Origin of the sequence: Aureibacillus halotolerans (assembly GCF_004363045.1) — a bacterium.
In the GTDB taxonomy this organism is placed as follows: domain Bacteria; phylum Bacillota; class Bacilli; order Bacillales; family DSM-28697; genus Aureibacillus; species Aureibacillus halotolerans.
In genome coordinates this window covers 57,672-115,342 of sequence record NZ_SNYJ01000012.1, presented here as the reverse complement: position 1 = coordinate 115,342, position 57,671 = coordinate 57,672, and the positions used below count along the sequence as shown (strand labels likewise).

The following is a 57,671-nucleotide window of genomic DNA, read 5'->3' as shown; positions in this document are numbered from 1 at the left end:
ACTGTGTCTCTATAGGAAAGACAAATGAGACAAGAATTCTATACGATAAAGAGCAATCGCTTACATTATTCGATGGGAATAGGCTTTCTAAAGGGCGTCAGGAAAGGAAAACATGTGAACAATTTTTCTTGAAACATTGACTGCATCTTGACGAGAAACTTTTTGCCTCCCTATAATGAACCTATCTTACAAAAGGGGGCAAAAATTATGAAAGTCGAATCCGTATTACCAGATCTTAAAAAAACAATCCTCTTAGATGCCCCAATTCATGATGTTTGGAACACCGTTGCCACATCAGAGGGCATAGCGGCATGGTTCATGCCAAACACGTTCATGGCTGTTGTAGGGAATGAATTTACGCTGAAATCCCCCTTCGGTCTGTCCCCTTGCAAAGTGCTGACGGTCGATCCTCCCTATCAGCTTACGTTCTCATGGGACACGTCGGGATGGTGGGTTGCCTTTGAGTTAAACGAGGTTGATGGGAAAACAGAATTCACATTAACACATGGTGGTTGGGGTTTAGCAGACGAGGTTGTGCCGAAAGCTAAAGATACAAATGAAACGATTCATAAGCGCATGGACCAAGGATGGGAAGGCATTGTCTATGGAAAACTACGTCAAGTACTGGGACACAAATGAATGATGTCACGCTCTTAAGTCGTTTTTCAAGACAGTGATACGTTCCTGAGCTATGTGCTGAAAGAATCGCAGGCACAAGTCGAAGCAATAAGGGATCGATCATCTAAAACAAATGATGGAGGAATGTAATTGAGCCAAGCATTAATCGTTATCGATGCCCAACAAGACCTTATTGAAGGGAACGATCAGGAAGCACAAGTTTGGGAAAAAGAGCGCCTGATTGCAAACATTAATACCGTGATTGAGAAAGCATTGTCAAAGGAGATATTGATCGTTTTTATTCGGGACGAGGATGTCGGTGGTGGAAAGGGCCCAGGGTTTGATGTACACGAAAACATTCACGTTCCGCCATCAGCGGAAACCTTCAATAAACTGTCGACCAATGCCTTTCATAAAACGCCATTGCTCGCCCATTTACAAAAACACCAAGTGAACCACGTCGTGATTATGGGATGTGCAACGCAGCACTGTATCGACACGGCAGTTCGTGCAGCGACCACGCACAGCTTGGATGTGACACTCATCGGCGACGGCCATTCGACAGCTGATTCGCCTGTTCTTTCTGCCGAGACCATTATTGCGCATCACAATGCAACACTTCATGGCCATTACAATGTAGATCATTTTTGTATGGTTCGACATGCAGATGAAAACGTGTTTGAACCACAGCATCATGAGCATCGTTAGACGATTGATATAAAACGCGCCCTCAAAATGGATGCATAGGCAAGCCGATGACAGCATTTCACTATACGAGGCTGAATGAAAACCTTTGTCTTATCTAAACGCAAAGGCTTGGCAGACGCGGAGTTGCCACAAGGGCAATGAGCACCGGACAAGGCAAAGCAACGACGAAAGCGAGCGTTTTTCATCGAGCTGTATTCAGGCTGAATGAAAACGTTTGTCTTTCGAGGCGCAAAGGCTTGGGAGGCGCGGAGTTGCCATAAGGGCAATGAGCACCGGACAAGGCAAAGCAACGACAAAAGCGAGCGTTTTTCATCGAGCTGTATTCAGGCTGAATGAAAACGTTTGCCTTTTGAGGCGCAAAGGCTTGGCAGGCGCGGAGTTGCCATAAGGGCAATGAGCACCGGACAAGGCAAAGCAACGACAAAAGCGAGCGTTTCTCATCAGCCTGAATTGTGTTGACCAGCCTTCGTCACAAGCAACTTCCGATACACAGAAGGCGTCATCTGCGAAAAGCGCTTAAACACCTCTGAGAAATATTTGTATTCTTGAAAGCCGACCGTTTCAGCTACTTCATGCACCTTCATATGCGTTCCTTGAAGCAATTCGCGGGCTTTTGCTATTCTCAGTTCATTGACAAATTCATTGAAGTTTTTTCCTGTCTTTTCTTTAAATAGCGAGCTAAAGTAGTTCGGTGAAATATGCACTTCTTTGGCAACTTCAAGTGCCTTTATGTCTGTCATATAATGCTGATGAATATAGTTCATCGCCTGTTCAACCAACCAGGATTTGTTATCGCTTCGTGAAGCATCAAGCCAATCAGCAATGTCATAGAGATCCTGTAGCAGAACCCCTTTAACTAGGCTATACGAATTGTACAACGTGACATCCACATCTTTTAAATGTTGGACTGGCAAGGATTGATAAACGACACCATTTTGTGTAAACCTTCCCATAACCATATCCAATAACTGCATTCCTTCTTTGAGCACATCCTCTAAAAAGACGCCTTCCCTCTCCATCTCGATGATCCACAATTGCACAAGGTGGGTCATCGTCTCACGGTCGTTTTCTGAAATCGCTTCCTTCAGCTTTTGCTCACTCACGAAGGGTGGGGGGGTTTTAATCACTTCTGGAGATGCGGTACTATACACGATGCTCTCCTTGCTGAGAGGCAAGCCCTTCGCTGTCTGAACAAGCTCATCCCACACAGTCGATAATTGATGTAAAGGAACGGACTTCGCAGAAACTACGAATTGAAGGCGATAGGAAGAATCTCTTTGAAGCGCTCTCAATAAAGGTATATCGTTTGTATCTACTACCGCTGCGCATGTGAGGAGTTGATTTTCGCCCATAAACATCGATGTCGTCCAATATCCCTGTTCCTTAAAGCAGCCCTCTGCTTTCGTCTTCCATTCCTCTCTCGTCCATTTTGTAAAGTCTTCCTCTTTATAATTTTTGACCATGCTTACCATTGGAAAAACGTACATCGAGGCAGCATCATGCTCGCCGTCTTCTCCGGTGGTCACTTCAAATAACTGGTGGTACATCCGGTTTTCTAACGTGAGATGTTGACGCTTTAATTGTTCGGAGTGCCCTTGTCCAATTTTTTCAGACAACCTCGACATCGTTTGCTCGAGCTCATTTAAATTAATCGGTTTTAGTAGGTATTCCTCCACCCCTAAAGAAATGGCTTTTTTAGCATATGAAAATTCATCATACCCGCTTAAAATAACGACATGAATTTTTGGGAAATGGCGGGCAATATATTCCGCTAACTCAAGGCCGTCCATTTGTGGCATACGAACATCTGTTAATACGATGTCAATAGAAGGATCGTTCAAAAGCATGTCAATGGCAACTTTTCCATTCTTTGCCGATGCCGTTAGATTCACGCCATAATTTTCCCATGGAATTGTTTCCTTGAGGCCACGAAGAATGACTGGCTCATCCTCTACAATCATAAGTGATGCTTTCATCATTTCACCTCGAGTTTAGACAGTTAACGGAGTTACAAAAGCTCGCTTTGTTTAGACAAACGCTTTCCTTCAGCCTAATTTTTTCAATGCTGTTATGAACGTTGTCTACACTCTGAGTCATTCGGTAAGCAATGGCTTTTGACCAAGCGTCAATCGAATCCACGCTCCCGTTGCTGGCTGCAGAATCGTAAGTCCATAGCCTTCACCATAGGCGAGACTCAAACGCTCTTGTAAATTGCCAAGGGCAAAGCCACCTGTAGTAACATCGTGATCATCAGTAAAACCCCAGCCATTATCGATTATATCAATAATCAAATCTTCTTCCTGTAAGAAGCAACGGATTTGGATTTTCCCTTGATAAGGGAGGTCTTCGAAGCCATGTCGAATGGCATTTTCGACAAGTGGCTGAAGGATTTGCTTCATCACAGGTGTTTCCATAATCTGTGCATCTACAAACAATCTGTAAGAGAGTTGGTCCCCAAGTCGCTTGCTCTGTAGCTCAAGATAGCTCTCAATATAAGAAATTTCCTCATGGAGCTTCACATAGGGCTTGCCGCTGTTTAATGACATACGGAACATTGTGGCTAGACGTTCAATAAGCTGCTCTGTTTCTTCAGCTGCTTCTAGACGCGCCGTCCAGCGAATCATATCGAGCGTGTTGTATAAAAAATGTGGATCAAGTTTGTTCTGCAGCATCTTTAATTCGGTTTCTCGCTGCTCTATTTTAAATTTGTATTCGTTGTTTATATGCTGTTGTATACGGTCGCCCAATGAATTAAAGCGTGCCCCTAGCTCACCAATTTCATCCTTCGATGGCACATGCACCTTTGCTGAAAAGTCACCGATTTCCAGTTGCTTCGTTTGCTCAGTCAGTGCTGTAATGCGTTTAATATTCAAATGATAAAAACCAACAAGGGCAATGCCGCCTAACGCAATTAAAAGCAAAATCATATTGACTATGGACCGGCGAACTTTGTAAAGGCTTTCAACAACATCATTTTCATTTACAACAACGACCGATACCCAGTTTGTGGCTTCAATCGGTTTTTTAACAACGAGGAAATTGTCTTTGCCGACTCGATAACGCATCGTCGTAGAATCATTAGTCACAACAAACTGTCGAATGTCTTCTTCTCCAATGGCCTTGCTTTCCTGTGTCGCTTTGGGATAAAGGACAAATTGACCATCATTTGAAAGAACGAAATACTTTCCTTGTTGCCTGCGCGCATTTACTTCTATGCGGTGGTATAGCTCTTCTGTGTTCAAACGAATGCGGACCATACCGAGCGAACGCTCAATGTCTGTCAAGTCATTAATAGACCTAGTCAGGCTAATCACGCTCTCCTCGCCAGACCATTGAGTGTCCACTTCGTATGCATTGCTCCAAATGGGATAACCATTTGCGTAAATGGCCTGCTTATCCAGATAAGACTCGTCCCCAGACACCACGGGGTTTCCCATATGAAGCACAGCTCCTTGATCACCACGCAGCTCAATGGAATCAATATAGCCATGCGACATAAACTGAAACGTAATGTACCCTCGAATGTTTGCCACTTCTTGATCATGCTGCAACGCAAGTTCTGTTTCTGTCGAGGTTAAAAACGTTCGGAAATCCTCATTAAATGTCATGTAGGACGATAGCTTTTCAATTTGCGATATAATTTCCGTTACATTTTTCTCATTGGTTTCCATTCGTCGTGTCGTGTTTTCTACTGCCTGTTGCTTAAAGGTTGTTGTCGCCTGATAATAAATCAAGCTGCCAAACAAAAGTGTCGGAAGGGTCACTAAAAAAAGGAATACAGTGACAAACTTTCGCCGGAGGCCCCATCCACGTATCATGCTTCTCAACAACCTTCTTTATTGTTAATGTTTTTTAGCCTTTCACGGCACCTGCCGTCATTCCACGAACAATTTCACGTTCCATGAACAAATAGAACGCAATGATCGGGAGAACTGAAAGGGTTAAACCTGCCATCTGTGCACCGTAATCAGTCGTGTACTGACCCGCAAAGCTGGCCAGTCCAAGCGGTAGCGTCTTTAGCATTGGATCTGTAATCAAAACAAGCGCGAATGAAAATTCATTCCAGTTGTAAATCAAGTTTAAAATGACCACTGTGGCGATGGCTGGGCGAGACATTGGTAGAATAATGGACCAAAAGATACGAAAAAGCCCACAGCCATCCATAACCGCTGATTCCTCAATATCCTTTGGAAAGGCCTTCATAAAGCTTGTCAAAATAAAGATCGTAATTGGCAAGTGGAAAGCAATATAAGGGAAAAGCAAAGTGACCGGAGTGTCTAGTAATCCCAGATCTCTCATTAATATAAACATTGGAACAAGTGTTGCATGGATTGGAACGAGCATGCCAAAAACAAAATACGTATGCATGATATTGTTCAGTTTAAATGAAAACCGCGCCAAACAATACGATGCCAAAGCGCCCATAAACACTGTGAGCAGTGTTGCTACGATTGTTACATAAATACTATTGCCAAACAATACACCAAAATTTGCTGTATTCCATGCATTAATGTAATTATCCAACACAAACTGATCTGGCCAACCAAGTTGATCAACCGTAAATTCTTTAGACGATTTAAACGAATTCATCATCATCCAAAGGATTGGATACGCATTAGCAATGGCGAACAATGACAAAACCAAATAAATCAGGCCTCGTTTGATCGACCATTTTTTTTTCGTCTGAAGAGGTATTGCACGCGACATATGACTTCCTCCATTCTATAACATTTTCTTACCTAACAGACGTGTCACAACAAAAATAAGCAATAAACTAAATGCAAAAATAAGCACTGAAATGGCACTGCCGTAGCCATATTGAAATTGACCAAACGTTTGATTAAACATATAGAGCGCCATGACTTCTGTCGAATGGGCTGGCCCACCGTTGGTCATTACATAGAGTAAATCAAATGTTTTTAAACTTCCTGAGATACATAGAATAACGGCTACAATCACCGTGTCCCAAATCATTGGTAACGTAATCTTCCATGTTGTTGTCCACTCGTTTGCCCCATCCATACGTGCGGCTTCAAGCACTTCTTCAGGAATATTTTGCAGCGCGGCCATAAAAATGACAAGATAAAGACCAATAAATTGCCAAATGACTGTCACTAAAACAGATGGCATAGACCATGTTGTATCGCCTAGCCAGTTCTGTGCTAGTGCGTCTAAGCCCACCGTACGAAGAAAGACGTTAAAGAGCCCATCCTCGAAGTTGTACATCAATCCCCAAGTGATGGAGATAACAACCGTTGAAAGGACGACAGGCAAAAATCCTATCGTTCGGAAAAACTTTAGCCCTTTCAGCTTTCGATTAAGCAAGAGTGCAATAAACAGCGCGATTGGCACTTGGCCTAAGACAGACGCTAAAACAACCAAGACGTTGTTTTTCATTGAGTTCCAAAAAAGCTCGTCTTGAAAAAGCTCCTTAAAGTTATCCAGTCCTACAAACACCATGTCTGAAAAGCCATCCCATTCCATCAATGAATAATAAAAGGATTGCAGAATCGGTAAAATGGCAAACACTGTGTAAACGAGCAAGGCTGGCAATAAACCGAGAACAATAAACCAAGAACGTTTCATAGAATTATGCATAACGAACCTCCCCACATAAGCAGGTTGCCACAAATCGGCAACCTGCTAAATTTAATGTTGTATATTCGACGAGTTGCTTATTAGTGATTATTCTTGCGCCGACTCGTTGGCTTCCTGCATTTTTTTAGCTAGTTCCTCTGGCGTCATATCGCCAAGCGTAATGGACTGCAAGCCATTGTTAATAAGATCGGTAAGCTCAGGAGACAACGTTGCATCATAGACTGGCGTTATTCCGCCCTGCATTAATGCATTTGCTTCTTGATATACTGCTGGCACGTCATCGCCAACCTCTACTTCTACCGGAACTACAATATTGGCTTTCACAAGCTCTTGATACAATGGATCGCTATAGAAATACTTCATGAATGTAAATGCTGCTTCTTGTTTCTCACCTTCAAGCTGACTGCTTAGCGCAATCGCTCCACCAGCGCTCCCGGCAATCGCAGATGGATCACCTTCTCCTCCTGCAAAGGATGGGAATGGGGCAACACCGATATTATCAAGATCTTCAATACTATCTAAAATTGGTCCAATTGCCCATGAGCCAGCAAAATGCATCGCTGTATCTCCTGCAATGAACTTTCCTCTCGCCTGTGACTCGTCAATTGTATTCAAATCTGAATTAAAGGCGTTAAGCTTTGTCATTTCATCAATAACAGCAAGGGAATCAACAAACAATGGATTTTCGAATGTACCTTCTCCACTCAGTACGTTTGGAAGAAAATCGCTTCCTGTAAAACGATCAGCAATGGTTGAAATGTACACTGATTGTAGTGGCCAAATGGATTTATTTCCAAGAGCGATTGGTGTTGTGCCTGCGTCATTTAACGCTGTAATAAGCGCTTTCAACTCGTCATATGTTTTTGGAAATGTCTCAAAACCTGCATCGGCAACCATATCTTTTCTATAATAGATTAAGCTAGTTAAGCTAATGTTGGCAGGAATCGCATACTGTGTACCATCATATTGATAAGCTTTTAATGCACTTTCTGGAATGACGTCCTTCCATGTGTCCATAATCGGATCTAGAGGCAATGTCGCTCCACCTTTTGCTAGTGGCTCAAGACGTGCTCCTGGCCATACGCGGAACATATCAGGCAACTGTTTCCCTGCCGCTTGCGTACGTAGCTTTGTTTCGTATTGATCATGTGGAATCGCTTCGATCGTGACTTTGATATCCTCATGCTCTTGGTTAAATTTCTCAATGGTTTGCTTGTAAGCTGTATTCTCCGGACGATCCTCTGTCCAATCCGTCCACAACGTCAGCTCTACCGCTCCATCAGAAGCTTCACTCTGTTGTTCTGAACCCCCACTACCACATGCTGTTAAAGCAATGAGCAGTACAGCAAAAAGTAGACTATTCATTACATGTTTCATTGTTATCCCCCTTTTATTAAGCGCTTACAGTAAATTGTAATCTATTCTAATGGGAAGACAATCCAGAGAAACTACGAAACTATCCTTGAATCTTACTGGATGTTTTAATTTTGAGGTGTTATGCACGGATACGGATGAGATCGGGAGGAAAAAAGGAGTGTCTAATAAGACGTTTTAGAGTGAGTGCTTCAGAATAAAAACGCAAGGCTTAGGGCTAGGATTGCGCGGATTTGACTATAGTGCGCGGGTAAAACCTTTTTATGTGCGGATTATTACAATACATGCTCGGAAAACGCCGGCTACTGCGCGGTTTCACTGGCCTACTGCGCGAATACAATCGCTTCGCTTACATAGAAAGACTCCCAATCCGTTTTACATGATTGAGAGTAAATGAATTCTTGTAAATTAAGTCATGGAGCGGTAACTGTTCTACGCTTAGCTAAGCCTCGCTAGTGTCTGTTTAAAATTAATGTATTTCTTGGTAGTCAAACCAGTCAAAGTCTGCAGCGTTCTGACTCTCCTGTCCATTTGAAGAACAATACATCCCTATATAGGCTCCGATGAAACCTCCTGCTTTATCCGAGCTTAACGTCGTCCCATCCATGTCTTTTGCCAACGTGATCCAATTAGAAGGTCTTTCTGCAAAATAGAAATCATACGCCTGACCAATCGCCTCTACTTTGATATAGATGTTGTTCGACTGAATGTCTTGTGTTGCTTGTACTTCTTCTACACCATCTTCTCTTTTGATCAATCGAATACTTGGCTGTCCATTTGCTAGGAAGACCTCCATACGAAACTGATACTTATGATTTTGCAACAAGACCATCCCTGCTGTTTCATATGCCGTTTCAGGTTTGAATTCCATGACACATTGAGCCGAGAAATTGATGTGCTGCTGTCTCCTGCCAACAAATGCAGGATTTTCTTCTTCCATAATGGTCTCTTTTTTCGCCTTTAGTCTTAAAAAACCAGGTCTTTCATTTAAGGACCAGAAATCTCCTCGAGGCGTTCGCAAAAAGTTCCATCGGTCATCCAATTTTTCTGCTTCAAATGAATCCGAGGCAGGTGATGTGGGCCAGCGTTGTTCTTTTAGCGCTGGAAACGTCATTACTTCCTCAACGACGCCTTTACCTGGGTTCACAATTGGCCAATCATTTTCCCAAATAAACGGAACGAGAAACGTTTCTCTGCCTAGATTACGATGATATCCACCATACGGCCGAGATCCGAGGCAGACCATCCACCAGTCACCCTCCTGTGTCTCAACAATATCGGCATGGCCAATATTCACAATCGGGTGATGTCTCCCAAGATGCCGGTGAGTCAGGATTGGATTGGTTTCCGTCATTTCATAAGGCCCGGTGATCTGCTTACTTCGTGAAATGGTCACTGCATGCGTGTACCCTGTCCCACCTTCAGCGATAATTAGATAATACCAGCCATTTATTTTATACAAATGAGGAGACTCTTGAGCATGCGCATTTTTTAATGCCCCATCCCAGAGACTGTATTTTGGTCCCACGAGCTGTTTTTTCTGAAGATCCAGCTCTTGTAACCAAATTTCATTATGTTTATTGTATTTTTGTCCAGTTGGAGGCTGACGATTACCGGTATAGTACACCTTTCCATCATCATCAAAAAATAGCGATGGATCGATGCCTGGCGCATCCTCTAACCAATGCGGGTCAGACCATGCCCCCTCTGGATCTGTCGCTGTCACGTAAAAGTTCTTCCTGGCACCTTTATCAGCAACCACAAACGTCGTAATCATGTAAAACACACCCTCATGATATCGAATGGTAGGAGCGTAGATGCCTCGAGAGGTTGGTGTTTGATCGAGATTCAATTGCTCAGGCCTGTCCAACACATGACCGATCTGGCGCCAATTCACGAGGTCCTTACTATGAAAAATTGGAACACCAGGGAAATATTCAAAGCTCGAAGTGACTAAGTAATAATCTTCTCCAACTCTGCAGATCGATGGGTCGGGATACATTCCGGGAATAATAGGGTTTTTAAAGGTTTTCACAAGACATTCCTCCAATCGTGGCTCTTTTATTTTCAACCCTTTTTCGTCACTCATGTGAACGTAAAGAAAATTGAAAAAAATCGTGAAACACGCAGACGATTTCATACAACGTCTTTTATTCAAATCAATTTTATCTCATAAATCCAATTGATCATTGTTTTTTATTAATTCTAACAATTTTACTTCCTCCATTCGTTCCCTTCCATTAGGCTTTTCATGTTTGAGCATTAAAAAACCAGCGATCGTTGGTTCATCGCCGGTGCTGTTCCTATGGCAACGTCATGATTGTAAACGTGACCCCAAACCGATCTGTTACGGTGCCGAAAGCAGGACTAAATGCTGTCTTTTCTAATGCATGTCGAACGGTTCCGCCGTCCTCAAGCTGTGCAAACACTTGGTTGGTTTTCTCCACATCAGGGCTTGTAATGGAGAGGTTTAATAAACTGCCTGGCTCTGTTGGAATCGTCGGGGAATCGGAAAATTGAAGTACGGAATCGTCGACTTTTAGTAGCGCATGAGCAATATGTTCCTTTATCGCATCTTGACATGGAATGCCTGCATCTGCATACGTCTGTTTTTCTACTAGCTCTGCACCTAGCACATTACGATAGAATTCAATAGCTTCATTCGCGTTTCCTGGCATCAAAAAATAAGGGGTAATCTGAAGCGTCATCTTCAACCTCTCCTTTAAGCAAACATAGATCAAGTATACCCTCAAAAAGGCGACGATCTTTCTTTTCATTTGCTAAAGATCATCACCACCTATGACAAATACATCCAATAAAGGTATAATTAACACAAACAAATCCGACGTGGAGGGGATAGAATGAGACAGGGATTGATGCGGTGTGTTGTCCTTTGCGTGGTATTATCATTAAGTATTCCTTACGACGCCAAAGCGGCTGAAACCCATTGGGGGACACCGGCAATTCAAAAACTCATGTCTGAAGGTATTATTGAAGAATCGGTTGAACCGGAACAGATTCTGACGCACGAGGCTTTTCGAACGATGCTGATCAATTCTCTCGAAAAAAATCACTCTACCGAATGGCCGATCAAACTTGATCTCATGTTGTCTGAACAGGAAGACCAGATTGAATGGGAGGAACCCATTCAGCGCTCGACGATGGCTGCTTGGATTGGCGGCGCGTTGGATCTTACTCCTTTAAACGGCTCTTTTCTTTACGAAGACACGAAAGAGCTGTCGTCTTTTTCGAATGGTTGGATTAGTGCTGTAACGGAGACGCACGTTTTGCAAGGCGTAGGTGATAACACTTTTGCGCCGAATCGTCCTGTAACGGTAGCTGAAACGTCAACGGCCCTTATCAAAGTGATTGAGCTACAAGACCTCACAAAGCAAATCGCACAAACGATTGTATCTCATGAAGAGGCGATTTTAGATGTCTTCGTCGAGACGCCGCTTGCAGATGACCGCCCCGCTTTTGCAGAACTTGAACACGAAGTACTGGAACACTATACGAAAAACCAGTTAGATCATTGGAGAACCATTTACAACAATTCTCCTGGAGTACTTTTGGAAGCCGCAAGATTACTTCCGTATACTGCACAAGGCATCCCTTGGACAGCAACCATTACAGAATATACGCCTACCTCCCTAACCTTTCAGGCCAAGGTGGCTGAAACTGCAGCTTCTGGAGCCCCGTTTGGGATGTATAACTACGTCATGCGATTTGATGATGGGATCTGGAAAATTGATGAAATCACTAACCGAACAGCATTCATTAGCCTTACAGCATATGAAGCTGAACGGTTAGTGCATGAAAGCATATACATGGAGGATCTTCAAGGAGAGTTAACCTCTGAGGGCAGTGAATTAAATGAAGATGGCGAAACACTTTATGTTTATGGTGATTACGTGAATGGTGAGAAAGTAGCTGAACTATGGGTCAATGCAGATACAGGATTTCTCGGTTATTCTGACTACGAATTTTAATACAAGCAAAAGCAGCGGCCTTTTCAGCGGACCGCTGCTTTTTCATTGGCATTCGCGCCATTTGCATTATGCTTTCTTACCCGACCTCAGCAAACTGGCTATGATACAGATCGGCATAAAAACCGCCGAGGGCAAGGAGTTCGTCATGTGACCCTTGCTCAATGATATTGCCTTTGTCCATTACGAGAATACGGTCGGCGTCACGGATGGTGGACAGGCGATGGGCAATGACAAAACTCGTTCGACCAACCATCATATCTTTCATTGCTTTTTGGATGTTCATTTCAGTGCGCGTGTCGACGTTGCTTGTCGCTTCATCCAAAATCAAAATCATTGGATTCGAGAGGATGGCACGAGCGATAGTTAGTAGCTGTCGTTGGCCTTGAGAAATATTGGAGGCATCCTCCCCAAGGACAGTGTCATAACCATCTGGTAAGGTACGGATAAAGTCATCCGCATACGCATGCTTTGCTGCCTGGACAATGTCGTCCTCCGTGGCGCCTTCGCGACCGTACGCAATGTTTTCACGAATGGTTCCTTTAAACAACCATGTGTCTTGCAGCACCATGGCAAAACAACTTCGCAGCTGCTCTCGACTTAGCTCTCTCACGTCCTTGCCATCTAGTAAAAGGTGGCCATCATCAACGTCATAAAAGCGCATGAGCAAATTAATCAGCGTCGTTTTTCCTGCCCCGGTTGGCCCGACCACTGCAATGGTATGGCCTGGCTGGACATCAAGGTCGACACCACGGATGACAGGGTGCTCTGCGTCATACCCAAAAGTGACATCGTCAAAGGTGATTCTTCCTTTTAGTCCTTCCATCGCATCAGCTTTTGGCGTTTCACGTACTTCTTCTTCTTCGTCAAGCAAGGTGAAGATCCGTTCGGCAGAGGCCAAAGCGGTTTGAATCATATTTGCAATCCCTGCCGCTTGAGCCATTGGGTGTGTGATCTGCTGAGTATACTGGATAAACGCCTGCACGCCACCGATCTGAAGGCCTCCGGTAATGACAAGAATACCGCCTGCAATACTGACGAGCACGTAGCCGATGTTCCCGATAAACGTCATCATTGGCATCATAATTCCTGAAATAAACTGCGCCTTCCAGCCAGCTGTGTAGAGCTTTTCATTCATTTCATCAAAACGTTGGATGGCTTCATTTTCGTGCCCATACGCTTTGACGACTTGATGTCCGCCAAACATTTCTTCTATATGACCATTCACGGTTCCGAGCTCTGTTTGTTGTCCTTTAAAATAGCGTTGTGAGCGACCGGCAATCAGTTTAATCACTAGCGCACTCAATGGAATCGTGATGCAAACGACAAGAGTTAACAACGGGCTAATCGTGAGCATCATAATGATAATGCCGACGATGGTAAATGCGGATGTAATAATCTGCGTTAACGCCTGCTGCATGGATGTATTGATATTATCAATGTCATTGACCGCACGGCTTAGCAGATCCCCATGGGAATGACGATCAAAATACTGCAACGGCAAACGCGAGAGCTTTTCATTGACCTTTTTTCGCAGGCTGGCAATGGTTTGTTGCGAAATAGTCGCCATGAGATATTGCTGAAGAAACATAAATAGTGAAGCGACAATATACAAGCCAACTAGCAAGAGCAGGAGCTCACCGATATAAGCAAACTGAACACCTGTACCATTTGTAAAACTAGTAAACAGCGACGTTGTGGCGAGGCCGAGAAGCCATGGACTAATGACATTAAATAATGTCCCTAACAGAGACGCAACGGCAACGAAGATAAGCATTTTTGTGTGGGGGCGCAAATAGCCTGCGAGCCGACGCAATGTTCGTTTAAACTCTTTCGGCTTTTCAACGGGAACCATGCCCCCCGGGCCGCGACTATGGCCTTGGTTCGTATGTTTTTTCTCCGTCATGCACTCTCCCCCTCTGATTGCTGCGAGTTTACGATTTCCTGATAAATTTGATTGCTGGCAAGCAACTCCTGGTGAGTTCCGATCCCAGCCACTTTTCCTTCATTGAGTACGATAATCTGGTCTGCATTCTCCACTGTACTCACTCTCTGCGCAACGAGAAGGATCGTCGCATCTACCGTCGTTTCTTGCAACGCTTTTCGCAGGCGAGCATCTGTTTTGTAATCAAGCGCTGAAAAGCTGTCGTCAAACAAATAAATCGCTGGCTTTCTTGCCAGAGCGCGGGCAATGGAAAGACGTTGTTTTTGGCCGCCTGATAAATTCGCCCCTGCTTGGGAGATATCTGCCTGAAGACCGTTCTCCTTGTCTTTCACAAAATCGCTTGCTTGCGCTGTTTCTAATGCGTCCATTATGGCCTCATCAGATAAATCACTATTCCCAAAACGTACATTCTCCGCAATCGTTCCTGAGAATAAAGAGGCCTTTTGTGGCACATAGCCAAGATTTTTGCGAACATCCTTTTGTGCCATGTCTCTTACATCGACACCATCAATGAGCACCTGGCCGTTTTCCACATCATAAAAACGTGGAATCAGATGAAGCAAAGAGGTTTTCCCTGCCCCCGTACTTCCGATAATGGCGGTTGTTTCTCCAGGTTTGGCAACGAAGGACACGTCATCAAGCGCAGGTCGTTCAGCACCTGGGTAACGGAATGTGACATGATTAAATTCAATCTGTCCGTTTCCTGTTTGTTGCTTTGCATTGGCAGGGTCATGAATGCTCGCTTGCATGTCGAGCACCTCAAGAATTCGTTTCGCTGATACTTGTGCTCGTGGGATCATTACAAAGGCCATTGATAGCATAATCAATGAAAACATAATCATCATGCCGTATTGCATAAAGGCCATTAATGTCCCTACTTCCAAAGCGCCTGCATCGATTCGGATGGCACCAAACCAGATGAGAGCGATCATTGTAATGTTCATTACAAGCATCATCACCGGAAACATGTATGCCAAAATATGACCGACGCGAATCCCAGTGTCACGAAAGGCCTCATTGGCTTTATTAAATCGTTGTTTTTCAAATGTCACGCGGTTAAAAGCACGAACCACTCTTGTTCCAATTAACGTCTCACGCAGCAATAAGTTAAGCCGATCTGTTTTCTTCTGCATCTCGCCAAACAACGGGATGGCTTTGCGGGCAATAAGAATAATCAACCCAGCTAGCACAGGCAGAGCTGTAAAAAAGACAATCGACAGCGTGGCGTCCATGGACACGGCAAAAATAATACCTCCGATAAGCATAAAAGGAGCCCTCGTCATCATCCGCAAAATCATATTCAGAACATCCTGCACTTGCTTCACGTCATTCGTGGATCTCGTAATTAAGGAGGAAGTTCCGATTTTATCGAATTCTTCTAGTGAAAAATGCTCGACGTGAACAAACAGTTCTCTTCTGACATCACGGCTGAACGCTAGAGAAACACGTGAAGCCAAAAAGCTGACGCCTACGGTTAAAAGAACAGCCAGTACAGCACAGGCAATCATCCAACCCCCTGTTTGAATAATATAAGGAATATCTCCATTGACGATGCCATTATTGACGACATCAGCCATTAATGTAGGCAAATACAGCTCTAATAGAATGCCGGCAAGTGTGCCGATTAGGATGAGAATAACCTGCCCTTTATAAGGTTTTAGGAAAGGCAGCAATTGTTTCATTTTGCGTCCTCCTCTCGTTGTTTTTTTTGTGTGTCCAAGTAATCAAAGACATGATGAAGAAGCTCTGTCAGCTTTCGGCTTTCCTCATCCCCCAGATAAGCAACAAGGCCATCAAAAAAGTGATGCATATATGTTTCGATTTTTCGTGCCGCTTGCTCCCCTTTGTCCGTTAGCATCAGCATGACAACACGACGGTCATCCGACGACCGTCGCCGATCGATGACGCCCTGTTTTTCCATAGAATTAATCAGCTGTGTCACAAACGGAGAGGTCACCTCTAGTTTTGTGCTTACGTCGGACACCTTCATCCCTTCAGGATGCATTTTCAATAAATGTAGTATGCGAAATTCGTTTGCTGTATGATCCTCATATTGCTCCTGGATCTCAGTGCCCTTGCGTCTGAGTTTATGTATCGCCTGATATAATGCTTCGCTTTCCTGCTTCAAGCTTTACCACCCCTATTTAGATAAGTAAGTAACTTAATTATATAGGGAGTCACCTAAATTTCAAGCAAAATAGTTCCTCCAGTTTTTTGAAATCGAATGCCACCGGTTCACAGAAATGCGAATTGACTTACGCCAAATGAAGTTTACAATAGAAGAAAAGAACAACCCGCTTGGGAAATGGAGGACTTTACTTGGACGCACAATCAGAGAGCAGATTAAAGCAATTGCAGCACACCTATGCCACATACAAGCAAGAAAACTTGAAGCTCGACATGTCACGAGGAAAACCTAGCCCCGAGCAACTCGATTTATCAAACGCGATGCTGGACTACCCTTCTTCAAAAGACGCGATGGTCACAGAAAGTGGCGTGGATATTCGAAATTACGGTGGCCTCGACGGTCTGCCTGAAATGAAAAAATTATTTGCCGATCTCCTTAGTGTCACGACTGACGAAGTGATTGTTGGCGGAAACTCCAGCCTTACCCTCATGCATGACACAATTGCACGCGCGCTTTTGCACGGAGTGAGAGGCAGTAATGCGCCATGGGGCCAGCAAAAGGTGAAATTTATCTGTCCAACGCCAGGATACGACCGTCATTTTTCGATCTGTGAGCATTTTGGCATTGAAATGATTCCTGTGGACATGACAGATGATGGGCCTGATATGGCTGCCGTTGAATCACTTGTTGCAGAGGATGAGACAATTAAAGGCATTTGGTGTGTGCCGAAATACAGCAATCCAACAGGTTCAGTGTTTTCGGACGAGGTGATCGAACGCCTTGCAAAAATGGAAACGAAGGCACCAGACTTTCGCATCCTATGGGATAATGCGTACATTGTCCATTATTTGACTGACCGTCCGGCAACATTTAATAATATTTTTACCGCTTGTGAGGCAAATGGTCATAGCGACCGCATTTTTGCCTTTGTGTCTACATCTAAAATTTCATTTGCGGGGGCCGGCATCGCTGCTTTGGCTGCCAGCAAAGAAAATATAGACGCCATTAAAAAGCATTTGGCTATGCAAACGATTGGGCCAGACAAGATTAACCAAGTGCGACACCTGCACTTTTTTAAAGATGCAGAAGGTGTCGTTCAACATATGCAAAAGCATGCTGACATTCTAAAACCTAAGTTTGACAAAGTTTTTGAAGTATTTGAAGAACAATTAGGCGGCAAAGACCTTGCGACCTGGTCAGCACCAGATGGCGGCTACTTTATCAGTGTCGATACGTTGAACGATTGTGCCAAAGAGGTTGTACGCCTCGCCAAAGAAGCGGGTGTCGTATTAACGAATGCTGGCGCCACGTTCCCTTATGGCAAGGACCCCCTTGACCGAAACATCCGCATTGCCCCGTCCTTCCCAACGGTCGAAGAGCTCGACAAGGCGATGCGCGTCTTTTGCACATGCGTGGAACTTGTCAGCTTGCAAAAGCAATAAGACGTTTCTAGAAAAAGCTGCTCACTTGTGGGCAGCTTTTTCCTTTGGGATGCGACTTTGTTTGGCTCGCTTCGTGACATTTCGGGCTCACTTCTCCTCGATTTCGGCTCGCTTTCCTCCGTTATCGGCTCGCTTTGACCGAATTTCGGCTCGCTTTCCTCATTCGGGCTCGCTTCCCCTCGATTTCGGCTCACTTTCCTCCGTTATCGGCTCACTTTCTGACTTTTTCGGCTCACTTTGACCGAATTTCGGCTCGCTTTCCTCATTTAGGCTCACTTCTCCTCGATTTCGGCTCACTTTCCTCATTTGGGCTCACTTCTCCTCGATTTCGGCTCACTTCCTTCTGATCATAATAACGCCTTGTCTCATAAATTAAACTTTAATAATAAATACGCTATTGACAGGACAAAACCACTGGTGATACTATAAACCTCATAATTCCTATAAAAAAACTAAAAATTAATCACAAGACGGTCTGACCGGAACACCGGAAGCCTCCCTTTTTGTCGTAGCATCGCTATGGGCAAAGAGGGGGGCTTTATTTTTTCCCATCCGAGAAACGTTTTGTCCAAGGAGGAGCAGCATGGTACAGCATAAAAAATCGAAAAAAAGTTTCTTAGGAAGAGCAACCTGCCTTATGTCTCTCGTTCTTCTTCTCCTCATTGCCGGATGTGGTCAAGCCACAAGTGGTGAGGAGGCATTATCTGAAATCCGAATTGGTTTTCAAAAATATGGAACAATTAATATTCTGAAGGCGAAAGGAACGCTGGACGAGCGACTAGAAGAGAAAGGCATTTCCATAGAATGGACAGAATTCCCTGGTGGACCACAGTTATTAGAAGCGGTCAACGTTGGTAGTCTCGATGTGGGTCATACTGGGGAGTCGCCACCAATTTTTGCCCAAGCCGCTGGCACGCCACTTGTTTATCTCGCCCACGAACCTGCAAGCCCGAAAGCAGAGGCGGTGATTGTGCCGAAGGATTCAGAGATTCAGACAGTCGCAGATTTAAAAGGAAAGAATATTGCTCTAAACAAAGGCTCCAATGTGCACTATCTTTTAGTCAAGCTGCTTGAGCGGGAAGGCATCGCCTATGAAGACATTGAGACTAGCTATCTAAAACCAGCCGATGCCCGTGCTGCTTTTGAAAAAGGGAGCGTGGACGCTTGGGTCATTTGGGATCCTTTCTTTGCGGCAGCCCAGGAAGCAACTGGCGCTAGAATCATCGCCGATGGCACAGATTTAGTCAGCAACCATGAGTTTTATATTGCCTCACGTGAATTTGCCGAAAGCCATCCTGACATCGTTGATATCATTCTAGAAGAATCCGACAAAGTCGATCAATGGGCCAAGGAAAACCCAAAAGAAATGGCAGCTTTATTGTCTCCACAACTCGGCATTGATGTTGCCCCGCTAGAGTTGGCGGCAGAACGACGTGAGTACGGTGTGACGCTTATGAGCGACGAGGTCGCGCAAGCACAACAGGACATTGCGGATACGTTTTATGAGTTAGAGATTATTCCTGAGAAGCTTTCCATTGAAGAAACATTACTAAACGAGGAGTGACATCATGAAGATTTTATGGTTTATCCCGACACACGGCGATGGCCGCTACCTTGGAACAACAGATGGTGCACGCCCCGTCGATGCGAAATATATGCGACAAATTGCACAGGCAGTAGACGCTCTTGGCTATGAGGGTGTTCTCCTGCCAACAGGGAGCTCTTGTGAAGATCCTTGGATTGCTGCATCTACGCTTCTCCCGGTCACAGAACGTCTTAAGTTCCTCGTTGCAGTGCGACCTGGTCTTATGTCTCCTACAGTCGCCGCGAGGATGGCCTCAACATTTGACCGTTTATCCGGCGGCCGTTTACTCATCAATGTCGTCGCAGGTGGTGATCCTGTCGAGCTAGCTGGAGATGGTCTGTTCCTCGATCACGACACACGGTATGAGCTAACCAATGAGTTTTTGCACATTTGGCGGAAAGAACTGGCTGGTGAAACCGTGCACTTTGATGGCAAGCATTTGAAGATTGACGGGGGGAAAGTCGTGTATCCTCCATTGCAGGAGCCTCATCCTCCCCTTTGGTTTGGAGGCTCCTCTGATGCTGCGGTTGATGTGGCTGCCAAGCATTCGGAAGTGTACCTTACTTGGGGAGAGCCCCCTCATGCGGTAAAGGAAAAAATCGCTAAAGTTCGTGCAGCTGCATCGAAGGAAGGGCGCACTGTCCGCTTCGGCATGCGGTTGCATATCATTGTTCGTGAAACAGAAGAACAAGCTTGGAAAGATGCTGAAGCATTGATTCGACATGTTGATCAAGCGGCCATTGAGGATGCCCAACGGATTTTTGCTCGTTTTGATTCTGTCGGGCAACAGCGAATGTCGCAGCTAAATCAAACGAGTCGAAACGATCTCGAAATCTATCCGAATTTATGGGCAGGGGTTGGTCTTGTGCGTGGTGGTGCTGGCACAGCGCTAGTCGGCGACCCTGATACCGTCGCAGAGCGAATTAAAGAATACGAAGAACTTGGCATTGAGACACTCATTCTTTCAGGCTATCCACACCTAGAAGAAGCTTACCGTGTGGCAGAGCTGTTATTCCCGAAGCTCAATCTTGATACTCCTTCCATACCTAAGGGACCAAGTTCAATTAGTCCTTTCGGCGAATTGATCGCCAACGTCAAGCCTCCGACATCCAAATCAGGCTCATGAGCAGAAAGGAGGAATGACGTTGACTCGATCAAAAGAAGCACTACTTCCGTGGTTTATCCCTCTCCTTCTGATCATTTTCTGGCAAATCTTTGGCATGCTTGGGCTTATTTCAGAACGTGTGCTGCCGACGCCGATTGCGGTCGTGCAAGCAGGCATTGAGAAACTCGTTTCCGGCGAGCTCCTCTCGGCCGTATCTATTAGCGCCATGCGCGCCTTTGTTGGTTTTGCCATTGGCGGGGGGATCGGTTTTTTGTTTGGTTTGCTTAACGGCGTTTCACCAGCGGCCGAAAAAATGACGGATTCGACGTTTCAAATGGCACGAAACATTCCGCATCTCGCACTCATCCCTCTCGTCATTGCTTGGTTTGGCATTGATGAGGAGGCAAAGATTTTTCTCGTCGCCTTTGGTGTCGCCTTCCCGATTTATTTAAATACACTGCATGGCATCCGTTCGGTCAATCCTGGACTGATTGAGATGGGGAAGATTTATGGATTAAAAAAGCTCGAGCTTTACCGTACGGTCATTTTACCTGGCGCACTACCTTCCATTCTTGTCGGGCTTCGCTTTGCCCTCGGCATCATGTGGCTCACACTCATTGTCGCAGAAACCATCTCAGCGGATTCCGGCATCGGCTACATGGCGATGGACGCGCGCGAATTTTATCAGCTTGACGTTGTAGTCTTCTGTATTCTCGTTTACGCCTTTCTAGGAAAACTGTCCGATTCGATGGCGAAATGGTTAGAAAAGAGGTGGTTGCGATGGCATCCTCACCACGGCACGCGATAAGTAGTGACCGTAATCACGTTGGTGTCACTGTCACGCTTGAACATGTCGAAAAGCGTTTTGGACAGACCACCGTACTGAATAATGTATCCCTGACCATACATCCCGGTGAGTTTGTTGCCGTTGTCGGACGGAGCGGTTGTGGGAAAAGTACGCTGTTGCGCGTTATGTCCGGACTTGAAGCAGTAAGCGATGGCGAATTGACCGTTAACGACGCACCTGTGCTTGGCATACGGCCAGATAGTCGCGTTATGTTTCAGGAAAGTCGACTGCTGCCGTGGAAGAGTGTACTGGACAATGTCAAGCTAAGTCTGCCAAAGCTACCTGCCAAAGAAGCGAGTGAGCAGGCTACGAATGCCTTGGCACAAGTGGGCTTGGCCGATAAAGTGAAGGAATGGCCCGCTCACCTTTCTGGCGGTCAACAACAACGTGTCGCCCTTGCGCGAGCACTCGTCGGCGACCCAAAGCTGTTATTGTTTGATGAACCGCTCGGCGCCCTCGATGCACTCACACGAATTGAAATGCAAAGGCTCGTGGAACGGTTGTGGCAACAGCGGCAATTTACCGCTGTCCTCGTCACACATGATGTGTCTGAAGCAGTGATGCTTGCGGATCGTGTCATCCTAATTGAAGAAGGCAGGATTGCCCTAGACCAAACTATTGCACTCGCACGACCACGAGAACATGATAACGATTTTTCCTACTATGAAAAGTCAATACTACAACGTATTCTGTCGGAAGAACCACGCTCGTCAAAAAACCACTTTCAGATATAACGACGTTACTCTTGAAGGTCAGACGATATCAAGAATAGCAACTACTAAAGTGAGCCGGACTGCTATGGTCCGGCTCTCCCCCTTTTGCCTCACCTCTTCTCCATGAGACACCACCGGTACTTTGTCAATTCCGTTAGTTCATTGAATGACAACTCTTGACGTGAATGAACTCGTAATGTAAAGTGAACTTTACGTATAGTTCACTTTACTTTCAAGCAGGTGAAAAGTTGAAGAATCATATTAAATATTTGCGTGCTAAGCACGATTTCACACAAGATGATTTGGCGAACCGACTGGACGTGTCAAGACAAACAATTATTTCACTTGAGAAAGGACGCTACAATCCTTCCATCACATTGGCCTTTAAACTAGCGCGTCTTTTTCATTGCCAGATTGAAGAGATCTTCGTTTACGAGGAGGACTAACCTATGATCGGAACGAAAAACAGCAAGCAAATACGGGTGGCCTATTTGATTGTAGGTACTGCTTTAATTGGAGTAAGCATTTACATCAATTACCCGGATCTATCCCGTGGTGAGTTCCCAGATGCTTTGATGCAATTAGCTCTGGGAATAAATATGCTTATGCTCGCATACCTTTCACCACATCTATTTCCAAGGGATGAACGTTCAAAAGCAATTATCGGAAAATCAATGATCATCAATCATTTTGTTCTATTTGCCTCCATTGCGTTTCTGTATTTACTAACCGGTCCCCTTGGACCGGTAACGCTCAGTTCAACTCAGGTGCTCGTTGTCCTATTTTGTGTCATGGCGCTAACGATTCCAGGAGCCATGATTGTTTACACAAAACTCATTTAATGATTGACTCTCCTGTCTTTACGAACGTCGAATAGTGGAGGGCTGGATTCCTTTTGGAATGGGGCATTGATACGGCGTATGTGCAAGCTTCTTTTGATGCGCTGCTTTTGCCCTTTCTATGAGTTCTGGCTGTTCGAAGAGGCGAAGGGCTGTACTAGCCATAATGAGTGCAGCCTGCCTCATTCCTTTGTACGCAAGTGGCGCAACCCCTTGTGTGACCATTTGCCATGAATGAAATGGGGTAGCGGCTGTATAACACGTCACCCAACATTGAACGGTTGGCGTCAGCCAGCTCACATCACCCACATCTGTAGAGCCGTACAATCGTGCTTTTTTCCTTGGCGACGTCGGGACAATGTCTGACACTAGCGAACTCGTTTTTAGATCATCCAGCAGATGCAGATGCTCGTCTAAAAGCAGACCTTCAATTTCCTTTAGAAATCCTGCTCTTTCATTTGTGGTTATGGTTTTCTGCATGTCAGCCGCATACGCCTGTTCTTCCTCTGTAAAGGTCACTTGAGGCACTTGTTGAAAGGCTTCGTTCATCACTTCCTCCATGACCTCATTGCGTATAAAATTGCTGCAGCCCTTTTCAAAACGGACGTCGACTGTCGTTTCTGTCATGAGTGCTGCGCCTTCTGCAATTTTCTGAACTCTACGATATAATTCTTCGACTTGATGAAGCTCAGGGGCCCGAATGAGATACAGTACTTCGGCATCTGGCTGTACGACATTTGGTGATGCGCCACCAGCATTGGTTACGGCATAGTGAACTCTAGCTTCATCCACCATATGCTCACGCAAATAGTTTGCGCCAATGTTCATAAGCTCAACGGCATCTAAGGCACTGCGTCCTAAATGAGGGCTACCAGCAGCATGTGACGCCTTGCCTTTAAAATGAAAGGCAACCTGATAATTAGCCAAAGACTCCATTGCCATAACGGCGTTGTAGGTACCCGGATGCCAAGTAATCGCGGCGTCCACGTCATCAAAAACCCCTTCTCTCGCCATAAAGGCCTTTCCGGAGCCTCCTTCTTCCCCAGGACACCCATAATAACGGACTGTTCCTGGAAGCTGATGGCTCTCAAGATAATGACGAACCGCTACCGCCGCAGATAACGCCCCCGTCCCAAGCAAGTGATGCCCACAGCCGTGACCGCTCTCCCCTTCGACAAGGGCTTCCTGGTGAGACACGTTCCCCTTTTGACTTAATGATGACAATGCGTCAAATTCTCCAAGAAACGAAATGACTGGAGCCCCACTCCCATAAGACGCGACGAATGCTGTGGATAGCTCCGCAACACCGTAGTCCACGTGAAAGCCTTCTTGCTCCAACAGCTGACTTAAGAGCTTAGACGATTTCGTTTCTTCAAAACGCAACTCAGCGAATTCCCATATGGTTTTCGCAGCATGTTCAAGCGTCTCCTTCTTTGCATCTACCAGTGTAATCAACTCATGAAGATCTGGCATTTTATTTTCCTCTCTTTTATGTTTTGCAAACAGTATAAACCAGCTTTATCCTTAAGCAAATGAAAATGAATTGCTTTTATCGCCTGCAACGTTAACATTCTGAACAATGGTCGGCAGGTAAATTATTGAAACGATATTGTCGGCATGACACATCGGCAGAAAGGCATTTTGCAAAGCACCGATTAGGAGAATGAGCATTTTTTCATCGCAGAACCTCTCAAAAAGGAGTGCTATGTACAGGACTTTACTAAATAATATGGAATATATCTTTAGAAGTGAGCGTTGTCGTTGGCAAAATTTATTTAAGTACATCTTTCGGACCGATGAATATCAGAAATAAAATCTATATTTATGAAATTTATCCAAATGTTTGAATATTATCCATCGAGGGTAATACGACTATATGAACTTTCTAAAGAAGGGTATGATCGCGGATGGTGGCCATTAATTCCTCAGTATCGTCGACCTACTATGAAGAAATGTTTCAAAAAGACGGGTCTCCTCGGCTTCATTATGAACGATGGTATAATGTGCTCCTCAATTCAAATCAAGACCACATCCGTAAGAAGCAAGAAGCAGCTAGACAGCACTTCCTCAATCATGGCATCACCTTTACCGTCTATCAAGATGACTTAGGTACGGAACGAACGATGCCTTTTGATTTTATACCGTTTATCCTCCCTCCCCAAGAATGGCGCCTTATCCACGCTGGCGTCAAACAGCGCGTACGAGCGTTAAACCATTTCCTTGAAGACATTTACAAACAACAGAATATTGTCAAGGACGGCATTGTGCCCGGTGCCTTTCTCGCTCCTTACATAAAAACCTTTTCTGCCATTAGAGACATTGATATTCCTTTGAACAATCATATTTTTCTTGCTGGTATTGATGTGATTCGTGATGATTCTGGCGAGTATTATGTTCTGGAGGACAATTTACGTAACCCGTCTGGCTTGTCCTATGTGTATCAAAATCGTGCTGTTACGAAAAAAGTGTACGGAGAATTTTTGCGGCAGCAGCCCGTCAAGGACTTAGAAATGCATTTGCATCTCTTGCGTGAGTCGCTTTATGCCCACGCACCAAAACATGCTTCGAACGACCCTTGTGCTGTCCTACTTACACCTGGCGCCTACAATTCTGCGTATTATGACCATGTATTTATCGCACAGCAACTTGGCATAGATTTAGTCGAGAATCAGGATCTGCTTTGCCGTGACGATAAAGTGTATATGAAAACGATCTTCGGGCTTCAACGAGTGGATATTATTTATCGTCGTATCGATGATGATTATCTCGATCCGACTGTGTTTCGTAAGGAGTCGCTTCTCGGTGTTCCTGGTGTTATTGAGGCCTATAAAAAAGGGAATGTAAGCATTCTTAACCCGATCGGTAACGGGGCAGCCGATGATAAAGCGCTCTACGCCTATGTCCCTGAAATGATTCGCTACTATCTAAACGAGGAGCCTCTTTTGAAAAATGTCCCTACGTTTCTCCTCAGTGATGAAGAGCAAAAAGAGATGGTGCTGCAACGATTGGATCGTTACGTTGTTAAGAACGTGGCGGCATCTGGAGGATATGACATGCTCATTGGTCCACATGCGGAGGAGTCTCAATTGAACGCATTCCGCGAAAAAATTCAGCAGTTCCCTGAGCAGTATATTGCCCAACCAACGATGAGCCTGTCACGGTTGCATGCGTATCAAAACGACCGTTTTTACCCGTGTCACGTTGATTTGCGCATTTTTGCTTTTGCGGGAAACGACATCAACATCATTCCTGGTGGCCTTTCTAGAGTCGCCCTTCGCGAAGGGTCGCTCATCGTCAATTCATCCCAAGGTGGCGGTGGGAAAGATACGTGGGTCATCCATGAGTAAAGGTTTGAACACAGACCTCGGATAAAAATCAGTAGTGTAAGGAGTGTAAAGCTATGTTATCGAGAACGGCTGAGCTTTTGTATTGGACTGCACGAAACGTCGAAAGAGCCTCAAACAATGCAAGGGTTCTTGAAGTGAAAATACATGAAGACCCTTCTCTGCAAACATCCGAAAATTGGGAAAGCTATGTGCAGATCTCTACCTCGCCAGAAGAAGCAGAGGCTTTGAAGGTCAATGGGCAATTTGATGAAGAGGCTGTCTACACGTATTTAACCACTTCTATGGAAAACACCAGTTCAATTTTCCAATGCATTCAAATTGCACGCGAAAATACACGGCGCACCCGTGACCTTCTCCCTGGTGATTATTGGCGCATTATTAACGAAGGGTATTTATCAATTCGCTATTCTGACGAAGGCCTTTCTCAACGTACCAACCTGTTAGGAAAGCTACGAGATATTCGCCTTATCGGTTACGCTTCCCAAGGGATTTTGGAGTCCAATTTAGCGCGTACAGAAGCCTATGACCTGATGGCGTTTGGTACGTGGATTGAACGAGCAGAGCATACCTTGAGGATTCTCCATACCATACAGGAACGCAAGGAACGTGGTGCCCTGTCTAATGACGAAGCTTACCAGTTGATTATGGTACTGGCTGGAGCACGAGAAGCATGTTCCCATCAACTGCTGTCGATGTCTAATATGGATGACCTTCTTCAATTCTTGACCTTTGGAGAAAACTATCCGCGCTCTGTGAAGTGTTGCCTAGACAGAGCAAAAGCAGCACTTGATCAATTGGAGCACCAAAAAATCACTGTGTTTACGGGACGATTACGTGGGCACCTTAGACAGTTAGAAACGTCTGTTCAAACTCAGGAGAACACCCATTTTTTTCACCAAAGCGCTATAAAGGTCATGTAGCGCGTTCACCAGCTCTCAGCTCTCGAGAGCACAGTCCCGGCAAAGAGGTGCAATCTATGGAGTATGAAATTATTCATCAAAATCTTTTCTATTATGAAAAACCAGTCGTTCAAAGTTTCAATACCCTCCGCCTTAAACCGCGTGCTGATGAATGCCAACGTCTCATGTCCTATCAAAATGACGTTCATCCTTTGCCTTTGCGTAAAGAGCATGTTGATGTCTGGGGCAATAACATTGAAACAATTTTTATTGCCGAACCTCATAGCGAACTAGCCATTAAATCGACGTCGCTCGTTTCCGTGCAAAGAAGCCCCTTTATTCAAGGCTTAACCTATTCAACGGAGATGAAAGACATCTTTCAATCGGACACGTTCGCTAAACAATATGTTATGTTTCTGGGGAACACCGCCTATACAACGCTGAATGTATCACAGATCCAAGAAGCATTGAGGGAGATTGGTCCTGTTGACGACCCTATCTCCTTCTCGTTACGAACAATGGCTTATCTGCATGAAACGATTGTCTATACGCCCGGATCGACCAACGTTCAAACAACAGCAGCTGAAGCATTCGCTATGCGACAAGGGGTCTGTCAAGACATTACACACGTGATGCTCAGCATCCTTCGTTCACAATCGATTCCTTCTCGTTATGTTAGCGGCTACTTATACGTTGAGGAGAATTCTTCATTTGTTGGCGATGTTGCCAGTCACGCTTGGGTTGAAGTCATGGTTCCAGGAATCGGCTGGGTTGGTCTTGACCCGACAAACAACGTGGAGGTGCTAATGAACCACGTGCGTATTGGCTCAGCTCGTGATTATAGTGACGTCAGTCCAGTCGAAGGCGTGTATCAAGGAGGCAACCAGACGCTGGAAGTGCATGTTCAGGTCATTGCCCTTGATTCGACTGAGCGAGGACAATAAACTTGCTGATTTGCTTCAGACAGTAGCAAAGCCTACAACAAGATGCACACGCGATGAGGATATAGCAAACAGTAAAGCGAGCCTGTCACCACGGCTCGCTTTTCCTACGAATTGATAATCTGCTCCGTTCCAATGCATTTCTTCTATTGTCCTTGCATAAGCTCCTAACCGACCATCACATCGGCAGAGCTACGGACGCGTTCTGAGCATCCTCTCATGACATTGGAGAACTTTTCCTGTACCATAGATGACAGAACATTAAAAAAAAGAGGAGAGTGATGTCATGAAAAGCTTTGTTGCTCCATTTTTGTCGTGCACATTGGTGTTTTCATCCCTTCCAGGCGTCGTCCATGCGAATGAGAGTACACACTGGGCATACGACGCCATCTCAGCAGCCAAGGAGAACAACACCTCCTTTAGGCAGACCGCTGATCACAGCTATGCGCCAGATTCGAAAGTCACGTACAGAGCGTTTCTTTCCATGCTCATTGATGTGTTGGAGCTAGAGGTGGATGAGCCACATGCTGGAAACAGCTGGAATGAATCCTATGTCACCACTGCATTTCAAGAGGGATTGATCGAGCATCCATTAAACAACTCAATCAACCTAGATACGGTCATCACTCGTGAGGAAGTTGCCGTATTGCTTGCGCGTGGATTAAATCTGCCACTCGCTGACAAGGCTACGTCTTTCTCGGATGCAGAGAACACGACACCACTCGTACAGCGGTGGATAACTTCGCTAAGTGAGGAAGGAATTTTGAACGGGTACGCCGATGGTCGGTTCTCCCCAAAAAAAGCGGTCACGCGCGCCGAGGTGGCAACGATCTTGGCGAACATTAGAAGCTGGAAGCAGCAAGATGACTCCCTCACAGTGGTGATGAATAAAATTGAGCAGGCTGAGCGGACGATCCTTCAGTTACTAAACAAAGAAGTTTTAGACGTGCATCCGCCATTTTCAGAGTTAGAAGATGACATACTTCAATATTACACCTTCGATCGCCTAGCGCATTGGAAGCATTTATACGAAGAAAACCCAGGAGTGTTTTTGGAGCCTCCAAGCACATTGCCGTTTAGTTTTGCTCAGCGTATTCCGTGGTCAACAAGTATTGAGAATTTAAATGGGGATAGTAAACAGCATGTTTCCTTTAAAGTAATCGGCACAGAATCAGGGTATGCGAAGCCCGGCATATATACCTATTCACTGGTGCAAGGGAAAATTGATGGCTTCACCTATGAGCCTTACGCTCAACCGTTTACGGATGATGAGATGAAGCGTCTCGTGCTCGATGATCCGCTTCTCGGTAAAGTGCCTGAAGAAGTCAAACTGATTGAAAAGCAAACCAATGACGCTGGTCGTATCATTTTCCACTATGGCCTATACAAGAATGGCAAGCTCGTCAATCAAATTTGGGGCGATTCATCTCATGGCCAATTTGGACAAAAGGAATTTTTCGGGTTGTGAGATTGCTCTTTTTGGCAAACGTGCAAATGGATCAATGATTCATTCGCTAAAAGCAACGTAACACTAGAGCTGCTCAAAAAGTCACTACCAATGACTTTAGAGCAGCTCTGTTTGCTTATGTGAATTGTCATGCACTCCCCTTAAAATGACACATGCGCCTCGACTACCTCCAATGTTCGATACTCTGCCTCCGTTCATATAGGATTTCTCTTCTTCAACTTATGACAGGTGTCACATTACACTGATGACACTTGTGTCTACCGTCTTCTCTTCTTTCATTTTACGATGAAGATACTACTTTTTCAGAGGAGGAGATCACAATGGAAACGACACAAAAACGCTTAGTGTTGCTCGACATCTTAAGAGGCTTTGCCATTCTCGGGACGCTTGCGACAAATATATGGATTTTTGCCTATCTTGGCGATTTGGCATATGGGACAACGTATGAAAGCCCCCCTTGGTGGACCTCCCTAGAGGATTTCCTTCGATTGCTTGTTCTGTTTCTAGTGAGTGGAAAATTTTTAAGTATGCTCGCTATTTTATTTGGTGTTGGTTTAGAGTTAAAATATTCTCAGGCGCGCCGGAACGAGCGCAAGTGGCCTGGTATTTATCTTTGGCTCTCACTGCTGCTCTTTCTTGAGGGCTTCCTGCACTACACGCTCGTCATGGAATATGACATCCTCATGAACTACGCCATCGTTGCGGTCATTGTGGCATTTATTGTGCGCAATGGGGACAAAGCGATCAAGCGCTGTATGTACATTTTCGGAGGGATTCATGCCGCTATAATGCTCGTGCTCACGGCTAGTAGTGTCGGGTTGTTTTTTACGGGTGGCTCCATATCGATCGGTGATATGAGCGGCGTTGTGCAGTTGTATCAAAATGGGAACTGGTTTGAACAAATCCTATACCGACTTGATCAATTTTTGGTGTTACGAATAGAAATCATCTTTGTTTTGCCAATGAACATCTTTTTGTTCCTCCTTGGTGTCAGACTCATGCGTGCAAATGCGTTCGCAAGTGATGAAAATGGGCGGCGCATTCGTCGCAGAATGATGAAGATTGGCTTTCTAGTTGGGGTTCCAACGAGCTTGTTATTGTTTGTTCATGGAGGTTACTTTGATCTTAGCGTGCGTTATTTCTTTAGTCCGTTCTTAGCGCTTGGCTACATGGGGCTTATTGCGTGGATTGCAGATCGGTTTGCCCCTCGATTCATGCAAGGAGTGGCATTGATCGGCAGAATGGCGTTAAGCTGTTATATTGCGCAAAATGTGCTTGCATCGATCCTGTTTTACGGTTGGGGTTTTGGATTAGGTGGGTCGCTGCATGCAGGAGCGGTTATTGGCATATTTATCGGTTTCTGTCTCCTTCAACTACTGTTTGCAACACTTTGGCTAAACTACTTTTCGCTTGGACCAATAGAGTCGGTTCGTCGGAAATTGGGGGAATTGCCTGAAAGAAAGAGGTGAATGTTATTGCCATGGAAGCTGTATCCTAGAGATCAGATGAACCACCTGCTGTTTTTTGATTTGGTGGTTTGTCTCTTTTTGGCTTTTCAGATCTTTTATTACCCCTCTCCCTACCATCCGTTATTGAAGATTGCTTCCTATCTTCTTTTGCTCATTAGCTTTTATACGATGCTTTGGCAGCGTGATTGGCGACTCGTTCTTGGTGGAATTGGTTTTCTTGGGGTTCTTGCTGCTTATAGTATTGGTCCAAATCCTTTCTTTCTCAATTATGCATTCGTTCCAGCAGACCTTTTTGGCCGAACCCGGAAGAAATGGGTCACCGTTTCTGGTATTGTCTTCATCTTGTTAACGCATATGATCGTCTTTCAATTTAATGAAGGCAACCCTTTTGGCTTTATTGATTCATTTCACCTCCCTGTACTCATTCTACAGATGATTTATCCTGTTCTTATTTTTTCAAGACGACAAGCAAAACAATTAAAACGAGAGCTTACGGATGTCACGGAAGAAAACAGGCGTCTAATTCAGGAACAGGAACGTCAGCGAATTGCCCGTGATCTTCACGATACCCTTGGTCAAACGATGACGATCATTAAGATGAAAAGCGAACTATCCACCCGCTATATTGACAAAAATCCAGAAAAGGCAAAAGCAGAGCTGGCTGATGTTATTCAGGCTTCTCGATCAGGTCTAACACAACTCCGGGAGCTTGTCGCTTCAATGACTTACGTGTCTCTGCCAAAAGAATTTGATTCAGGGCAGGAGTTGCTTCATACAGCAGGCATCCAGCTTTACCTCAAGCATCCATTCCCCATAACGCCAAAGCTCCACCCAGTGACGGAAACGATGCTAGCTCTTTCGTTGCGCGAAAGCCTGACGAATGTCATTAAACACAGTCAAGCAACATCTTGTAGAGTCACCATCGTTGATCATTCAGAAGCGATATCGATGACCATAATGGACAACGGACGCGGGCAAACAGAAGCCTCAATGACCTCTGGAACGGGATTGTTGTCCATTAGGGAGAGAATGACCCTTATCTCTGGTACAGTGCATTATGAAACGAAGCCAACAGGGTTTATGCTGCGCGTCACTGTGCCGAAAATGGAATAATGCAAAGCAAGGAGACGAGCGTTTATGGAGACAATAAAACGGATTGTTGTTGCAGAAGATCAGCAGTTGCTGCGAGGAGCACTCACCGCCCTTCTTCAACTTGAAGATGATATGTGTGTCGTAGGGGAAACCGATAACGGCATTGAGGGGCTCGAAATGATTACAGCATTAACACCGGATATTTGTGTTCTTGACATTGAAATGCCTAGAATGTCTGGCCTTGAAGTAGCTGAACAAATTAGGAAAAATAAACTCCCGACGAAGATCATCATTGTGACAACCTTTATGAAACAAGGATATGTTAAAAAAGCCATGGATACGAATGTTGACGGCTATTTACTAAAGGATGAACCCATTGATGTCCTTGTTCAAGCCATTCGTCAGGTCGCGAAAGGCAGTAAATATGTTAGCCAAGACATGACCGCTTCACTTTTCGCACGTGAAGAAAACCCCCTTACATCTCGGGAGCAGGATGTGTTACGCAATGTGAAACTTGGCTATTCCACTACAGATATCGCCAAGCAACTGTATCTGTCGAAAGGGACCGTTCGAAACTATCTCTCCTCTTCCATGCAAAAGCTCGGCACCACTTCTAGACATCAAGCCTGCCTCGTTGCTGAAGAAAAAGGCTGGATGGACTAAAACGAACTGTGACTTTAAAGGCCTTTTTTCACATTCTTCGCCTTCACAATTAAAAAATGAGGTTGATGCAGCAAGCGTTCATAATTGGCGGCATTATACTCAGCAAATGCTTCGATCGGTCGTGGTTCAATGAGGCGATCAAGGCAAAAACAGTCCGTTGTGGCATTGATGATGTCTTGCATCGAGCGGCGGTAAAAGGTGACCTCCACAGTGTCTTTGCCTTTTTTCCAGTTGTCTACGATATACTCCGTCGCAAAGTAATCACCGCTTGGTGAAAGTGTAACGTCCATCATTGGATGATGAACGGAAAACAAAAAAGTGCCACCTGGTGCTAATACGCGCTGTAGCTCTTGAAATACAGTTGACCAATCTTCAATATAATGAAGCGTCAGCGAAGAACTAATGAGATCGAATGAATGGTCGGCAAATGGCAGCGGCTCACTCAAATCCACCTCTAAAACAGTGGCTTTCTCGCCAATCCGTTGCTTCGTCGCCATCACCATGGCCGGAGTGATATCTATCGCCGTCACCTCTGCTCCTCGTTCAAGACACTGCTCGGTATACCAGCCTGCCGCACAGCCTGCATCAAGCACTGATTTGCCGGATAAATCCATGGCAATCTCATTCATCATTGCCGGTCGTTCATACGCGATATTGTAGGCATTTTTCTTGTCCACATCGTTTTGATAAGAACCAGCCAGCTTGTCGAACGCTTGAATCACACGCTCTTTCATGTCCCGTCACCTCGTCGTCACTTTGTCTCCATAGAGTAAATAGGGCGTCACCAATGCTGAAAACTGCTGAAGCGGCAGCTCCCAGCTTTCAATCCAATCATCGATCTGTCCTTCTCTGATTCTCTCTTTGACCGTTCGATCTCCAACGAGCTGATCAAAAAAGGACGATTTGCTTTCATTATCTTCATTAAAGGATAGCTCATCTGGATACAGCTCGGCAACTGCTTCAATGAGCTTCAGCCCTGTTTTTACCGGCTGACATAAAGACCGACTCACCACATGAAGCTGAATCCCCTCACAAAGAATCCCTTCATGCTTTTGAAAGGCCGGCTTAAAAAACACTGGTCTCGCCAGCACACCAGGGAGGTCGATTGCATTCAATCGCGTTGCCAGCTGAACACCATTGATGAATGGCGCTCCGATAAACTCAAAAGGACGTGTAGTGCCACGTCCTTCAGAAAGATTCGTCCCCTCAATGAGACCCACAATAAGGTAAAATTAGATTATTCATCTAAATTATGAAACCTTTCATTCAGCAGCAACGTATGTGTAGACGAGACTTACCATTACGGAGGAGTTTTGTTATGAAGAAAATTGCAACCGCTATCACACTTACAACGATTATGATGACCGTACCTTACACGGCAAATGCGACTACCGCGATTCAAGAAAACCATTGGGCAGCTGACGCGATTGAACATTCTCATGCCAACAATTTATTAACAGACTGGACAATGGAAGCCTATGCACCTAATCGTGAAGTTACGTATGGGGAATTCCTCTCTATGCTTTCTTCAACGTTTTCTTTGTATACGAGCGACACACCAAGACAGTATTTTCCTGACATTCCCCCGAATCACCCTCTAGCGGCTATTGCTGAGGCTGCTGTTCTAAACAAATGGATGAAAGCGACCCCTTCAGAACCTATGGGATTCGATCAACCCATCCAACGAAGTGAAGCCGTCGTTTTGCTTGCACGTTCTTTAGATGTAACATTCCAGCCTGATGCTGCTTCTTTTACCGATATGGACGATGCATCACCTTTGCATAGAGGATGGCTTGGTGGACTAGCAAAGATGACTATACTGCAAGGGTATTCGGATGGCACATTCCAATTGAACCAACCGTTGACGCGTGCGGAGGCTGCTTCAATCATCGACCGCCTCTTAATGTGGCAAAACGAAGAGGTAGAAATCCGACAGCTGTCTCAAGTGATTCGAGCACATGAGCGTGCTGTTATGACCCTACTCTCACAGCTCGACCAAAAAAAACCGCCAGAATTTGAAGTGATTGAGACAGAACTCTCCTCCTACTACACTGCTGACGAAATCGAATTCATGCGACAGCACTATAAGTCCCTCCTCCAGTTCCCGGAAAGCGGGCTGTCGTTTACCTTTGCACACCCGCTTCCTTGGTCGTTAAAGCTTACAGAGGATGCAGAGGGGGGGCGAGTACTGACCTACAAGACGGCAGATCACGCCCCCCCCTACTCATCAGGTGTAAGAAGATACAAGCTTACTTTCGTGGAAGGAAAATGGAAAATTGCTGAGACGTCTTATGCGCCCCTTCAAGAACCATTTACTGCCGATGAGGTGCGCAAACTTGTGCTCGACTCTCCTCTTCTTGGACGACAGCCCGAACGGATCAGTCTCTTTAACACCGAGATCAACAGAGAAGGAGAGAAGATATACGGTTTTGGCATTTATAATGAAGACGGGCTTCTTGATGAAGTGTGGGTCAACTCTGCAAACGGGCGAATTGGGGAAAAGGAAATTTTTAGCTTGGGAGTTGAGAGTCAATAAGGACGCTTGAACTGTGCAATGCTCATTCTATACACAAGGACCTTGGGATGCCCAAGGTCCTTGTTTTTATTGATCGTTTTAGTTAATTTCGTTCCATTACGGCGAAATAATTGTTTTCATTGTCTGCAAAATTAAAGACGCGACCCGATGGCATTGTGACCAAGTCTCCAACGGTAATATTTTTGTCTTTAAGCGTTTGATATAAGCTGTCGAGGTTATCGGAGAAAAACATCATTGACGGGGTATTAAGGTTGAGCTCAGGCTGCAATTTGGCAATGACCTCTTTGTTGTGAAGCACTATGCTCGTTTGCGCGTCTTTCGTTGGTGCGATTTCGATCCAACGCATATGCTCATTTTGTTCCTCAGACACGACAGTAAAGCCGACCATCTCTGTCCAAAACGTCAGAGCCTCATCCTGTTCCTTCACATATAGCATGATTTGACCGATTTTATTGATCATACGCCTCTCCTTATCTTTCTTTGAAATGACATCACTATTAGTATAGCGTATAAATAACGCTGTTAGATAATTAAAGGAATGCCTTTATCACCCATTTGACAAACGATTTTTCCTGCATTTTCTAGTATACTATTAGAAAGCGCCTTGGAAGATCATTCATTGGTTAAAACAACTTAGACTGGAGGCTGAATCTTGAGAATACAATCATGGGGAGCGTTTGCCCTGCTTTTTACCGTTACCTTTTTTATTGATTTGCCCGCTGCACATTGTGAAGACAAAGAAATGCCAGCGATTGTGATTCGCGCTGGAAGTACATGGGTAGGTCAGCAAGGCGAAATCGACAAGGTTGATCGTATGGAGCATGCCCCACTTATAAAACATGGTGTCACGTATGTGTCTTCACGTGATATGGCACATTGGTATGGCAAAGACTTGCAATGGAATGCGAAACAAAAACAATTGGAGCTTGGTAAATTAACCTTTTCCAATCCAGCACAGTCAAATGGGCTTGCTTATGTGTCTGTCGAGGGACGAACTTACGTGCCGTTACGCGACACATTATCGCAACTCGGACAACAACTGTATGTGTATGATGACCTGCTTGCCATTGGCGAACCTTTGTCGACAAGTGACGTAGATATTTATAAGATGAATTTCTTGAAGAAAACGCCTTATCGCGTTCGTGGTGAGAAGCAAGAACAAGGCTTTGACACAATGAATCTGGCCATACGAGCTGCCTCCAAAGAGAGCACAGTGGTCAGAAATGCAGAGGGGGAACCGATCTTTAATTCGTCTACACATAACTATGTCGTGATGCAAGGAAACAAGCATGTGGCTTCATTGCCTACATTTTCAGAAGCCTATGCCGTCGCAAATCAATATGCCGATGCAAGTTTCATTCACGAAAGTGGGAAAACGCTTTGGACTTCTGGTGAGGAAACGCCCGCAGAGTCTCGTATCATTGACGTCCCCCTAGTTCTGCAAAACCCTGAACTTCCACGCGGCTGTGAAGTGACCAGTCTCGCTATGCTTCTCCAATGGCGTGGCACACCAGCTGATAAGCTCCAACTGGCAAGAGAAGTTCAAAAAGTTCCCTTTCAAACCGTGGGTGCTGATGGGCGAAGTTACCGTGGCCATATGAATGATGGGTTTGTGGGCGATATGTATTCCTTAACCACCTCTGGGATCGGCGTATATCACAAACCGATTGTCGACCTAGCTGAACAGTACGCCCCTAATCATGTAATCGATATGACCGGAGCTGGATGGAGTGCGATTGAGGCGCAATTGGCCAAAGACCGCCCGGTTTGGGTCATTGTCTCCTCCACGTTCGGACCATTGCCAGCTTCCCAGTGGCAAACCTGGCAGACCACATCCGGACCCGTACAAATTTCATACCGCCAGCATTCGGTCGTCGTCACTGGGTATGATGAAAATACGGTCTATATTAAGGATCCCTTCGGCTACACAAGCCAAACGAACAAACACGCCTTTATCGCTGGGTGGGAGCAGTTTGGTCAGCAAGCTGTGACGTTGGTGAAATAAGACAAAAAAGAAGCCGCGTCACTGGCTTCTTTTTCATCTTAATGTAATAGAAAAAGCAGTAAGAATAGTTCCCTCACATGTACACTTTTATTTCAAAAGATCTGCTACACAACGGAAGCCTAGGTTTCCTGTAGCACTGTCCGGCGTATTTGAGCTTCGTGCGGCCACTCTATAGCGATTGCAATACGATCTATGGCACAGATAGGATCCCCCTCGCATCACTCGTGACGTTCCTTTCGAAGGCCCTTTTGGATCATTGGATTGCGTTAAATCAATGGCTCTCGTAAACCAATCCTCACACCACTCCCATACATTCCCGGCAACGTTGTATAAACCATAGTCATTCGCAGGAAATGATTGTGCTGGAGCGGTCCCTACATAGCCATCCTCTTGCGTATTTTCACTTGGAAAATTCCCCTGCCAAATGTTGCACTGATGTGTCCCATTCGGTGTGAGGTCATCCCCCCACGGATAACGATTTTGCTCCAGCCCACCTCTTGCGGCAAACTCCCATTCTGCCTCAGTAGGCAATCGCTTCCCTACCCAATGAGAAAAAGCCACGGCATCGTTCCATGACACATGAATGACTGGATGGTCCAAACGATCCTTTACCGAGGAGCCTTCCCCTTCAGGCTGAAACCAACAAGCGCCTTCTAACGCATACCACCATGGCGTCGAAGGAAGCTGCTGAACATTTCCCTGAGGATGTTTGGGGAGAAATTGATAGAAGACAAACGACCAGCCAAAGCGTTCTGATTCCGTCCGATACCCCGTCGCTTCAACAAATGCCGTAAACTCATCATTTGTGACCGTATGCTTGTCCATGAGAAAAGGGTCCACTTGAACAGCTCGAACTGGCCCTTCCCCATCCGTTGGGAAGCCTTCGTTGTCATCCGTGCCCATAAGAAATTCTCCTCCAGGGATCTTGACCATTTTCTCGGCGAATTTCAATTCAGTGCGAGTGACGTTTTGTGTTAGACCCGTGTGATCAGAACTTGAGTCATACAGTCCCTCACTTCGATTGGCCGTACAGCAAGAGGTTTGCTTATCCAATGCATTCACTTCCTTTTTAGTGATCTAAAATGTAAATGCCCACCAATGCTTAACTCGATAAGCTACCTTTCTACTATCATCTCCAGACATTGCCCTTCAAGAATACCCAATATAGGATTGAACAAAAGTGTATCATGTTTCAATTACTGAAGTATGGTTCATAACAAAGATGCTAGTATACAAGACGGGGCTCCGTTACTGGCGAAAATATATTGCACCGCCACTCGCTCTCGACTCCTATTCACACCTGACCTAGCGTTTCTCATGCAATGTGTCCTATTGTGGTTGGGTTATAAGAAAAGGGTCTTCATCGTAAGCAAAGAGAAACGGTACAGGAAGGGCCCCGTACCGTTTTTGTCTCAATTCATAGGTGGAAAGCGGAACTGATTCTACAAATCCTTCTCCATTTGCTCTCGCATTTCCTCAATGTACGGTAACCTTGGAACGTGAACGATTTCTACTGACAGCTTTTTCAGCAACGGCGAAAGATAGGCACTCACTTTATCATTTTTCAGGAAAACCTTCTGTGGTAAGCCAATTTTCTCGACCATGTTTAAAAAAGTATGTTGAAGGTAGAAAGCGTCCATTCCTCCGTTACCCGGCTTAAAAAAGACATTCATCCCATCGTTTATCTCCATCGCCGCGAAAATACTGGCAAAGCTTGGGGGTTCTCCTGCCGTTTCTCCCTGAATGGCCATACCGATATAAAAAACACCAAGCTCTACTGACCCGTTGTACGGTTGGGCTGATTTTTTTATCCGTTGGAGATCCGTCTCCGATACTGCCAAACGAGGAGCATGTTTACGCTCCGTTGGCTCAGGAGTCATCAGTGTATCCGTCCATTCTCCATCTTCATTCGCTTGCTGACGACCGACCCATTGCTTTGCAGAGCTGTCAGGAATTTGTACTTTGTTTTCGTTTGATCTCACAATCACATCGTTCACTTGCGACAAAATGACGATCAATTTTTCAACATCTGATTGTGTCAACGGCCACGGGAGATACCCAGGATCCATTCGCCGAAAAATCGGAAATTGATTTCCTTTAAAAGGAGGAAATGTGTGCCTTGAAAGCAACCCAAAGTCCTCCATCTCCATATCTTCAGTAGTTCCATACAGCACAGTCAACGATTTTTGAAGAAATGCCATCTCCTTCATCACTTCATCGTTTCCTTCAACTACCGATTGATACGCATACAAGCCATCATCACCAAGGTATGCGACTATACCATACTGTCTTCCCATATTCCCAATAATGCTGCAGTATGCCATCTCACCGTCTGACAATTCCACAGAAATGACTTGGTCATCGCTCAATTTTCTCCAAAGCTCCATGTCTTGAAAAATCAGTATTTCGTCAAGCAATCTTTTCCATGAACCATCGTCAACTTGTGGCAAACTGAGTTGTACGTCAAAATTCTCTCTTGGCTACTTATGCTCGTCCGCATGAAACGCCTCTAAGTCTTTATTAACGGCATCCGTTAGTTGTTTAGGGGGCATCGGTTTTTGTGGTGCTTCATGCTCTAGCCATTCTCCGCCGCTATCTTCTTCTGGCGCCATCCGCGTTGCCTTTACACAATAAGGGTAGCGACCATCTGCATCATAAGGAAGGATGTTTTCCACCACAATATCGTGCTCCCAATCATCACCAAAATCATAGACATAGACGAGTTTGTCTTTTTCATTCTGCAAAAATTCACGAAGCTGTACGTCTTTCTCATCCAAAAGACGTCTACCAAAGACACCCTCAAGCATGATAGGGTCCCCAATCCAGATCTTCCTATTATGAGGGGTAGACGTCGTATGAAACTCATGTAAATGGCTATCTTCCCATCGAAAAGCCACCTGCAAAAGTTCATGAAACTGCAAGAACGTAAATCGATCATCCACCAACAACCTCCGCCAAATAGGTGGTTTTATCCCTTTTAATGTCACTTTTATTTGTAGGATCATACATTAAACACCCTTACGTTTGTCATTTATGAAGAGTGTACCATGTTTTAAGTATAGGTGAAATTTTAATAGTCGCACTCTGGCAGAGTGCGACACTTCAAAGAACAACAAAACTTTATCATTTGGTGTGATAAAAAAAGAAACGTACACCTCAGGCGGCGCAAGTTCCTTTTCATTCTCCAGTTCACGCACGAACACAAAAGCCGCGAGTAAAGGTGGAGACAGTAACAATAGTATACAGACATCAGCTAAAGAGCTCAAACTTCGCAGTCTAAAATCGAAAGGTACGCACTCACGTAGAGTGCGACAATACGATTAATATTTAATCGTGTCAATGGAATAATCAAGCTTGAGCTTGAAAACCTGCTCGTCTAACCAATGAAAGTTAATCTGGTCTACCCATTTACCAAACGAAGAAAGTCGTGTATGCTTGTCCATGGTTGATCCTTTGCTTTGGATTTGGACAGGTGACCACCTCTCCATCCATTGTAAAGGGTTTTTTCATTGTATAACGACTTGTTTATTGAACATTCTTTGTATTATTAATGATCAGTACCTTTTAATGCAACGCTAGTGATATATACTATCTTTAAGAGCAGATATTTCAATCCACGCACTCACGTAGAGTGCGACAGTTGATCGCTGTAGTCGCTTGTGTCGCCAATCATTTCAATCCACGCACTCACGTAGAGTGCGACGGGAAAGAAATCAGCCGATATGTTTGGGATTACGATTTCAATCCACGCACTCACGTAGAGTGCGACTGTATGACGCCGAACCAGCTAGAGCAGTTAGCTATTTCAATCCACGCACTCACGTAGAGTGCGACACCATTCACGAGCATAGATGTTTGGTATTTTTGTATTTCAATCCACGCACTCACGTAGAGTGCGACGTATTTGGAAGTGGAAGGTTTAGTTTCTTTTAATTATTTCAATCCACGCACTCACGTAGAGTGCGACAAAAACGGTGGTCGCAAACGCACACTGCCGCATCACATTTCAATCCACGCACTCACGTAGAGTGCGACGTCTCCCAACTCTTTAAGCGCTTGGGCAACCGTCTATTTCAATCCACGCACTCACGTAGAGTGCGACATACCAAATAGGAGTGAGCATTAATGGCTGAAGAATTTCAATCCACGCACTCACGTAGAGTGCGACGGTTGTGGATAACTTCAAATACCACAGGTTCATTGAATTTCAATCCACGCACTCACGTAGAGTGCGACCGGTGGGTCACGAAAGATGTGCTTCCGTCCATTCGATTTCAATCCACGCACTCACGTAGAGTGCGACGAACTATTTCTTGTTGATCAAATGGTAAATGGTGATTTCAATCCACGCACTCACGTAGAGTGCGACCCGCCGGCTAAAAACCATCAAGCCGGTAGCCGTAATTTCAATCCACGCACTCACGTAGAGTGCGACGCCATTAACGCCACCCTCCGTCTTGTAGCGCTCGTTATTTCAATCCACGCACTCACGTAGAGTGCGACTCTTGGCAGCGACAGCATCTCGAATGGTGGCTGATTTCAATCCACGCACTCACGTAGAGTGCGACAAAAATAATGTCTAAGGTATATGAAATTCTTTCATTTCAATCCACGCACTCACGTAGAGTGCGACGAACACGACGACATTTCACGCCTATTTGACGGAAATTTCAATCCACGCACTCACGTAGAGTGCGACGACGTACTTAGCTCTGACGACCACCACATCTTTATTTCAATCCACGCACTCACGTAGAGTGCGACACTAAAGAGGTACTTCAAGACCTCATCACAGTATTATTTCAATCCACGCACTCACGTAGAGTGCGACGCTGCTAAAGGGGTGGTGCAAATCAAGGGCACAATTTCAATCCACGCACTCACGTAGAGTGCGACCAATACGGTTGTGATGATGTTAACGACCGCCTTATTTCAATCCACGCACTCACGTAGAGTGCGACGTTTACGGCATGGAATCAGTCGATGAACTGATAATTTCAATCCACGCACTCACGTAGAGTGCGACATGGTGACGTTACACAGATGACCTATACTGACAATTTCAATCCACGCACTCACGTAGAGTGCGACGACTAAACACCGATAGCAAAACGATAATCCCCGCATTTCAATCCACGCACTCACGTAGAGTGCGACGCGTACCCCGTTGCGCCAGTGGTGCGCCAAAGTGATTTCAATCCACGCACTCACGTAGAGTGCGACTTGCATGTCTAAAAGTAAGGCTACAAAGTCACTAATTTCAATCCACGCACTCACGTAGAGTGCGACAAAGTCATGCATCAGGTAGGTGTCTATTCTGGCATTTCAATCCACGCACTCACGTAGAGTGCGACGTTGTACTACGTCCGCACACGCGACACCAGCCAAATTTCAATCCACGCACTCACGTAGAGTGCGACATTGGCGATTAATGCGGTATAATGATGTAAAAAATTTCAATCCACGCACTCACGTAGAGTGCGACAAAGAGTTTTTTTACATTGTTCGCTATAAAGATCATTTCAATCCACGCACTCACGTAGAGTGCGACCCAAAAAGATCACAATTATCAAAAGCACTTTTTCAATTTCAATCCACGCACTCACGTAGAGTGCGACCGCAGGTAATTTATGATGACACCAACCCCGACGCTATATTTCAATCCACGCACTCACGTAGAGTGCGACTAATCACCGCGCAAAAAGAGCGCCTAGCGGAAGTCATTTCAATCCACGCACTCACGTAGAGTGCGACAGCGAATTTATCCTATAAAAAGGATAATTCTAATGAATCTTCTTGAGGAAACGTCAAATTCGTGCATTAAATAACCAAAATATAGATATTATAATAGTTTATCTTAAAGAATTTCTAAAAAATTAGCGCGAACCCCCCAGGGATTTCATGTGCGCTTAGGGTTCGCGCAAAAAAGAGTTAAACATTTTCAAGCGACTCCATGTTCTTCTTTAATCTTACACCATGCCACCATGTTGAGTAATCCTTGTTTTCCGTCTAGTATATTTTTCGCACCATAACGACCTTGCTTCACTCCCTAGAGCACACTTCTTAAACAAAACTTTGAACCCTTCCACCAGTATTGTATCTAACGAGAACGAAATTCAGCGATCTGCTCAAGTGTCGGCATTGCAGGTATTCCACCTTTGCGTGTTGCCACAAAGGCACCCATGGAATTTCCGAAATCGAGAATGGAGCGCATCTCAGTTTCATTGAGGTTCAAATCTATTGGCGTTTTCTCTAACAGCTGATGAAGAACACCTGCAACAAAGGCATCGCCACACCCTGTTGTATCAATAGCCTGAACAGCTATTCCAGGCGAAAACACCGACGTTCCTTGGCAATAACAGGAGCTCCCGTGCTGTCCCTGTGTCACAAAAAGCAGGGAGAAATTAAATTGCTGCGAAAGGGCTTGGGCTCCTAAATCAATATCCTTCGTCCCTGTTAAAAATTCCAGTTCTTCCTCAGATACTTTGACGATATCAGCGTATGCCATAACTTCAAGCATACATTCCTTCGCCTCATCCAAACTCCTCCATAATAACGGGCGCAAATTAGGGTCAAAGGATATGAGTTTTTTATGTTGTTTTGCATGCTTCAATGCTGCACGCGTCGCGCCTCTGACAGGTTCATCCGTCATGGAAAGCGATCCTACATGAAAAATACGAGATTGAGAGATGAGGTCAAGAGCAAGCTCTTTTTCTGCTAACATAATATCTGCACCAGGGTTTCGGCAAAAGCTAAATGAACGATCGCCGCTTCCATCCAATTTCACAAAAGCTAACGTCGTATGTATGTTTGAATGGATTAGTCCGCTGGTATTGACACCCTTAGCCTGTAGCGTCGACTCGAGCAAGCTACCAAATTTGTCCTTTCCAACACAGCCTATAAATGCCGTCTCTTCTCCCAAGCTGGACAAAGCAACGAGCACATTGCCCGGCGCGCCTCCTGGATTGGCCGTAAATATAGGAAGACCTGCATCGTTGGTCCCTTCCGTTGTAAAGTCAATTAGCAGTTCCCCTAAAGCGGTTACATTTATCATTTCAACACCTGCTTCTTTACTATAGATTATTGATTAGGTACAATTCTTCTCTTTGAATCAGAGAATATTTCTACCCATGCACTTACATGGAGTGCGACACTACCATTATACCCCTCCAAGATTACATGATGCTATTTCAAGTCGTCTCACTCACTGAGTGCGAAAGCGACTTTTTCCTAGGACAAGGAAAATCGCGCAAGAAATGGGCATATTTGTTGATACAAATTGATAGACTGTTACTCCTACCTCTTATCGTTCAGTATACTCCGTTGTTTTGTTCAGACCTAAATATAAAAAGCTCCCGACGTATCCTAGTGCCCCATCAGGTAACGTAGATCTTATTTTATTCAGGATGAGTCATAGTTCTTGTTTTCGCACAAGTTAATTGCTGGAAAACATTTTCTATAGGCAAACGGCTATACGTTCGCTTTCACCCTAATGGGTACAAGTGCAACATCGACTCAGAAGTACCTCATCGTGCAAGATGTCAATCGATCTATTTCACCTTGCTTCTACTTAAGCATAGCCAACGTTTAAAGTAATTTTTGCACTGCGAAAGAGCAATAAGATATGACTTTTCTGTGAATTTTAATGTGAAATTATTCACAAACTCAAAGTTGTCGTATATACTAAAAGTGTAAAGAACGTGAAAACATTCACAAACGGGAGGAATACACGATGTTAACCTTTTTACAATCATCTAAACTTGCTGCGGTACTGTTATTGCTCATACGAATTCCATTAGGATGGATGTGGTTTAGTTCTGGTATCGGAAAAGTAACGGGGGGCTTTGATGCTTCTGGCTTTTTACAAGCTGTAGTTGCTAATCCCGTTTTAAAAGGCGAGAATTTGGCTTACCCGCTATATGTAGCCTTTTTGGAGAGTGTCGCCATACCGAATGCTGCGCTGTTCAGCTTCCTCGTCATGTGGGGTGAAGTGTTCATCGGACTTGGCTTAATGTTGGGCCTTTTTACAAAAAGCGCCGCTTTCTTCGGAGGGGTAATGAACACCTCTTTCCTACTCGCGGGAACAGTCTCTACGAACCCATTGATGCTCATCTTGGCCATTGTCCTTCTTGTTAGCAAAAGAAATGCAGGGCGCTTAGGACTTGACCGTTATACAACAAGAGTTTACCACACACTCAAGGGCAGCTTTAAACAAACCCCACATCCCACAGAGAAACCGATATAAATTAGATGCTTGATTCCTGAATATTCTCAGTACCCTTCTTCTTGTTGTTGAACAGACTATTTTAATCCAGGCAGCGTGCGACAGTGAACATCTTCTGATAAAAAGAAAATAGTAATTTTTAAAAATTTGCGCGAACCCCCAGTGATTTCATGTACACTTGGGTTCGCGCAAGAGATATGCATATTTGGTTACATGTAAAGTGGTCGACTGCCCTTCCTACCTCTTGTCGAACAACATCCTCCGTTGTTTTGTTAAGGGATTGGACAACTCACTATTTATTGCTTCACAAACGTAGAAATATGTCCTTCAACAATTTCAATACTGCCGTCAGCCGCAAAAACCTCTATTCGTTTACACGGTTGATCTGGATACACTAAGCTGCTCAACGCATACGCTCCGTCATTCACAAACACTTCAATGGACGATGCATCCACGATGATTTGCAATTTAAGCTGTTTGGCTTCCTCTAACGAGATCGCTTGCTGTTGGAGAAAATATTCAGAAAAGCCGACGTTGCCCGTGTTTGCACGATCCAGTACAAGGCGATTGGTTTCCGCTTCATAGACTATCCGCGTCCATTGCTCATCTGTATGATACACCTGAATGCCATACTGAGAGGCGTCTTTGTTCTCAATGGTCAAATTGATGTCTACGGGTGCTGCATCAATCTGATACGATTTTTCACTCGATTGATTGACAACTTCTGCATGAATGTCATATTTTCTGGTGAAATAGGTGTCCAATTCCCTCACTGGCTGTTGATACAAGCGATAAATATTTCCATGTTTACGAAGTGAAAGCTCTCTTGGTAGATTCATTTGCCCTCTCCAGCCTTCTGTCGGGACAATCTGTGCATATTTCGAATTGGTCATCCATGCCATGTAAATGCGCCGTCCATCTGCTTCAGGAATATCTGAAAAGCTGACACCTGCATAACTGTCTCTGCCATGATCGAGCCAGTCAATCGATTCAGGATCTGCTGTAAATGTTGTGCCATCAAACGTGCCGATATAGTATTGCGTACGCGTTCCTACATCAAGTGAATGATTTCCCCCAACGCTAACAATAAGCACCCACTTGCTTTCATCCTGATTGATCACATCCAATTCAAACAAGTCCGTGCATTCCCATACGCCATCGTGCGCGCCGATGCCATCGCCAAACTCACTCTCAAACTGCCAATCGATCAGATTGGCTGACGTATAAAATGAAATCGTTTGTTCTGACGCCACGACCATGACCCACGTATTCGTTTCATGATGCCACATCACCTTTGGGTCCCTGAAATCAATTTTAGTGTCGTGCTCAAGGACAGGGTTTCCTTCATATTTCGTCCATGTTCTGCCGTTGTCATGGCTGTAAGCGAGACTCTGCGATTCCTTTGCATGCTTCCCAGCACCACGATCCAAATGATGTGTAAAAATGGCCACGATTCCTGGCTTCTCTGGGAAGAATCCGCTCGTATTATGCCAGTCGATAACAGCGCTTCCGGAGAACATTGTTCCCAGTTCATCCGGGTGCAACGCGATGTCCAGCTCCTCCCATTGGATCAGATCTTTACTGACCGCATGCCCCCAATACATAGGGCCATGGACAGTATCATGTGGATTATGTTGAAAAAAGAGATGGTATTCTCCTTCAAAGTAAACGAGTCCGTTGGGATCGTTCATCCAATTTTGCTTTGGCGCAAAATGTAACGTAGGTCTGTATTTACGAGTCGCTTCAATTGTCATTGTTGTGCCTCCATGAATTCATCGTATGCAGCTTGTTTAATCTCCAACCATTCTTGAAAGCCTAACCGATCAAGCTCCGCTAAATAGTCTTCCCATTCCTCTTCCACTGTTCCATTTGTAATCCACTCTGCTTTTTTCCTTTCCACATAAGGAATTAAATCTGCCTCGATTTCAGACAATCTCTCAAGAACGTCTACGGATTGAAACAACCGAGGATAGATATTCTCTGCACTCATGTGGGGAACCATCACTTCTTTCAGTAAATCTAATCTCCAGGCGGCATCATCTGGTTTTGTCGTCACTGTTCCGTAATATTCATCTAGAATTGCTAACGGCCCGCCAATTGACGTTTTCCCTCTTAATTCTCCTGGCGGTGTTCCTTCCAGCGGCAAGTGCTTGAGCATCTGTTCACCCTCATCAAACTCAAAGATGTTCTGCACTGTGTCACTGCCATACGTTCCCCAGTTTGCTTGCACAGACATATGCGGATCGTAAAGCTGATCAATCCATTTCGCCGTTAACTCTAAATTCTGGTTTGCGGTTGTAATGACCATCCTTCCACGATCAAAACCCATGCCGTTTGCTCTCGTTACATTTTTATGTCCATCTGGTCCTTCCAAGGGGGGCATAAGTTTATACGTATCATTCATTCCTGTCGTACTCGCTTTGTCCCAAGTAAAGTACATGCCGTATCGACCTTCTCGTCCTTTAGCAACGTACGTATTCCAATCCTGCTCAAACGCTTCAATATCGATTAATTGCTGTTCATAAAGTCCATTTAAGTACTTAATGCCTTCTTTATACCCTGCTTGTGCTGCCGTGAAAACGACATCTCCTTCGTTTGAAACGACGGTATGATCCCCGTTATCCCCTAGGCCAAACGATCCAAACAAAAATCCCGGATCTTCTGCACCATTGTTGATGATGAAAGACATTGGAATTTCATCAGCTTCCCCATTGCCATTGGGGTCTTTTGTTTTAAATGCTAGGAGAGCTTCTTCTAATTCTTCCGTCGTTGTTGGCATGTCTAGCCCTACATTGTCCAACCACTCTACGTTGATCCATGGGAGACCAGCGACGGAATGTATGCTTTCTTTTCCAGAACCGAGCTCTTCAATCCAAGGGAACGCGTAGATATGCCCATCCGGTGCAGTCATCATTTCTCTGTATTCAGGGGCTTTATCGAGTACAGCCTGAAGGTTCGGCATGTGTTGCTCTATGAGGTCTTCAAGAGGCAGAATGACACCATCTTGCCCTAAACTCAATAATTCAAAGTCGCTGTACCCTGCGTTCATGATGGCATCTGGAAGCTCGCCGCTGGCAACGGAAAGGTTTCGTTTTTCTCCAAACGTCTCCCCTGTATAATTCGCCCATTCAATGTGAACTCCAGTTTGTTCTTCAAGACGCTGAACGAGCAGCTTTTCGTTTGGATCTTCTGGGGCAAGCGCTGAACTTGACGTCATAATCTTCAATGACACTTCTTCTTCTAGAGGAAATGTTATATTTTCTAATTCATATGCTTCTGAGGCTGCCTTATTTCCACCAGAACTACACCCCGCGATGACAGTGACCCCACATAACAAAAATGTGATTAACGTACGATTGTATCGTTTCCTCATTTTCTTCCATCTCCTTTTTATATGCATTTCATTTGTTTAGGCTAGCGACGTATGCTCTGCCTTAGGTGGACGGAGTCAAGCACACTTACTTTAATGAACCGACCATAACCCCTTTTTCGAAATATTTTTGAAAAAACGGGTACATGACGAGTAACGGGACACTGGCAATGACGATCGACGAATATTTGATCATCTCTGCGATTCTCTGGAGCTCAGCTTGTTCCTGTCGATCCCCAATCATGCCGGGTTCCACTTGGTTTTGAATAAGTATTTCACGCAATACAAGCTGTAGTGGGTATTTCAACTGATCTTCGAGATAGATCATCGCCTCAAAATAGGCGTTCCACTGTCCGATAAACGCATACAAAGCTAACACAAAAATAATCGGTTTTGATAATGGGACAATGATTTTCAGGAAGATCATTAGATCCGTGGCCCCATCAATCCGTGCCGCTTCTTTTAACTCATTCGGGAGCCCTTTAAAAAACGTTCTCGCCAAAATGATGTTCCACACGGAAATGGCACTTGGAAGAATAATCGCCCACATTGTATCAAGCAACCCAAGGTTTTTGACGACAAAGTAAGTTGGGATAAGCCCTCCATTAAAGAACATTGTAATTAAAAAGAAAATCATGATGCTTTTCCTGCCAACAAGTCCATCAACCGAAAGGGTATAGCCAGCCAGAATGGAGACGACGACAGTGACCAAAGTGAAGCCGACTGCATACATCATTGAATTCAAGAACGACCTCATTATGGTTGCGTCTTGAAAGATCTTTTGATACCCATCCAACGTCCAATCAGCGGCATTAAATGAAATGCCTTTCGTGAGGAGAATGCTTGGCTGTAAAAAGGAGGCCAGTAATACGTAAAGCAACGGAACTAAAACGATGCAAACGACCAAACCCAATAGGACATAATTGATGATTAATAACGTTTTATCGCCTTTTGTATGTCTGTTAAGACTCACCTGGAGAACCCACCTTTCTATAAAAGACCATCGCCCTCATTTAGTTTTTTCACGATTGAATTAACGAGCAGTAATAAAATGACGTTCGCAACCGCATTGAATAAGCCTACTGCGGTGGCAAATGAAAAATCGCCTGCTTGCAACCCTCTTTTGTAAACATAGGTCGGGAGAATTTCTGAAGCGGGCAAATTCATCGACGTTTGAAGCAAGTAAGCCTTTTCAAATCCGATCGCCATGATGCCTCCTGCTGCAAGAATAAAGAGAACGGCCATCACAGGCTTAAGCGTCGGCAGATCAATGTGCCGAATCCGCTGTAGTAATGTTGCTCCGTCAATCGTAGCGGCATCATGCAACTGAGGGTCGACGTTCGACAGCGCAGCCACGTAAATAATGGACGCAAACCCTGCCCCTTGCCAAATACCGGACAGAATATAGATGGAGCGAAACGCGTCTGGATCGGACATAAACGAAACAGGATTCCCTATTAAGGGCGTTAGTAAGGCATTGACTGGACCTGTAGGCGAAAGAAAGATAAATAACATACCAGAGATAACGATGACGGAAATAAAGTGAGGGGCATAAATGATTAATTGAATGTTCTGTTTGACCTTCGCACGTCTCACTTGATTGATCATCAACGCCAATATAATAGGTGCAGGAAAACCTAACAGTAGCTCAAATGAACTGAGTTGAATGGTATTTAGCAATATTCGCATAAAATTAGGTGACGTTAAAAAACTTGTAAAATGCTCAAACCCTACCCAGTCGCTTCCTAGAATTCCTTTGATCGGATTAAAATCTTTAAAGGCAATCACTGTTCCATACATCGGGAAATACTTGAAAACTAACGTCAATAAGATGGCTGGTAGAATAAACATGTAGAGCATGTAGTTCGTCTTCATGTATTTAAGGTTTTGGTAAATGGATGGTTTTGATTTCGGCAGTATTTCGGTCGTTTTGTCTGCCTTTGATAATTGTTTCAACCAAGAAGCTCCTCCCATCTATGCTAGATTCATTTCTAAAAAAGTCCATTAACACGTTGACGCATTTACGAATTAATATACTCACGAAAGCACTTTCATAAATAATGAGATATATCTTTTTAAAATGAATCATTACTTTCTAGTGGCCAGGCAACCAAGCTTGTGGAGCAAGATGATGCGTATTGAAACATACTGTATACGCTTCCATACAACTCCCTTCTACGTTTTAGTTTATAATTCTATTTTAATAAGTAGCTACAGTTTTAAACTATATCATATATCTATTGTTTGTAAATAGATAATTATTTTATTAGTTAGATAATAATTAGGTATATTCATTCGAACCTGCCAATAAGTCGACTTTTCCCTGAATTACATATAACTTATTTATTTAAAAATGCGTGGTGCTCGGGACTCGACCGTTCTACACCACGCACTCAAGACGCTCATCTCCACAACCAGTAGAAAATGCAATCTAACGCCCTATTCTACTTAACGCAAAACGACCCTTAACATGTGCTGTTAAGGGTCGTTTTATGAGTGACAAATCGCATCCTAGATAGCCCGATCGACCCAAGAGCAAGCGCATCGTAGCTCTTTCCCCACCTGTTTTCACAACAACGGTGCTTTATTCGCTACAGAGTTTCTTCCCACCAGTTCGGTCGACAGCTTATACTGTTGATTAATTTTCTTTCTCTCTAAAAATTGAAAGATCAAATGAGCTGAGAGGGCCCCCATATCATATTTTGGTTGTTTAATCGTGGTCAAAGGCGGCGACACATATTCTGCTAATTGAATATCGTCAAAACCGATCACCGAGATATCCCCTGGCATTTTGATTTGTCCTTCCTTGAAGGCTTGAAGTCCGCCAATTGCCATTTCATCATTGCCGTAAAAAATCGCTTCTGGAAGGTCTCCCTGTGCGATCAACAATTTCGTCGCTTTGTATAATGTTTTTGCGTCTTCCTCGACTCTTTGTTTTGTGGCAGCTTGCTTTTAATTCACACACATTTTATACCAGAACGGTGAACTACTCCCATCACTTACCAGCCTTACAGAGGTTGCCTGAAGTGGGTGCTTCTTGGGTAGTCGCCTCTTTTGGTAGCTGACGAAATTGACCAAGCTAACCCTCTTGTTCCAAGAGTTTTATGTTCATTAGGTACTTGCTACTAAGCGAATACCTTCTTTATTTGATATTGAGTGCTGCATTATAATCCCTAGCAAGATGTAGCCCACACGAACACACATATGTCTTGATTCCCAGGGGCATTGGTTGGGTATCTCCGCAACTCGAACACGTTTTTGTAGATGGGTACCATTTATCAATTTTGATAAGATGTTTCCCTTGTTCGTTTAGTTTGTACTGTAAGAAAGAAGTGAACATCCCCCAGCCATTATCAGCGATGCTTTTACCGAAGCGAAGTGCTTGTGACATTCCCTTCATGTCTAAATCTTCAATGACAACCGCATCGTAAGTAGACGCTAACTCCTTTGATTTATGGTGAAGAAAGTTTTTTCGTTGATTGGCAACTTTTTCATGAATGGTAGCGACTCGAATACGTTGTTTATGCCCATTTGAAGATCCTTTCTTTTTACGGGATAGTTTACGTTGTTCCTTTGCTAATTTCGCAAGCGTTTGTCGGTAAAACCTAGGGTAATTGGCTTTCTCACCCTCGCTATCGACAAACAACCCGTTCATCGCAAAATCTAACCCTACGACTTTTTCAATTTTTTTGCGTTCAATCTCCTTCTCGTACTCTGTAAGAATCGAAATATAATATTTTCCTGATGAAGTCATAGATAGGGTACAAGATTTGATTTTGCAATTTTCAGGTATTTTTCTGTGTTGTTTAATTTTGACCTTTTTCAGTTTAGGTAACTTGATATGACCATCCAACAACTGAATATTTCCATTGACGACATTCGTTGTATAGCTTTGTTTATGGCGTTTGCTTTTGAATTTCGGAAACCTAGCAATGCCACTAAAAAACGCTTTATATGCCCTGCTTATATTTAATTGTGCGTTTGCCAACGCTAACGAGTCCACTTCTTTGAGCCATTCGTATTCATTTTTATATTTAGCCGGAGTAGGATGTTTGACCTTTTTCAATTCTTCTTTATCCTCTTTTAGGCGTTCATACGTTTCCATTCGTTCGGCTAACATTTTATTATAGACAAAGCGCACACAACCAAAGGTTTTTCGTATCATTACTTCCTGTTCTTTTGTTGGATACAGTCGAAACTTATAGGCTTTGTTTTGCTTACTCATATCAAATCACCTCACTTTCTCCCTTGATTTTGAAACTATTTATTTCACCATATCGATTGGAGACGCCAGACGTCACAGAACTTATAGACTTTATGGGCGACGATGGCACTAACTTTCTCCGTGAAATAAACATACGATCATATGTTCTATTATACTTCAAAAGATACACCATGTAAACCCTCAGACAAATTGTCCCGTAAAAAGATTCATCCCCCGCTTACCGTTGTGCTGCGCCATCAAGTGCTTGAAGTGGGTAGTTTTCTCGCCTGATTTTATAAATGCACTTTATTGAAAGAATGGATCTAATGTAATTGATCTACAAGCATGCATCGCTTAAAAAGATCTTACAACGAATCTGGGATTGAGATCTTCTTATTTCTTAGAAAATCTATGAAGCTTTTATCCAACATTTCAATCTCCGGCCTTACAACGCTGGCATGCCCGCCAAGCAGAACATCAGAAACCATCTTCGTACGAAGCAACCTTCCGAGCGCAAATGTCATTAGCCAATCCGGAACTTTCAGAATCAACTTAAATTTCGCCGGCGTGATCGGTACCTCAGCTTTCTCCAACACACCTACATACGCCTTGATCGTCGACGTCATACGCCGGACCGTCTCAGGGCTTACCGCTTCTGCATGACTCATAATGCCTTTGTCGGTGTAAATGACTTTGTTCATGCCGACAACCCAAGCAGCATGTGTGATCTGAAACGCGGTCATGTTCTTAGAAATACTGGATGCAATCTCAGCCTTCCGGAACAGCTCTGCCAAACCCTTCACTCTCTCAGACTCCTGCCCGTTGACCTCACCAAAAGTAGTGGCTTGCAGAGCCGATGGACCAAACTGGGCGTAAACGACTCCGCCTTTGATCTCTCCCCCAGCACTCGGGAAGGCTGGCAAGAGCCGATCGCCAACAATATCGAGCCACGGAGCATACCCGGTCGGTATATTCGTCATTGTCACGATAGTCGGGCTTTGATTGTCCTTTAGTGCGTGAAGCGCCTTTTCCACATGGTCGTAGCGTACAGGGACAAAGATATAATCATAGATATCATCCGATTTCAGTTGATCAATCACTTCTACTTTGACACGTTTCACCTTGCCATTCTCATGATAGCGAAGCCCCTCCCTTCTCAACATGTCAAGCCGCTTGCCTCGCGCCAGCAGCGTAACTTTAATTCCAGCTTCAGCAAACTTGGCACCGTAAAAACTACCGATAACCCCTGCGCCAAAAATGAGAATGCGACGTTGACCAACTGACATCATCTTCACCTCTAATTTTTCGTTTAAACAACAATCGTTGACTTATAGACAACTGTTGCTTAAAATTTTATCATGGTGAATATTTACCAACAATCGCTAATCTGGCATGAAATGTCGAATAAGCAACAAACACGGCGAATCTGTTGTTTATGGAGGAGAAAGCATGGACAGAAGGATACTGAAAACGCAGAACGCCATCATGGAGGCTTTCGTTGACTTGGTAGCAATGAAGGGCTTTGATCGAATCACCATCAATGAAATCGCGGAGAAAGCGGACGTCAACCGCAGTACAGTCTATTTGCATTACGTCGATAAATACGACCTGTTGGAGAAATGTATGGATGACCATTTGAATCAGCTATTTACAGCCTGTATGCCCGAGGACGGCATAGGGGATTTCACTTCCAGAGACGCCATCCTCCGCACCTTTGAATATTTGGAGGAAAAAGCTTTCTTTTACACGACAATGCTAAACAATAACGGAATTCCAGCCTTCCGCAACCATCTTAAAGCAAAGGCTTTACAAAGCTTGCAACAGCAACTAAAAGATGGCTTCGGCAACGACAGCGCCAATAACCAAGCAATATTGGTAGAATTTCTGGCATCTGGCGCTGTTGGCGTGTTGGAGTGGTGGATTATGAACGGGATGCCCTATTCTCCCGCACAGATGGTCGACGAGTTTTGGTCACTGCTGGAACGAATACAACTTGCAGGAAAGCCTGAAAGAAAATAGCACGACCAGTATCACCTCAAATAGTTGGTTCATTTTAACTTCATCTTAACAAAAAAGAAACTTACGCCTAGGTTCGCGTGAGTTCTTATTCCATATTCCAATAGTCAGACACTATACGATATCTCCTTTTTTACGGCTCTAGATATAGCATTGTTGTTGCCTTTTCGTAGTTCCATAGCAAAAAGACGCCTTGATCCGTGGAAGGGTGATACATATGTATACAAATCTAATAGCTCCTGCACATTGGTGAGTTGCTCGCGAATGATCTCTTTAGTAGATTGCGACTGCAATTTCGCTACGACAAGTGGCAACACACGTTGGCTGACCTGAAGATCAAAAGCGTCCGTTCGTGATAATAGATCCGAATCAGGCAACGAGTGTAAATAGGTTCCGATGTGCTCCAAGACTTCGATGCTGAAACCCGCATCGAAGTCCTGGAGCAAAAGATGCAGTGCCCATAACACATCTAACTCCACCTCAGTTAAAGCCGTTATTGGTTTGCTCAAACACTGTATACCAATTAACCTCGGGGATATTGAGAGATCAGACTGTGGAGATTCCATTCTTTCGGCTAATTGAAATTGATCTTTTCGGCATTGTTGATCATTCTGTTCTTATTGCATATGCTTAGCAACCCACCTCGCCAAAATTCTTTTTTTCAATGTCTCATAAAAAATCACCCTTACATGTGCGTATACAAAAAAAAGCAAGGCTCTTTCAGCCTCACTCATGACCACTTTTATTCGTTTAATTTGTTGCAAGCTCCAACGCTCTTGCTAACACTTTATCGCCGTTCATCCGTCCATAGTCCACTGTATTAATGACTTCTACTTTGATACCTTTTGGTACATACTTTTGCTCAAATTCTTTTTTCATGTACCCTACTTGGGGGCCAAGCATTAACACATCAATTTCATTTTCTAAATTTGCCAAAGACTCACTTGCTGTAGCTTGAATGCTTATGTCTTTATCACTTGTTTTTGCTGCATCTTCCATACTTTTCACCAACAAACTAGTGGACATTCCTGCCGAGCAAACCAAGACGATGTTAATCATCCCACATTCCCCTTTTCGATTTCTATTGTGTGTATTCTTTTGTGCAGACTAACAAGTTCAACAGCTAGTTCCTTTACTGTCATGGAATTCATTAAATGATCTTGCGCATGAATCATTAGCAAAGTGATGTCTTGCTTGTTTCCAGCAGCTTCTTCCTGAATTAACTGCGTTTGCACTCTGTGTGCATTGATAAGTTCAGTTGATGCTACCTCTAGCAAGCTGTTTGCGTTTTCAAAATCATTCTCTTTAGATACTTTAATGGCTTCCATTGCTTTGCTTCTAGCATCGCCAGAATTTGCGATTAAAGTCATAATCTTTTCTATCAGTCCCAACTCAATTCCTCCAATAAGCTCAACTACCTGATACTTACGAGTATAAAACATCCCCATAACAAACTACACTCAGTTATTTTCCTTTTGGTTGCGGAAAAAAGTGTTCACGATCTCCTGGAAAGAATTTGCATTGATTAACCGGTGGACAACATCTTGATTCTCTATGACGTGAATAAGTGAATCATACATACCTGTTAAATCCCGTTTTTCGTTTTTCGCAACACATAAGAGACATACGAATTGAACGTATGCCTCCCCCCATAGCACTGGCTTGTCCAACGTACATATCGTCCAAAATGTCTCTTCTGTTTGAGGCATAACAGGGTGTGGGATAGCTGTTAGGTTTCCATATGATGTTGGCGAGATCGTTTCTCGTTCCTGAACCAAATTCAAGAAATTTTCACCTACTACGTCCATTATTCGCAATTGATCACAGAGATATTCCAACACTTCATCTTGAGTAGTAAATTTCTTCTTTAAGAACGTGAACTCTCTTTGGATCAAGTCAAGTTTAGGGCTATTAAGACTGGTGTACATCGCTTTTATTTCTTCTTTATCTTTTTCAAACAAAACAGGACTAACAATCACAACAGGCAGATCCAACGGCATGGTCAAAGGCACAGTGCTTACTATAAAATCAATGTTTTCAAGCGGCGCCTCTTCAAGATTATAGAGACCATACGTGCCTTCAATTTTAATCTTTCCACCAAACATATTTCTCAGTTTTTGATACAGCAATTTAGCGCTCCCCAACCCAGAACTGCAAACAATAATACATTTTTTAGTCAGGGAAGAAGCTCGTTTCTTTTGTCGCTCTAATGCAGCTTCAATGTGAAGAGCGATAAAGCCTATTTCGTGTTCTGAAATGGTAATAGCTAACTTATTTTGAATAAATACGATCCCTATAATTGCCGCTTCAAAAGCCACTGGCATAGTCAACTTGATTTGATCAATCATTGGATTAGGTACATTTATATTTAAAAGTGAACGGTTATACGTAAGTTTTAGATGGAGCCCTAAACTATGTTGAAGATCTTTATCTTCACTGATGCCCAAGTCCATCTTCTGATCAATTTCATGGAGTACCTCTTGTGCATATGGAGAAAAATCTATATCATTTCGATCCTGTTCTTGAACTTTAAGTTTATTCAAGTCAGG

Annotated in this window: 48 protein-coding genes, 2 pseudogenes and 1 CRISPR repeat array (1 of these 51 only partly in view); of the genes and pseudogenes, 21 read left to right on the top strand and 29 right to left on the bottom strand. The window is 44.3% G+C overall.

Annotated elements, in window-relative coordinates; genetic code table 11:
* The first annotated feature begins 207 nt into the window (after positions 1 to 207).
* Both EV213_RS14130 and EV213_RS14125 read left to right on the top strand, forming a co-directional pair.
* Positions 208 to 639 carry an SRPBCC family protein gene (locus EV213_RS14130; protein WP_133581198.1) on the top strand — a complete coding sequence of 144 codons (432 nt, stop codon included), beginning with the start codon at positions 208 to 210 and terminating at the stop codon, positions 637 to 639.
* Positions 640 to 768: 129 nt separating this feature from the next.
* Positions 769 to 1,326: an isochorismatase family protein gene (locus tag EV213_RS14125; RefSeq protein ID WP_133581197.1), complete on the top strand. Its 558-nt coding sequence runs from the start codon at positions 769 to 771 to the stop codon at positions 1,324 to 1,326.
* A gap of 440 nt (positions 1,327 to 1,766) precedes the next feature.
* On the opposite strand, the gene EV213_RS14120 is transcribed toward EV213_RS14125, so the two are convergent.
* From EV213_RS14120 to EV213_RS14090, 7 genes are all read right to left on the bottom strand, one after another.
* Entirely contained in the window at positions 1,767 to 3,305 is a 1,539-nt protein-coding gene (locus EV213_RS14120; RefSeq protein WP_133581196.1) for a response regulator transcription factor, read from the bottom strand.
* A gap of 114 nt (positions 3,306 to 3,419) precedes the next feature.
* Positions 3,420 to 5,144, bottom strand: a complete 1,725-nt coding sequence (locus tag EV213_RS14115; protein ID WP_133581195.1) for a sensor histidine kinase — start codon at positions 5,142 to 5,144, stop codon at positions 3,420 to 3,422.
* Positions 5,145 to 5,178: 34 nt separating this feature from the next.
* On the bottom strand, positions 5,179 to 6,033 hold the full coding sequence (locus EV213_RS14110; RefSeq protein ID WP_133581194.1) for a carbohydrate ABC transporter permease: 855 nt from the start codon (positions 6,031 to 6,033) through the stop codon (positions 5,179 to 5,181).
* Between the two features lie 15 nt (positions 6,034 to 6,048).
* Complete coding sequence (locus tag EV213_RS14105) at positions 6,049 to 6,924, bottom strand: carbohydrate ABC transporter permease (RefSeq protein ID WP_133581193.1); 876 nt, start codon at positions 6,922 to 6,924, stop codon at positions 6,049 to 6,051.
* A gap of 87 nt (positions 6,925 to 7,011) precedes the next feature.
* Positions 7,012 to 8,301 (bottom strand): extracellular solute-binding protein, encoded by a 1,290-nt coding sequence (locus EV213_RS14100; RefSeq protein ID WP_133581192.1) that lies wholly within the window; start codon positions 8,299 to 8,301, stop codon positions 7,012 to 7,014.
* A gap of 466 nt (positions 8,302 to 8,767) precedes the next feature.
* A complete protein-coding gene (locus tag EV213_RS14095; RefSeq protein WP_208112760.1) occupies positions 8,768 to 10,333 on the bottom strand; it encodes a glycoside hydrolase family 43 protein in 1,566 nt (521 codons plus the stop codon).
* Between the two features lie 268 nt (positions 10,334 to 10,601).
* On the bottom strand, positions 10,602 to 11,006 hold the full coding sequence (locus EV213_RS14090) for a VOC family protein (RefSeq protein ID WP_133581191.1): 405 nt from the start codon (positions 11,004 to 11,006) through the stop codon (positions 10,602 to 10,604).
* Positions 11,007 to 11,159: 153 nt separating this feature from the next.
* Here EV213_RS14090 and EV213_RS14085 point away from each other — a divergent pair, with 153 nt between their 5' ends.
* Positions 11,160 to 12,287 carry an S-layer homology domain-containing protein gene (locus EV213_RS14085; protein WP_133581190.1) on the top strand — a complete coding sequence of 376 codons (1,128 nt, stop codon included), beginning with the start codon at positions 11,160 to 11,162 and terminating at the stop codon, positions 12,285 to 12,287.
* Positions 12,288 to 12,363: 76 nt separating this feature from the next.
* Here the strand turns inward: EV213_RS14085 and EV213_RS14080 are convergent, their stop codons facing one another.
* Genes EV213_RS14080 through EV213_RS14070 form a run of 3 tightly spaced genes read right to left on the bottom strand, consistent with a single transcriptional unit; the run spans position 12,364 to position 16,357 of the window.
* Positions 12,364 to 14,190, bottom strand: coding sequence for an ABC transporter ATP-binding protein (locus EV213_RS14080; RefSeq protein WP_133581189.1), 1,827 nt, complete (start codon positions 14,188 to 14,190; stop codon positions 12,364 to 12,366).
* The gene (locus EV213_RS14075; protein ID WP_133581188.1) at positions 14,187 to 15,911 is read right to left on the bottom strand and encodes an ABC transporter ATP-binding protein; all 1,725 of its coding nucleotides are present in this window, start codon (positions 15,909 to 15,911) and stop codon (positions 14,187 to 14,189) included. Before EV213_RS14075 ends, EV213_RS14080 begins: the two co-directional genes overlap by 4 nt.
* Positions 15,908 to 16,357, bottom strand: a complete 450-nt coding sequence (locus EV213_RS14070; protein WP_133581187.1) for a MarR family winged helix-turn-helix transcriptional regulator — start codon at positions 16,355 to 16,357, stop codon at positions 15,908 to 15,910. The genes EV213_RS14075 and EV213_RS14070 overlap by 4 nt, the downstream gene beginning before the upstream one ends.
* 191 nt (positions 16,358 to 16,548) lie before the next feature.
* Between EV213_RS14070 and EV213_RS14065 the strand changes: the two genes are divergently transcribed.
* The 7 genes from EV213_RS14065 to EV213_RS14035 all read left to right on the top strand — a co-directional run bounded on the left by EV213_RS14065 (position 16,549) and on the right by EV213_RS14035 (position 22,891).
* Positions 16,549 to 17,799, top strand: coding sequence for an aspartate aminotransferase type Ic (locus EV213_RS14065; RefSeq protein WP_243740169.1), 1,251 nt, complete (start codon positions 16,549 to 16,551; stop codon positions 17,797 to 17,799).
* A gap of 583 nt (positions 17,800 to 18,382) precedes the next feature.
* Positions 18,383 to 19,363 (top strand): sulfonate ABC transporter substrate-binding protein, encoded by a 981-nt coding sequence (locus EV213_RS14060; RefSeq protein ID WP_133581185.1) that lies wholly within the window; start codon positions 18,383 to 18,385, stop codon positions 19,361 to 19,363.
* A 4-nt stretch (positions 19,364 to 19,367) separates the two neighbouring features.
* Entirely contained in the window at positions 19,368 to 20,510 is a 1,143-nt protein-coding gene (gene ssuD / locus EV213_RS14055; RefSeq protein WP_133581184.1) for an FMNH2-dependent alkanesulfonate monooxygenase, read from the top strand.
* 19 nt (positions 20,511 to 20,529) lie between these two features.
* Positions 20,530 to 21,297: an ABC transporter permease subunit gene (locus EV213_RS14050; protein ID WP_424923059.1), complete on the top strand. Its 768-nt coding sequence runs from the start codon at positions 20,530 to 20,532 to the stop codon at positions 21,295 to 21,297.
* Entirely contained in the window at positions 21,270 to 22,070 is an 801-nt protein-coding gene (locus EV213_RS14045; protein WP_133581182.1) for an ABC transporter ATP-binding protein, read from the top strand. The genes EV213_RS14050 and EV213_RS14045 overlap by 28 nt, the downstream gene beginning before the upstream one ends.
* A 227-nt stretch (positions 22,071 to 22,297) precedes the next feature.
* Entirely contained in the window at positions 22,298 to 22,495 is a 198-nt protein-coding gene (locus EV213_RS14040) for a helix-turn-helix transcriptional regulator (protein ID WP_133581181.1), read from the top strand.
* Positions 22,496 to 22,498: 3 nt separating this feature from the next.
* Positions 22,499 to 22,891: a hypothetical protein gene (locus tag EV213_RS14035; protein ID WP_133581180.1), complete on the top strand. Its 393-nt coding sequence runs from the start codon at positions 22,499 to 22,501 to the stop codon at positions 22,889 to 22,891.
* 18 nt (positions 22,892 to 22,909) lie between these two features.
* On the opposite strand, the gene EV213_RS14030 is transcribed toward EV213_RS14035, so the two are convergent.
* The gene (locus EV213_RS14030; RefSeq protein ID WP_133581179.1) at positions 22,910 to 24,361 is read right to left on the bottom strand and encodes a M20 family metallopeptidase; all 1,452 of its coding nucleotides are present in this window, start codon (positions 24,359 to 24,361) and stop codon (positions 22,910 to 22,912) included.
* A 434-nt stretch (positions 24,362 to 24,795) separates the two neighbouring features.
* Between EV213_RS14030 and EV213_RS14025 the strand changes: the two genes are divergently transcribed.
* From EV213_RS14025 to EV213_RS13995, 7 genes are all read left to right on the top strand, one after another.
* The gene (locus EV213_RS14025; RefSeq protein WP_133581178.1) at positions 24,796 to 26,235 is read left to right on the top strand and encodes a circularly permuted type 2 ATP-grasp protein; all 1,440 of its coding nucleotides are present in this window, start codon (positions 24,796 to 24,798) and stop codon (positions 26,233 to 26,235) included.
* Between the two features lie 53 nt (positions 26,236 to 26,288).
* Positions 26,289 to 27,155: an alpha-E domain-containing protein gene (locus tag EV213_RS14020; RefSeq protein WP_133581177.1), complete on the top strand. Its 867-nt coding sequence runs from the start codon at positions 26,289 to 26,291 to the stop codon at positions 27,153 to 27,155.
* Positions 27,156 to 27,211: 56 nt separating this feature from the next.
* On the top strand, positions 27,212 to 28,078 hold the full coding sequence (locus EV213_RS14015; protein WP_133581176.1) for a transglutaminase family protein: 867 nt from the start codon (positions 27,212 to 27,214) through the stop codon (positions 28,076 to 28,078).
* A gap of 283 nt (positions 28,079 to 28,361) precedes the next feature.
* Positions 28,362 to 29,543: an S-layer homology domain-containing protein gene (locus tag EV213_RS14010; protein ID WP_133581175.1), complete on the top strand. Its 1,182-nt coding sequence runs from the start codon at positions 28,362 to 28,364 to the stop codon at positions 29,541 to 29,543.
* A gap of 320 nt (positions 29,544 to 29,863) precedes the next feature.
* Positions 29,864 to 31,012 carry a DUF418 domain-containing protein gene (locus EV213_RS14005; RefSeq protein ID WP_133581174.1) on the top strand — a complete coding sequence of 383 codons (1,149 nt, stop codon included), beginning with the start codon at positions 29,864 to 29,866 and terminating at the stop codon, positions 31,010 to 31,012.
* Between the two features lie 6 nt (positions 31,013 to 31,018).
* Entirely contained in the window at positions 31,019 to 32,125 is a 1,107-nt protein-coding gene (locus tag EV213_RS14000) for a sensor histidine kinase (protein ID WP_166639320.1), read from the top strand.
* 33 nt (positions 32,126 to 32,158) lie between these two features.
* Entirely contained in the window at positions 32,159 to 32,767 is a 609-nt protein-coding gene (locus EV213_RS13995) for a response regulator transcription factor (RefSeq protein ID WP_133581219.1), read from the top strand.
* A gap of 14 nt (positions 32,768 to 32,781) precedes the next feature.
* Here EV213_RS13995 and EV213_RS13990 read toward each other — a convergent pair whose 3' ends face one another.
* On the bottom strand, positions 32,782 to 33,501 hold the full coding sequence (locus EV213_RS13990) for a class I SAM-dependent methyltransferase (RefSeq protein ID WP_133581172.1): 720 nt from the start codon (positions 33,499 to 33,501) through the stop codon (positions 32,782 to 32,784).
* A 6-nt stretch (positions 33,502 to 33,507) separates the two neighbouring features.
* On the bottom strand, positions 33,508 to 33,987 hold the full coding sequence (locus EV213_RS13985; RefSeq protein ID WP_166639319.1) for a DUF1343 domain-containing protein: 480 nt from the start codon (positions 33,985 to 33,987) through the stop codon (positions 33,508 to 33,510).
* Positions 33,988 to 34,085: 98 nt separating this feature from the next.
* On the opposite strand from EV213_RS13985, the gene EV213_RS13980 reads away from it, so the two are divergent.
* Entirely contained in the window at positions 34,086 to 35,303 is a 1,218-nt protein-coding gene (locus tag EV213_RS13980; protein ID WP_166639318.1) for an S-layer homology domain-containing protein, read from the top strand.
* 82 nt (positions 35,304 to 35,385) lie between these two features.
* Here the strand turns inward: EV213_RS13980 and EV213_RS13975 are convergent, their stop codons facing one another.
* Positions 35,386 to 35,763 carry a VOC family protein gene (locus EV213_RS13975; protein ID WP_133581169.1) on the bottom strand — a complete coding sequence of 126 codons (378 nt, stop codon included), beginning with the start codon at positions 35,761 to 35,763 and terminating at the stop codon, positions 35,386 to 35,388.
* 192 nt (positions 35,764 to 35,955) lie between these two features.
* Here EV213_RS13975 and EV213_RS13970 point away from each other — a divergent pair, with 192 nt between their 5' ends.
* Entirely contained in the window at positions 35,956 to 37,308 is a 1,353-nt protein-coding gene (locus tag EV213_RS13970) for a C39 family peptidase (RefSeq protein ID WP_133581168.1), read from the top strand.
* 87 nt (positions 37,309 to 37,395) lie between these two features.
* Here the strand turns inward: EV213_RS13970 and EV213_RS13965 are convergent, their stop codons facing one another.
* From EV213_RS13965 to EV213_RS13950, 4 genes are all read right to left on the bottom strand, one after another.
* On the bottom strand, positions 37,396 to 38,361 hold the full coding sequence (locus EV213_RS13965) for a formylglycine-generating enzyme family protein (protein WP_243740168.1): 966 nt from the start codon (positions 38,359 to 38,361) through the stop codon (positions 37,396 to 37,398).
* 389 nt (positions 38,362 to 38,750) lie between these two features.
* Positions 38,751 to 39,725 carry a DUF7309 domain-containing protein gene (locus EV213_RS13960; protein ID WP_424923058.1) on the bottom strand — a complete coding sequence of 325 codons (975 nt, stop codon included), beginning with the start codon at positions 39,723 to 39,725 and terminating at the stop codon, positions 38,751 to 38,753.
* A 63-nt stretch (positions 39,726 to 39,788) separates the two neighbouring features.
* Entirely contained in the window at positions 39,789 to 40,313 is a 525-nt protein-coding gene (locus EV213_RS13955) for a plasmid pRiA4b ORF-3 family protein (protein WP_133581166.1), read from the bottom strand.
* A 601-nt stretch (positions 40,314 to 40,914) separates the two neighbouring features.
* Positions 40,915 to 43,062: direct repeats of the CRISPR family, unit length 32 nt; unit sequence ATTTCAATCCACGCACTCACGTAGAGTGCGAC.
* Between the two features lie 346 nt (positions 43,063 to 43,408).
* On the bottom strand, positions 43,409 to 44,362 hold the full coding sequence (locus EV213_RS13950; protein WP_133581165.1) for a carbohydrate kinase family protein: 954 nt from the start codon (positions 44,360 to 44,362) through the stop codon (positions 43,409 to 43,411).
* 678 nt (positions 44,363 to 45,040) lie between these two features.
* On the opposite strand from EV213_RS13950, the gene EV213_RS13945 reads away from it, so the two are divergent.
* Positions 45,041 to 45,553, top strand: coding sequence for a DoxX family protein (locus tag EV213_RS13945; RefSeq protein WP_133581164.1), 513 nt, complete (start codon positions 45,041 to 45,043; stop codon positions 45,551 to 45,553).
* A gap of 275 nt (positions 45,554 to 45,828) precedes the next feature.
* On the opposite strand, the gene EV213_RS13940 is transcribed toward EV213_RS13945, so the two are convergent.
* The 7 genes and pseudogenes from EV213_RS13940 to EV213_RS13910 all read right to left on the bottom strand — a co-directional run bounded on the left by EV213_RS13940 (position 45,829) and on the right by EV213_RS13910 (position 54,395).
* Entirely contained in the window at positions 45,829 to 47,286 is a 1,458-nt protein-coding gene (locus EV213_RS13940) for a glycoside hydrolase family 32 protein (RefSeq protein WP_133581163.1), read from the bottom strand.
* Positions 47,283 to 48,905 carry an ABC transporter substrate-binding protein gene (locus EV213_RS13935; protein WP_133581162.1) on the bottom strand — a complete coding sequence of 541 codons (1,623 nt, stop codon included), beginning with the start codon at positions 48,903 to 48,905 and terminating at the stop codon, positions 47,283 to 47,285. The genes EV213_RS13940 and EV213_RS13935 overlap by 4 nt, the downstream gene beginning before the upstream one ends.
* Positions 48,906 to 48,990: 85 nt before the next feature.
* Positions 48,991 to 49,875, bottom strand: coding sequence for a carbohydrate ABC transporter permease (locus EV213_RS13930; RefSeq protein ID WP_133581161.1), 885 nt, complete (start codon positions 49,873 to 49,875; stop codon positions 48,991 to 48,993).
* A gap of 17 nt (positions 49,876 to 49,892) precedes the next feature.
* Positions 49,893 to 50,858 carry an ABC transporter permease gene (locus tag EV213_RS13925; protein ID WP_424923057.1) on the bottom strand — a complete coding sequence of 322 codons (966 nt, stop codon included), beginning with the start codon at positions 50,856 to 50,858 and terminating at the stop codon, positions 49,893 to 49,895.
* A 612-nt stretch (positions 50,859 to 51,470) separates the two neighbouring features.
* Positions 51,471 to 51,815 (bottom strand): annotated as a pseudogene (locus tag EV213_RS13920) (substrate-binding domain-containing protein); the annotation flags it as partial.
* 198 nt (positions 51,816 to 52,013) lie between these two features.
* A pseudogene (locus tag EV213_RS13915) lies at positions 52,014 to 53,127 on the bottom strand (RNA-guided endonuclease TnpB family protein).
* A gap of 344 nt (positions 53,128 to 53,471) precedes the next feature.
* Positions 53,472 to 54,395: a ketopantoate reductase family protein gene (locus tag EV213_RS13910; RefSeq protein ID WP_133581157.1), complete on the bottom strand. Its 924-nt coding sequence runs from the start codon at positions 54,393 to 54,395 to the stop codon at positions 53,472 to 53,474.
* A gap of 160 nt (positions 54,396 to 54,555) precedes the next feature.
* On the opposite strand from EV213_RS13910, the gene EV213_RS13905 reads away from it, so the two are divergent.
* On the top strand, positions 54,556 to 55,125 hold the full coding sequence (locus tag EV213_RS13905) for a TetR/AcrR family transcriptional regulator (RefSeq protein WP_133581156.1): 570 nt from the start codon (positions 54,556 to 54,558) through the stop codon (positions 55,123 to 55,125).
* 104 nt (positions 55,126 to 55,229) lie between these two features.
* Here EV213_RS13905 and EV213_RS13900 read toward each other — a convergent pair whose 3' ends face one another.
* The 4 genes from EV213_RS13900 to EV213_RS13885 all read right to left on the bottom strand — a co-directional run.
* A complete protein-coding gene (locus EV213_RS13900) occupies positions 55,230 to 55,631 on the bottom strand; it encodes a hypothetical protein (protein WP_133581155.1) in 402 nt (133 codons plus the stop codon).
* A gap of 241 nt (positions 55,632 to 55,872) precedes the next feature.
* Positions 55,873 to 56,181, bottom strand: coding sequence for a PTS sugar transporter subunit IIB (locus EV213_RS13895; protein WP_133581154.1), 309 nt, complete (start codon positions 56,179 to 56,181; stop codon positions 55,873 to 55,875).
* On the bottom strand, positions 56,178 to 56,492 hold the full coding sequence (locus EV213_RS13890) for a PTS lactose/cellobiose transporter subunit IIA (protein ID WP_133581217.1): 315 nt from the start codon (positions 56,490 to 56,492) through the stop codon (positions 56,178 to 56,180). The genes EV213_RS13895 and EV213_RS13890 overlap by 4 nt, the downstream gene beginning before the upstream one ends.
* 90 nt (positions 56,493 to 56,582) lie before the next feature.
* Positions 56,583 to 57,671, bottom strand: the 3' portion of a protein-coding gene (locus EV213_RS13885; RefSeq protein WP_166639317.1) for a BglG family transcription antiterminator. 828 nt of this gene lie beyond the right edge of the window; only the last 1,089 of its 1,917 coding nucleotides appear in the window; its start codon lies off the right edge, out of view; the stop codon is at positions 56,583 to 56,585.

Excerpts from the sequence above, each read along its gene's own strand:
- EV213_RS14130 (WP_133581198.1), top strand. The coding sequence starts at position 208 with ATGAAAGTCGAATCCGTATTACCAGATCTTAAAAAAACAATCCTCTTA.
- EV213_RS14120 (WP_133581196.1), bottom strand. The coding sequence starts at position 3,305 with ATGATGAAAGCATCACTTATGATTGTAGAGGATGAGCCAGTCATTCTT.
- EV213_RS14115 (WP_133581195.1), bottom strand. The coding sequence starts at position 5,144 with ATGATACGTGGATGGGGCCTCCGGCGAAAGTTTGTCACTGTATTCCTT.
- EV213_RS14110 (WP_133581194.1), bottom strand. The coding sequence starts at position 6,033 with ATGTCGCGTGCAATACCTCTTCAGACGAAAAAAAAATGGTCGATCAAA.
- EV213_RS14105 (WP_133581193.1), bottom strand. The coding sequence starts at position 6,924 with ATGCATAATTCTATGAAACGTTCTTGGTTTATTGTTCTCGGTTTATTG.
- EV213_RS14100 (WP_133581192.1), bottom strand. The coding sequence starts at position 8,301 with ATGAAACATGTAATGAATAGTCTACTTTTTGCTGTACTGCTCATTGCT.
- EV213_RS14090 (WP_133581191.1), bottom strand. The coding sequence starts at position 11,006 with ATGACGCTTCAGATTACCCCTTATTTTTTGATGCCAGGAAACGCGAAT.
- EV213_RS14085 (WP_133581190.1), top strand. The coding sequence starts at position 11,160 with ATGAGACAGGGATTGATGCGGTGTGTTGTCCTTTGCGTGGTATTATCA.
- EV213_RS14080 (WP_133581189.1), bottom strand. The coding sequence starts at position 14,190 with ATGACGGAGAAAAAACATACGAACCAAGGCCATAGTCGCGGCCCGGGG.
- EV213_RS14075 (WP_133581188.1), bottom strand. The coding sequence starts at position 15,911 with ATGAAACAATTGCTGCCTTTCCTAAAACCTTATAAAGGGCAGGTTATT.
- EV213_RS14060 (WP_133581185.1), top strand. The coding sequence starts at position 18,383 with ATGGTACAGCATAAAAAATCGAAAAAAAGTTTCTTAGGAAGAGCAACC.
- ssuD (WP_133581184.1), top strand. The coding sequence starts at position 19,368 with ATGAAGATTTTATGGTTTATCCCGACACACGGCGATGGCCGCTACCTT.
- EV213_RS14045 (WP_133581182.1), top strand. The coding sequence starts at position 21,270 with ATGGCATCCTCACCACGGCACGCGATAAGTAGTGACCGTAATCACGTT.
- EV213_RS14035 (WP_133581180.1), top strand. The coding sequence starts at position 22,499 with ATGATCGGAACGAAAAACAGCAAGCAAATACGGGTGGCCTATTTGATT.
- EV213_RS14030 (WP_133581179.1), bottom strand. The coding sequence starts at position 24,361 with ATGCCAGATCTTCATGAGTTGATTACACTGGTAGATGCAAAGAAGGAG.
- EV213_RS14025 (WP_133581178.1), top strand. The coding sequence starts at position 24,796 with ATGGTGGCCATTAATTCCTCAGTATCGTCGACCTACTATGAAGAAATG.
- EV213_RS14020 (WP_133581177.1), top strand. The coding sequence starts at position 26,289 with ATGTTATCGAGAACGGCTGAGCTTTTGTATTGGACTGCACGAAACGTC.
- EV213_RS14015 (WP_133581176.1), top strand. The coding sequence starts at position 27,212 with ATGGAGTATGAAATTATTCATCAAAATCTTTTCTATTATGAAAAACCA.
- EV213_RS14010 (WP_133581175.1), top strand. The coding sequence starts at position 28,362 with ATGAAAAGCTTTGTTGCTCCATTTTTGTCGTGCACATTGGTGTTTTCA.
- EV213_RS14005 (WP_133581174.1), top strand. The coding sequence starts at position 29,864 with ATGGAAACGACACAAAAACGCTTAGTGTTGCTCGACATCTTAAGAGGC.
- EV213_RS13990 (WP_133581172.1), bottom strand. The coding sequence starts at position 33,501 with ATGAAAGAGCGTGTGATTCAAGCGTTCGACAAGCTGGCTGGTTCTTAT.
- EV213_RS13980 (WP_166639318.1), top strand. The coding sequence starts at position 34,086 with ATGAAGAAAATTGCAACCGCTATCACACTTACAACGATTATGATGACC.
- EV213_RS13975 (WP_133581169.1), bottom strand. The coding sequence starts at position 35,763 with ATGATCAATAAAATCGGTCAAATCATGCTATATGTGAAGGAACAGGAT.
- EV213_RS13955 (WP_133581166.1), bottom strand. The coding sequence starts at position 40,313 with ATGATCCTACAAATAAAAGTGACATTAAAAGGGATAAAACCACCTATT.
- EV213_RS13950 (WP_133581165.1), bottom strand. The coding sequence starts at position 44,362 with ATGATAAATGTAACCGCTTTAGGGGAACTGCTAATTGACTTTACAACG.
- EV213_RS13945 (WP_133581164.1), top strand. The coding sequence starts at position 45,041 with ATGTTAACCTTTTTACAATCATCTAAACTTGCTGCGGTACTGTTATTG.
- EV213_RS13940 (WP_133581163.1), bottom strand. The coding sequence starts at position 47,286 with ATGACAATTGAAGCGACTCGTAAATACAGACCTACGTTACATTTTGCG.
- EV213_RS13935 (WP_133581162.1), bottom strand. The coding sequence starts at position 48,905 with ATGAGGAAACGATACAATCGTACGTTAATCACATTTTTGTTATGTGGG.
- EV213_RS13910 (WP_133581157.1), bottom strand. The coding sequence starts at position 54,395 with ATGATGTCAGTTGGTCAACGTCGCATTCTCATTTTTGGCGCAGGGGTT.
- EV213_RS13905 (WP_133581156.1), top strand. The coding sequence starts at position 54,556 with ATGGACAGAAGGATACTGAAAACGCAGAACGCCATCATGGAGGCTTTC.
- EV213_RS13895 (WP_133581154.1), bottom strand. The coding sequence starts at position 56,181 with ATGATTAACATCGTCTTGGTTTGCTCGGCAGGAATGTCCACTAGTTTG.
- EV213_RS13890 (WP_133581217.1), bottom strand. The coding sequence starts at position 56,492 with ATGACTTTAATCGCAAATTCTGGCGATGCTAGAAGCAAAGCAATGGAA.